Source organism: Bacillus sp. EU63, from assembly GCF_038592915.1.
GTDB classification, from domain to species: domain Bacteria; phylum Bacillota; class Bacilli; order Bacillales; family Bacillaceae; genus Bacillus; species Bacillus velezensis.
Map to the genome: position 1 here is coordinate 172,501 of NZ_CP151944.1, position 57,671 is coordinate 230,171.

A 57,671-nucleotide genomic window follows, 5' to 3' on the forward strand; every position below is an offset into this window, starting at 1 on the left:
TTTTTGTTTACATTGATTTTGCTTTGCTGTTATGATTTTGAAGATTGTTTGATTTTATTGTCTCGAGCATTCTTAAACTGAACACAATCAGCAGCATAAGGAGCATCAGTGCAGTAAACAGCCAGAATGCAGTTTGTGCGGGATATTCATCTAAGCTCCAGCCGACGGCGATCGGAAGGAGTGAACCTCCTAATCCGTTTGAAGCGAGCAGAATACTGGTAGTTGTTTCTGTCTTTCCGGGATAAAAATGATTCGTGATGATTAGGGCTATTGCAAACATGCCTGCCATGAACAGTCCTAAAAAGAAGCAAAGGGCAAAACCGAACCATACGTTTTTACTTAATGCTAATACGGTAAGTGCTGCCAGACCGCCAATGCTTATGAGACGGAGATAACGGTGATATGTCAGCTTTTCTGATACCGGGCCTGTTAATAACCTTCCGATGATCATACCCGTCCAATACACTGTAACTGTTATTGTTGCCAAAGAGTTGGGGATATCCCATTTCTCAGCGAAGATGGAGGGGATAAAATGTACAATGGAAACTTCACTGCCGCCGTAAAAGAAGAAGTAAGCACCCGCCAAGGCAATAAACAGCAATCCGTGTGACCGATAACCGGTGCTTTCTTTTTGAGTGTCAGCAGAAGAGACCTCTTTGCGGATGAGAAGCTGATCAATACTGCCGAAACTCATCTGCTTCCATGCGATTAGAAGTGCAAAACTGGATAACCCTAATACTAAAAAAGCAATTGTCCACATGTGGTTGTTGATAAGAAAGCCTGAGAGCAGAGGCATGAACAGCGCACCTAATCCGTAGGCCACTTCCATCTTGCTCATGGCCACAGCCTGTCTTTCTTTAATAGCGGTGAGGATGATCGTGCCTACGCAGGATTCCACCAGTCCGGCGCCAAGCCCTGCGATGCTGACGAGAAAAAAGAGCAGCGGCCAGGGCGGCAGGAAGGTGATGAACATTTCACAGCTGATGAGTGCCAGGCCAAAGATAACGACGTTTTTGCGCCCAAGCTTTTTCACCATGTATGGCATTCCGATGACACCGATGAGAAAGCCCATGAACTGAGAGAATACCAATACTCCGCCATTACTGTAGCTTTGTAAATAATGTGTGAGTAACTCAGGCAGTACGGCTCCCAGAATAACAAGTGTAAAAGCAATCGATCCATAAGAAAAACAGCTTATCCACAGCAGACGAGTTTTCATCATTTTATCTCCTTATTGGTAAAATAATATTTCTCTCTACTCGTATGACATGATGATTTTACAAAAAATCCAAGTATTGTTACTATATCACATAACTTTTTCTCGTACATCCCTTATGGTAACGTTAACAAATTGTTAACATTTTTTACAAGAAAGAACGTTGACATTATTTTCAATAATTTATACGATAAAAAGCGAAATTCTAATAATTTCATAGGGGTGGTATTTGTGGGAACGAAGGAAATCACGAATCCAGACAGCTTGTATTACAGTGTTGACGATGTAGTAATGGAGCGCGGAGAAGGGATTTACCTGTACGATCAAGAGGGAAATGAGTACATTGATTGCGCTTCTGCCACATTTAACTTGAATTTAGGATACGGTAACAAAGAAGTCATTGATACGGTTAAAGAACAAGCCGATAAGCTGATCCATGTGACATCATCTTTTCAAACAGACGCCGTAAATAAACTGGCAGAAAAACTAGTAGAAATCGCCCCCGATAATCTCACAAAAGTACACCCTAAAGTCAGCAGCGGTTCCGGTGCAAATGAAGGAGCTATTAAAATGGCTCAGTATTACTCCGGAAAAACCGATGTCATCTCCTTATTTCGAAGCCACCTCGGACAAACGTATATGACTTCCGCTTTGTCCGGCAACTCATTCAGAAAAGAACCTTTCCCGCCGCAAATTTCTTTTGGCCTGCAAGTCCCCGATCCGTATTGCAGCCGCTGTTTTTATAATCAGAAACCTGATTCATGCGGTATGCTGTGCGTAGAAAGAATTAATGATTTTATTGAGTATGCGAGCAATGGAAAGATTGCCGCCATGATTATTGAACCGATATCCGGAAACGGTGGAAACGTCGTTCCGCCTAAAGAGTATTTTAAACAGCTGAGAAAGCTTTGTGATGAACATGATATCGCCCTGATTTTTGATGAAATTCAGACCGGGTTCGGACGGACGGGTAAAATGTTTGCCGCGGACCACTTCGATGTGAAACCTAATATGATGACGGTAGCAAAAGGGCTCGGGGGCACAGGCTTCCAAGTCGCCGCCACTCTGACGGAGGACAAGTATACCGGGCTTCCGGGGTATACGCACTCCTTCACGTACGGCTCAAATGTGATGGCCGCCGCTGCCGCGTGTAAAACCATAGATATTATGCAGCGCCCGGGATTTTTGGAAAATGTAACGACAGTCGGTCATTATATTATGGATCGCTTAGAAACGATGAAAGAGGATTTCGCTTTTATTTCTGAGGTAAGAGGCGTCGGTCTTATGATCGGTGTGGAGATTGTTAAAGAGAACAATGAACCGGATGTGGAGCTGACCAATTATATTGCTAAACGGGCAATGGATTACGGGCTGATTCTCCGGACATCCCGTTACGGATTCGGAAATGTATTTAAAATCCGTCCGCCTTTAACCATTACACTTAGTGAAGCCGAAGTGCTCTGCTACAGACTTCGCAAGCTATTGGAGGAAATCAAGTGAGAGACTATATCATTGGGCTTGGACAATTTGTTTATCAAAAGGTGAAAAATCAAAAAGGCACGCTGAAAAACCGGCTTGTAAACGGCTATTCTCCGGGAGGCGACGCCCAATTTAACATAGACGCCGCTGCTGAGGAGGCGGTGCTGGATTATATTCAAGAAAAGGGCCATCCGGTTGCTTTTTACACGGAGGATGGCGGCCTGAAGCTGATTGGAGAAGATCCGCAATATATTTTAATTGTAGATCCGATAGACGGAACGCGCCCGGCCGCCGCGGGGCTTGAAATGTCGTGTATTTCGATTGCGCTTGCTTCGTATAAGCCAAACGCAAAGATTAAGGATATCGAATTTGCTTTTTTACTTGAATTGAAATCAGGCGCTTATATGTACGGTGATATATACAGCGATGCGATTCATTTTGAAGGGTATCATGGAGAATTGCCGAATTTGAGCGGAGTGCGGGATATTAAAAATATGTTTTGGAGCCTTGAATTTAACGGGCATCCGGCGCAGCTGATGACGGACGCATACGGACATCTGATTGACCAGTCGGCCAATAATGGCGGGGTTTTTGTTTTCAACAGCGCTTCTTATTCGATTTCACGAATTATCACGGGGCAGATGGATGCTTATGTGGATATCGGTAATCGTCTGTTGAAAGATGATCCGAAGCTGCTTTCAGATTTTCAGCAGGTCGGGAACGGGCAGGTGCTGCATTTGTTTCCTTATGATATTGCCGCAAGCGTCTTTTTGGCGAAGAAGGCGGGAGTGGTCATTACGGATGCATACGGCCGGTCTTTGGACGAAACGCTTCTGACAGATTTAAGTTATCAGAATCAGCAATCATGTATTGCGGCATCAACGAAGGAGCTTCATCAAACATTGTTAGACCAAATCCGCTGGGGCAGAAAGGAAGAGAAATATGAAGGCGTTGGTCTGGACTCCTAATGATAAGCTTGAATATCAAGAGGTGGACGAGCCTCAAATTCGGAAATCCAATGATGTGAAAGTGAAAATTTTCGGCACCGGTATCTGCGGAACGGACTTAAATGTGCTGAAAGGAAAAATGAATGCGACCCATCATATGATTATGGGGCATGAATCGGTGGGAGCGGTCGTGGAAATCGGACCGGACGTGACAAATGTAAAAGTCGGAGACCGCGTCGTGATAGATCCTACGCAGTTTTGCGGGAAATGTCATTATTGCCGGAGAGGGCTGACGTGTTATTGCGAAACCTTCGAGGATTGGCAGCTCGGAATCGGGGCGCACGGAACGTTTGCGGAATATTACGTGGGGGAAGACAGGTTCATGTACAGAATTCCGGATTCAATGGAATGGGAGCGGGCCACATTGGTTGAGCCTCTCTCCTGTGTGCTGAATGTTGTGGACAAGGCTTCGATTCAGCCGGAGGACTCGGTCTTGGTTTTGGGGTCGGGACCGATCGGACTGCTTGTGCAAATGATGGTGAAAAAAATGGCGCGATTGACGGTTGCGACTGAAATAGGCAGTTTCCGAAGCGAGGCGGCGAGCCGGATATCGGATTATGTCTACCACCCTGAAGCATTAACCGTGGATGAAGTGAAATGGATTAATCAAGGAAGAAAATTTGATGTGATTTTTGACGCGATCGGCAACCAGCTTGATTGGGCTTATCCTTTTATTGAAAAGGGAGGCAGAATCGTGCCGATGGGCTTTGATGATACGTATGAGATGACGGTCAGGCCGTACCAGCTGCTGTCAAATGGCGTGACGATTGTGGGCACAGGTGAAGCCCGCCAGATCATGGAGGCCGCGTTAGCATGCGCGTCCGACCTTCCGCAGCTCTATGATTTTATTACGGAAAAGACGGAACTGAAGAATTATGAAGAAGCCATTGATCATCTCATGGGCATCGACCCGGTGACAAAAGAAAGAAAGGATATCAGCGCAATAAAAACGATTCTTGTGTCTGATCCGGAACTTTTATAAAAGCGGAAACGGCTCCAGTGAGAGCCGTTTTCTTTTCTTATTTTTATACGGTCTTGCACATTTCTTTAAAATTTAATATGATACTCTTTGTTAACAATTCCTTTCCTCAACGACATTATACTCTGAGCGTGTCCTCTTTTTCCCCGTAAGCTTGCCTCATATTCCACAGATGAAAATCAATGTTTCCAACTGATAGGGTGCGGATTTTTATAGTGAAAAGGAGTCGTTATCATTTGAAAGATTATACGTTACAGCAGCAATGGTTCGGGAATGTCCGTAAAGACATTCTGGCCGGTATTCTGGTTGCTCTCGCTCTGATCCCTGAGGCGATCGGATTTTCAATTATTGCAGGTGTCGATCCGATGGTCGGCCTTTATGCATCATTTTGTATCGCGATTATTATTTCTATCTTCGGCGGCAGACCGGGAATGATTTCAGCCGCTACGGGTTCGATGGCGGTTGTCATGGTGACATTGGTGGCTGATTACGGGCTGCAGTATTTGTTTGCGGCAACCATTTTGACAGGTATTATTCAATTTATTCTTGGTGTCAGTAAGATAGCGAAATTGATGAAATTTATTCCGCGTTCGGTCATGATCGGATTTGTGAATGCTTTGGCGATCTTGATTTTTTCTGCGCAGCTGCCGCAGTTCAAAGGAGCTTCATGGGTCATGTACGCCATGCTTGCCGGATCACTGGCTATCATATATCTATTGCCGAAGGTTACGACGGCTGTGCCGTCTCCGCTGGTGGCGATTATTGTCATGACGATCATTGCGGTGGTCTTCCATGCGGATGTCCGCACGGTCGGTGATATGGGCGGGATTACAAGTTCACTTCCGCATTTCTTGATACCGGATGTTCCGTGGACGTTTGAGACATTGCGGATTATTTTCCCGTATTCTCTGGCGCTTGCATTCGTCGGATTGCTCGAGTCATTGCTGACAGCCCAGATCATTGATGAAATGACGGATACGGATAGTGATAAGAACAAAGAAAGCCGCGGACAAGGCATCGCCAATATTGTGAACGGATTTTTCGGAGGCATGGCCGGATGCGCCATGATCGGCCAGTCTGTCATTAATACGAAAGCCGGCGGACGCGGCCGGTTATCGGCTTTTACGGCCGGAGCGTTTTTAATGTTTTTAATTGCCGTATTAAGCGGTATCGTCGTGAAAATTCCGATGGCTGCGCTGGTGGCCGTGATGGTTATGGTGTCCATCGGCACGTTCGACTGGTCATCGATTAAAGGTTTGCGGAAAGCGCCCCTTACTGATTCGATCGTTATGGTTATTACCGTCGTGACGGTCGTCCTGACAAATGATTTATCAAAGGGTGTCTTCGCGGGTGTGCTGCTAAGCGCGATCTTTTTTACGGCTAAAATTTCTAAGCTGAAGATTGTGTCACATTCCGAACAGAAAGATGTCAGAACATATAAGGTAACGGGACAAATCTTTTTTGCTTCCATGTCTGAACTGATGAATGCCATCGTTTATGATGAAGACGTGAAACGGATTGTCATTGATTTGACCGATGCCCACGTGTGGGATGATTCGGGAGCGGCGGCTCTTGAGAAAATTGTCGCCAAATGTAAAGAATACGGAATTGAGGCTGAATTAAAGGGATTAAATCAGAAAAGCCGAGATTTAATGAAACAAATGGCATAGAATTTGTGAAGTCCGGATGAATATATCCGGGCTTTTTTTCGGTTAAATTTGTGGGTTTGCATTGTTATAATGAATGAGATTTGAAAACCGTATATAGGAGACTTGCATATGATGTGGCTACAGAAGTTGAACCAAGTGTTGGGGAGAATCATGCCGCTTTTGACTCCGTCAAGTGTGGCGGCGGGTGTGCTGTTATCTCAGCATATCAGCTGGATGGCCGGCGCTGTGCCGTGGATATTTGCATTTATTACATTTACGGGCAGTCTGAGTGCCAATTTTCAATCGCTGAAGCGCAGTATCGAGAAGCCGCTCCCGATGATCATGGCATTGTTTGTTCTGCATATTTTCATGCCTGTTTTTGCATGGGGAAGCGGCCATCTGATTTTCAGCGGTGACCCTTTAACTGTGACGGGGCTGATTATGGGTGTGGTGATTCCGACCGGAATTACGAGTTTGATTTGGGCTGCGATGTATAAGGGAAATGTCGGATTGACGCTGTCTATTATCCTGGTTGATACCGTGCTTTCTCCTTTTATCGTACCGTTAAGCCTGTCTGTCCTGGCCGGGGCGAATGTTCAGATGGATGTGTGGGGAATGATGAAAGGGCTGGCGGAGATGGTGGTGATTCCGTCCATCGCAGGGATGATGGTCAACCAGTTTTCCCCGCCGGTAAGGACTCAGGCGATAAGCCGGTCACTGTCTCCTTTTTCAAAAATCTGTCTGATGATTGTCATTGCCATTAACAGTTCGGAAATCGCGCCGTATGTCACGCACGTGGATATCAAATTTGCGGGCATTGCAGGCACGGTATTTTTTATTGCCATGACGGGTTACGCCGTGGCTTGGCTGATCGGAAGACTGATGAAGCGGAGCCAGGATGAAATCGTGTCTCTGATTTATACGGGGGGCATGCGCAATATCAGCGCCGGAGCCGTTCTCGCCGTGTCTTTTTTTCCGTCTCAAGTGGCGGTTCCGGTCGTCATCGGGATGCTCTTTCAGCAAATCCTTGCCGCTTTGTTCGGCTATTTGCTGAGACGCTTTGAACTTAAGCCGGTCGTGATCAAGTATGAAAAAAACCGCTCAGCTACGTGAGCGGTTTTTTCCGTACAGCCAGCTTAGTGCTGAATTGAATTGTCGTTTGAACGCTTCTTGATGGTGCACGGCACCCTCTTCGATCGTAAATGAGAGCTGAGATTGAGAAAAGCCTTTTTGCCTCAGGCTTTTGTACACGTCTTTATTTTGTCGGATCATGGTGTTTTGGATGTTGCTTTTTTGCTCAGCTTCGCGGCTGCCGACAGACATATAGATACGCCGCCGTGCCGGACTCAAAGATGCGGAGCGGACATAATCTGCTGATTTTTCATACCAGAAGGAACCGGAAATACAGCCGATTCTGCCGAATATTTCAGGCTTCTGTAACATCGCGTACACCGAAAACAGTCCGCCTAATGACGCGCCGATCAGGCCTCTTGTTTCCGGATGTGCAGAAATGTGATGCATATCTTCTACAGTTGGAATGATGGCATCTGTCAGCTCCTCGAGAAAGAGCCTCCCTTTGCCGCCGAAATCATGAAACGCAGGGCTCAGGGAAGGCGCGGGCCACGGTGTGTACTCATCGAGCCTGTCAGCCGGTTTGATGCCGGCAAAAATCAATTCGGGAAGTGTTCCGTTCACAAATTGGGATTCAAGCTTATCCATCTGTTCTAAAAACAAAGAACCTCCGTCCAGTACGTACACACAGGGTAAAGCCCCTGTTTGAACCGAATAGGAGGGAGGAAGATACACAGTGCATTCCTTTCCGTTTATCCGGTGTTCTGTAAGGGTGCCTCTCATGCATCCAGCCCCTTCTTTTGCTTAAACAGAAGAAAAAAGAAATAAGGAACGCCGAGAATCGCAAGAATAATTCCCGCCGGCACTTCTGAAGGCTGAAAGAACAATTTGCCCGCAAAGTCGGCGGATATGACGAGGAGCATACCGACCAATCCGCTGACCGGTAATGAGTATCTGTGCTCAATCCCGGCGAGCCTGCGGGAAATATGGGGTGCGATCAGTCCGACAAATGCCATGCTGCCCGCTGCGGTTACACATGCGCTGATCAAAGCGATGCAGGCAATGAGTAAAATCGTTTTTTCTTTATTGGTTGAAACACCGAGGCTTTTCACCGTGTCCTCATCGAAACGAATGGTATCCAGCAATGACGTTTTCGCCATAAGAAGAGGAATGAACAAGATCAGCCACGGAAGGATCGCCGTAATGGTCATCCAGTTTGCCGACCAGATGCTGCCGTTTTTCCAAACCATCGCCATCTCATAATCCTGCGGGTCCATTTTTAATGAAAGAAATAAAGACAGCGCGCTGAATCCTGAATTCATGGCGATCCCGACGAGAATAATTCTGCCCGATTCCAGATGCCCCCGGTGCCAGGCGAAAATATAGATCAGCACGGCCGCCATCAATCCTCCGATGAGGCCGAAGACAGGCATACCCATCGCAGAGGCAAGTGCCGTCGCTTCAGATTGTCCCTGAAACAGAAGCATAAACGCGACGATTCCGGCTCCGGCTCCGGCATTAATGCCCAAAATACCGGGATCGGCAAGCCCGTTTTTGGTAATGGCCTGAATAACGGCTCCGGCTATCCCCAATCCGAGCCCGATGGCAGCAGCCATGACAATGCGAGGCAGCCTCAGCTGAAACAGCAAAATGTCATATTGCGGATTCGGATGGATGCGGAAAAGCGTACTGAGCAGTTCACCCGGCTTTGCGGAAAAAGAACCGCTTGTCATGCTGAAATAGCTTACGAACAATATGAGAGCAATCAGAATGATATAAATTCCGGCCATTTTACGCACCACGCTGATCCCCTCCTTTTCTTTTAATCAAATAAAGAAAGAAAGGAACACCGATGATAGAAGTGACAACTTCAATAGGCGTCTCAAACGGATAATTGATGAATCGGCTGGCAAGGTCGCAAAGGGTCAGGAAGACGCCGCCGATGATGCACGCGCATGGGATCAGCCTGCTGTAGTCCGATCCGACGAGAAAACGTGTGATGTGCGGAACGACCAAACCGACAAAGGCAATTTTTCCGGCGAGTGCCACCGAGCTTCCGGTCAATATGACAACGGCCGCCATCGCCATGAGTTTGATGGTTCTTTTCTGCTGTCCCAGACTTTTTGAAATGTCGTCTCCTAATGATACGGCAGTGACCTTTTTGCTGAGAATCATGGCCGTGATGATTCCGATCGCAAAAAACGGGACGGCCAGTTTCAAAAAATCAGGGTTCATTTGATGCAGTCTCGCACTGTACCAAAAACTGAGATCCTGCGAAATTTGAAAATAAATCGAAAGCGCAGCCGACAGACTGCTGAGAAGCATACTGGTCACCGTTCCGATAATGGCAAGCTGCACCGGGGTAAAACCGCCGGGAAGAATGGAGGCCAGCCCGAAAACAAGAGCGGCGCCGAATGCGGAACCGATAAACGAGTATATGATCATTTCAATGGATGTCGATTGAGGGAGCAATACCATGCAAAGGGTGATGATAAAAGCGGAGCCGTCCGACACACCCATGATCGAAGGCGAGGCCAGATAGTTCCGTGTGATTCCCTGCATGAGCGCTCCGGAAACAGCAAGGGCGGCGCCGATAAACATAGCGCCGGCAGCCCTCGGGATTCTTGAATGCCATATGATCTGATGGTCGGTATTCTCCGGATTAAAGTGCAGCAATGCGGAGAACACGGTATGGAAGTCAAGCTGCTTTGCGCCGTATAAAACGGAAAGCAGCAGTGACAGAACAATGGCAATCGGTGAAGCAATGATAATAATGTGTGTCCGCCGTTTTGCATACATGTGAAAAACCTACTCTTTATTAGTCTTGAGTCAATTTGTCAGCCGCAACCTGTAAGAAGCTGATTTTACTCCATGCGGTTCCGCCTTGGGCTAATGGATCAATCGTATTGACGTATACATGGTCTTTTTTGACTGCCTTCAGGCTCTTCCAGATCGGATTTTTCTCTAAGTCTTTCAAAGCGTCCGGCTTATCTGCGTTTTCGTCATCAGAGAATTGTACGAAGATATGGTCAGGGTTCATTTCGCTTAATTTTTCAAGAGAAATCAGTTCCTGCGCTTTCGCCGCTTTGACTTCGTCCGGCGCCTTCAGGCCTAAATCACCGTAAAGCGTGGAGTTGAAATATACTTGTTCAGGATAAATATAAATATTGCCTTGTCTGATTCTGATGACCAGCGAGTTTGACTGTTTCGCTTTGCTGTTGATCTTTGTTTTTGTCTTTTTCAGGTCCTGTTCGTAATCTGCGATGATTTTTTTCGCTTTTTTCTCTTTATCTGTAAGCTGGGCGAGCAGCATCATGTTTTCTTTCCAGTTTGATGAGATATGAGAGACAGGGATCGTTTCAGCGGTGCCGCTCAATTTTTTCAACGTTTTTTCCGGGAATTTGGTTGATGCCAGAATGACGTCCGGCTGCAGCTCAAGAATTTTTTCCATATTCGGCTGCATTTTTTCTCCCGTTGATACGGATTTATCTGTAATATCTTTAAACAGTTCCGGGAATTTGCCGGAGAAAGAAATTGCTCCTGCCGGATGAACGTCAAGCAATTTGGCGTCTTCCATTGATTCTACGCTGCCTGTAATGGCGATTTTGTCAGTCGGCGCTTTGACTTCATATGTTTTTCCGAGATATTCGATTTTCTTTTTATCTGAAGAAGCGTCCTTTCCTTTACTTGCTGTATCAGATGTTTCTGAGCTTCCGCAAGCCGCGGCCGTGAAAGCCAAAAGCAAAATCATGAAAGCGAATGCCAATTTCTTCATCTATTGTTCCTCCTGTTCAATTGATAACTATTATCAATTGGAATTATAGAGAAGGAACAGGGATAAGACCATGGATAATTTCCGGTATTATCATGGACGATCTTCGGAAAAAATGGAAACGCTTTGTTCGATCATCCGCTGATGTCCGCTTGGAGAATATTCAATCCACGGGTCAGATGAAATGGGAAACACGCGTTTATTGCTGACGGCTCTAAGGTTCTGCCATATCCCGGTCTGCTGAATCCGCTGAAAATAACGAAGCGTTTCCGGTTCTTTACAAGTGAAAAGCATGATGCAGTCAGCTTGGCAATCCGCCAGCATTTCCAAGGAAATCTTTTCGTCAGGAGCAAAAGATTCCGGTTTTGCGGAGGCAAAGCCTAAATCACCGAAGAAGACATCCTCAATACTGTTGTTATGGGCGATGTACATATTTTCTTTATATACACGGACAAATAAGAACCGCTGATGCCGCACGTGTTTAAGAGCATCTTTCGCTGAATGGGCGAGACTTTGATAAGCTTTAAGCCAGTGCCGCGCTTCCTGCTCTTCATTCAAATATGCGGCTGTGCGAAGAAACTGGTCTCTCCAATTCTCTTGAGCCGGAAGGTAAAAAACGTCAGTGATGTCATTCAGGCGCTGTTTTTCTTCTTCACTGACAGAATCAAGACTGAAAATGATGTCCGGGGCAGCTTGGGACAGCGTTTGCAGGTTCTCTTCCCAATTTGCATTATAACGGTAAGCACTCAGGTGAACCGGAATATCGGAAGAGAATTGTTTGTAATAATAGGCCGTCCATTTCGGGTGCAGCGCCGCAGCGTAAGGCACGTGATGCAGAGGAATCAGATGTCCCATCGTTTCTTTTCCGTACGCGGCCATTTTTGTGCGCCTTTTTTTCATATAGCTTGTAGGTGAGCTGCCGGTATGTTTTTTAAAGATGCGGCTGAAATAAAATTCGTCCTGGTAGCCGATTTGATGAGCGATATCCCGCAGTTTGCAGTTTGCCTTGGCCATCAGTTTTTTCGCATTGGTTATGCGGATGTCTGTGATATATTCAGTTACGCTCTGCCCGTATAGTTTTTTAAAGGTTTCACTGTAGTGCTTGGGACTGATTCCCGCCATATGAGCGAGCTGGGTGAGCGTGATTTTTGTGTCGGACTGAGCATGTATGAATTGTTTTGTCTGTTCGATCGCCGCTTTTGTATTATTTTGATGGCATACTTTTGCGGCATAAAGGTCGTACATCAGCTGCTGAAAGTCGGCTGTATATTTCATTTTCTGCAATGCATCCGCCGATCGCACGTTTTCAGAAAGTGACTGAAGCCGGCTTGTCAAATGATCAATCGTTTGTAAATTCATTTGCTGAAGTCCGTGGAAGATGTCTTCCCCGTTATCCGGAAGCATCGCTTCATCATCTGATGAGTAGGAGAAAACACGGAGTCTGACGATATACAAATGGATGCCGCCTGACGATATAGGGGCAATATTGAATGTCTCATCACAAGGACAGATGTAGAGCGTTTCCTTCTGCAGCGGAAAGCTGTCTGTTCCGATATCAATTTGTCCCTCGCCTTTCACATGAAAGATCAATACGGGAGAATCAGTGAGCTGATGCTCTGACAGAAGGTCGGCTGTTTTTTTTACGGAGATGATATCAATGGGCTGAAAGAATAATGTGTTTTTCATGAGAAACCACCTTTTAGGAAACATTCATTTAAATGATAACTGTTATCAATGAAATTGTACCAAATAAATGAATGTTTTCCTATAAAAAGCGGAAATGTGAAATGCGTCAAAATGTTACACGTGTAACACGAATGTTGTCAGTATATGAGGTATTGTTTTCTTAGAGTTTTGAATTGGTCCAGCCGGCGTTGATATGTGCCGGTGATGTCTTCAATGGAAGCGCCTTTTTCTATTTTTTTGCGTACCCAGCCGTTACCGATCAGCTTGTCAAAAGAGCCTGTCGGCAAGAACGAAAAGTCATTCGGATATAAGTCATGCATGGTTTTCAGAATGGAGAGCCCTGTTTTTGCCGCTTCAAATGTGTTTCTGTTTGTTACGTAGACTTGTACGCCGTGGCACAGCTTGCCCTGGTGCTTGGAGAAGCTGGGGATAAATGATGCGGCTCTGAAGGTGACGCCCGGAAGCTTGAGACTGTTCAGGCGTTCTTCGAGCTCGGTGCTTTTCATATAAGGCGCGCCGATCAGTTCAAACGGCTTTGTCGTGCCCCTTCCTTCGGATACGTTTGTGCCTTCGATTAGTCCTGTCGCCGAATATGCGAATATGCTGTCCGGGGTCGGGATATTAGGCGAAGGGAGGACGAACGGCAGGCCGGTATCTTCAATCGTCATCGTCCGCTTCCAGCGCTTCATTTTTACGACGGTGAGGTCGGCGCCAATATGAAACTCTTTATTGAATAAAAGAGCAAGCTCACCGATCGTCATGCCGTGCTTCAGCGGGATCGGATACAGTCCGACAAATGAAGCGTAATCCGGTTCAAGAACCGGACCGTCCGGATTTCGTCCGCCTTGCGGATTCGGCCGGTCCAAGACATAAAAAGGAATGCCTTTTTCTTTGGCCGCTTCCATGGCATAGGCCATTGTATAAATGTAGGTGTAGTATCGCGTTCCGACATCCTGAATATCGAAAATCAGCACATCTGTATCTTTCAGCATGTCAGGCGTCGGTTTCCTCGTTTCCCCGTACAGGCTGTAGACGGGAAGCCCTGTTTTTTCGTCTATATAGGATGTGACTTTGTCTCCGGCCTGAGCATCGCCGCGGACACCGTGCTCCGGTCCGAATAATGCCGTCAATTGGATGTCTGGTGCCTCATACAGCACGTCAACGCTGCTTTTCAATGAATTGTTCACACCGGTCGGGTTGGTGATCAGCCCGACCCTTTTTCCCTTCAGTTCCTGTTTATAATCTTTCAGCAGGCGGTCGATGCCTGTTTGGATGCTTGGTTTCTTGGCGGTATGAAGGTTTCTGTCAGAAGCCGCCGAGACTGCCGTCATGGCACTGATGACGACTAATCCGGCAAGAAGCGCAGCCGTTTGTTTTTTCATGATCAGTCCTCCTGTTTAAAGCGGTTTTCCGGTCTTCAGATTGATACCGAAACCATAAGGATAGAGTGTCGTTCCCGGATGAGTGACGGAAGGAATGTCAGCGGGCAGCCTGCCTTGCGGTTTTGTCTGTCCGAATATCGCTTCAACGCCTGCCGGAATGTTTGGCTGGAGAAATTGTCCGTCTGTATATCCTTTAAAGCCGTAGACTGCGATAAGGGCTTCAGCTTCTTCAAAGTTCGCAGCGTCATATGGATTACGCAGGCTCATCAGCACAAAGGGTTTTTGGTTTGATTGTGCGGCTTTCATGACGGCCCGCGGAAATGCAGTCGTCCACTTGCCGGGATCTGTAACGGAATCATCAATCACGCCGTCGTTTACGACAGGGTCATTTTTCACGACATAGGAGCCTGTAATCACGTAATCCGCGTCGGATACCAGCTTTTTGTGCTCATCATGAAAAGTGCGTTCGGCGAAGTTCATTTTACTGATGGTTACCGGCCGGATTTTTTTCTTCTTGATGAGCTGCCGAATGGTTTGTTCCATTGATGCTGTTTGATCTTCATAAGGAGCGGCAATGAGAACGCGGCTGTTCTTTTTCGGTTTGAATGGGAGCGTGCGGTTTTTGTTTTGTAAGACGGTGACGGACCTTTCCGCGATTTGTTTTTCAGCTTTCAGGTGATTTTTGCTGCCGACGGTTTTCTTTGCTTTTGCAATCTTCTTTTTCAGATTTGTCTCTTTCGGTGCGGGATATATCCCTCTTTTTATTTTCAGGGAAATGATACGTTCCGCTGATTTGTTAATTTGCTGAAGCGGAATTTCCCCTTTTTGTACCGCCTTTTTTAAAGCGGAATGAACCCGGGCAAAGCGGTTTTCCGTTTGCAGCGAAGTCACTTGGACCGGCATCAGGGCAATATCGACTCCTGCTTTTACTGCCATGACGACCGCCTCTTCTTGGCCGAAATGATCGGCAATGGCTTTCATATTTAATGCATCCGTAACGATGACGCCGTTAAATCTCATTTCCTCACGGAGAAGATGAGTCATCACTTTTTTCGAGAGTGTGGCGGGTACGAGGATGTCTGAACCGTCCAGCTTGCTTTTATAGGTTGTATCGTCAAAAGCGGGAAATTGCACATGGGCTGTCATGATCATATCAGCTCCGGCCTGAATGGCCTTCCGGAACGGATAAAGTTCAATCTGACGCAGCCTTTCTTGATTGTGGGTGACAAGCGGAAGGCCGTAGTGGCTGTCGACATCCGTGTCGCCGTGTCCCGGGAAATGTTTGACGGCGGCAGCGACATCCTGCTTTTGCTGAGCCTTCATTGAGGCAAGGCCGAGTGAAGCTGTCAGATCTCGGTCTGAACTGAACGACCTGACGCCGATGACAGGGTTTCCGGGATTATTATTGATATCGAGAACGGGAGCGAAATTCGTATTAATGCCCAGTGCTTTCAGTTCTTTCCCGATAATGGCGCCGGTCTGGGACGCGTAGGCTGTTTTTCTAGCGGCTCCGAGCGCCATATTGCCTGGGAAATGAGTGCCTTCACCAAGTCTAGTTACGATGCCGCCCTCCTGATCAATGCTTAATAATAGCGGAATATCAGGGCTCGCCTTTTGAAAGGCATCTGTCAGGCGTACCGTTTGCTCAGTGTTTTTTACATTTTCTGCAAATAAGATAACGCCGCCGAACCGGTACTTTTGAATAAGCCCTGCGACTTCGTCATTCATTTGGGTAAGAGCCTCAGGTGATGACTGCCCCTTTTTTTGCCAATTGCGAAAATCAGGCATGAGCATCTGCCCTAATTTTTCATCTAATGTCATACGGGATACCGCTTGTTCCGCCTGTGACGGAATGTCCGGTTTTGTCGATGCATGATGCGTGCCGAAAACAATGAACAACAGTAATACAGCTGAGATGACAAGTTTCATGATGGTGCCCTCCTGCCGTCATAGTTTGGACAAAAGACATGGGTTATCATTCAATGGCTTCATAAATCGTTTTTATGACGCTGCCGTAGCTTCCGGTCGGGAAATGATCCCCTTCAAAAACATTCGGGTTTTCACCGGGACTGACGACGGGGGAATGCTTTTTATTGGTCAAAAGTGCGATCCCCAGCTTATAAGCGGGATCAATAATCGTGACGGTGCCGGTCCATCCCGTATGGCCGTATGCCTGCCTGCTTGCATAAGGGCCGAACATCCACTCCATATCCGGGCTGCCGTTTTTCCGCCAGCCGAGAGCAAAAGTCGGATCAGAGGATGCCGCCGTTGTGAACAAATCGGCCGTTCTTTTATTGAAGAGAGAAACGTGTTTATAACTGCCGCCGTTCAGCATGACTTGAAGAAGGACGGCCATATCATCAGCTCTGGAAAACAGCCCGGCGTGACCGGACACCCCTCCCATGGAGTAAAATGCTTTTTCATCGTGAACTTCCCCCTGTAGCGTATACGTCCTGATGTGAGGGAAATGGATGACTCCGTCACGTGTGTTGCCTAAACGTTCAGTAGCTGCGAATGCTTTTTCTTTAAAGCCTTTTTGCAGCGGGTTGAACAGTGTGTGCGTCAGTTTCAGCGGTTTGTACAGTTCTTGTTCCGCATAGGTATCAAGGGTTTTTCCGGTTATGTTTTCAATGATGCAGCCGAGAAGCATGTAACCGATATCGCTGTATACGTGTTTTGTTCCCGGCTTGTATTCAAGCGGGATTTGGTTGAGAAAACGGATCGTTTTATCCCGTTCTTGTGAATATAAAGGGCCTGCGGTGTCCGGCTGATAGAAATAAAAGTTTGCCGGCAGACCGGATTGATGCTGGAGCACATCGATGACGCGTATGCGGTCTTTTCCTTGAATCGGATCGCTTTTTCTGTCTTTGAAATCAGGAAGGTAAGCCGAGACTTTTTGATACACATCAAGCTTTCCCTGGCTGACGAGTCGCTGTAGTGCAAAATTGGCCGCGTACATTTTTGTATTGGAAGCTAAATCAAACATGGTTGATGTTTTCATTTTTTTCGGACGGGATAAAAGGGTGTTCCCGTCATATTTTTTGCTGTAGCCGTATGCTTTCTTTTTGATCACCCGTCCGTCCTTTACGACGACGAGGACGGCTCCGGGGAATCTTGCAGCGATGTCTTTTTCAATCATTTGATCAACCTTTCTGAGCTTTGCTGCGTCGTATAATTTGGATTGGGCTTCGGCTTTGTGCTGCGGCAGAAAAGAGAGGCTGATGACCATTGTGAGTACGGCGGCTGTCAGTGTTTTCATATTCTGATCCCTCCCGGTTTATTCAAATTCAGCAGCCATGTCATCCTTAAATCCGAATGCATAAGTGAAGACAAAGCCCGCCGCGTAAGAGATGAAGAGACCGATGATATACAAAACGATTTGAGCCGGCTGTACGAGAAACGAGAGCGGAAGGCCGGAGACACCGATTGAAAAAGTAGCCACTTGAAAATGGGCTTGAAAAGCGCCGCCGATTCCCGCCCCTAAACACGCTGTCAAAAACGGCCGGCCGAGCGGGAGCGTGACGCCGAAGATGAGCGGCTCTCCGATTCCGAGCAGACCGGATGGAAGTCCGCCGCCGATCGCTCTTTTTAATGAGGCTTTTTTTGTTTTCATAAAGATGGCGAAGGCCGCGCCTACTTGACCCGCGCCTCCCATCGCGAGAATCGGAAGAAGCGGGTCATCTCCGATTGATCGGATTAATTCCAAATGTACGGGAGTCAAGCCCTGATGCAGGCCGGTGACGACAAGCGGCAGGAAGGCGGCTCCCAGTACAAACCCTGAGAGCACTCCCCCGACATTCAGCAGCGACAATAAACCTGATGTAATCAGATCAGAAATAAAACCGCCTGCAGGGATAAAAACGACATATGTCACCAGCCCGGTGATAAGTAAAGACAATGTAGGCGTGACGATAATGTCGATGGATTGATGGACGTACTTTCTGATAAACCGTTCGGTATAAGCGATAAAAACCGCCGCGAAAAGAACGCCGATTAATCCTCCCCTGCCAGGGAGCAGATTCTCTCCGAACAAACTGATATTGGCGATCTCAGGGTTAAGGATCAATATGCCCGCAAGGCCGCCCATCGCGGGTGTCCCGCCGAATTCCTTCGCCGCATTGATGCCGACAAGGACGCCGAGGTAAGCGAACAAGCCTGAACCGATAACCGTTAAAATAAGTGCGATTTGGGATTCTTTCGGGAGCCAGCCGGCCTGAATGACGGCTTTCGTAATACCGGTGATTAAACCTGATGCAATGAGTGCGGGAATAAGGGGAATGAAGATGCTTGATATTTTTCTCAGAAACAATTTGATGGGTGTGGTGTTTTTTCTGTTGAGATCGGCTTTTTTCCGTGAGGCGGCTTCTTTTAAATCAATGTTTTTTCCGGATGGCATAAGTTTTGCGAAAGCGTCGGCGACATGATTGACGACACCCGTGCCGAGAATGATCTGCAGTGTTTCAGCTTCGACGACGCCTATTACCCCGTCAAGCCGTTTCAGCGCCTCAATATCCGTTTTGTCCCGATCTAAAGGTGTAATCCTCAGGCGTGTCATACAGTGGGTAAAGCCTGAAATATTCGATGAACCGCCGCAATTGTCCAGGATATCTTTGGCCAGTGACTGATAAAATGCCTCTTTGCTCATGGAGATCCTCCTTTTTCCGTACGATTTTTCCCGGGGAGCTATGCCTGAAACGCGTCCTAAAAGCGCCTGCGCCGAACATGAAAACGGCGCGGGCTCGTAAAAGCACATTATTTTTCACCAAAGAACGATCAGCGTTCTTTTTCTCTTGAAACGTGCTGTTCAATGGCTTTATCAATGAATCCTTCTGATTCTTTGAGCAGTGCCTTCGCGTGTGTTTCGTCCGAATTCGTCTTCAGCATGACGATTGCCGTTTTGACATGGCTGTCTGCGGCCTCAAGCGTTTCTTTTGCCTTGTCGTACGGAACGCCCGTGATGCTTTGGATAATGCCGATTGCGCGTTCTTTCAATTTTTCGTTGCTGACATGAACGTCCACCATTAAATTTTCGTACACTTTGCCGCTTTTAATCATCACGGCCGTGGAAATCATGTTCAGAATCATTTTATGTGCCGTCGCGGCTTTCATTCGTGTTGACCCTGTAATCACTTCGGGGCCGACAATGACTTCAATGCTGTGATCGGCAAAGGTGCTGATCAATGAGTCCTTATTGCATGTGAGCGCGACGGTTTTGGCGCCGATTGTTTTTGCATATTTCAGCGCACCGGCCGCATACGGCGTGCGCCCGCTTGCCGCGATGGCGATCACGGTGTCTTCTGCGGTAAGCCCGATCGTTTTGAGATCGAGAGCGCCGGTTTCCTCGCTGTCTTCTATACCTTCAGCCGCTTGCAAAAAGGCGTCTGCCCCTCCGGCCATCAGACCGATGACGGTGTCGGGGCTTACGCTGTATGTAGGCGGGCATTCAACCGCATCCAGTACACCGAGTCTGCCGCTTGTGCCCGCTCCCGCATAAATCAGCCTGCCGTTTCGCCGTAAGGACTGATGGGCGAATTGAACGGCAATCTGAATATCGGGCAGCACCTGCTGAACGGCTTCAGCCACTTTGAAATCCTCTTCGTTAATGATGCGGAGAATTTCCATCGTGTCAGCCTGATGGATTGAAGCGGTCTGCGGATTTCTGGTTTCTGTGGTCAATCTGTGAATGTTAAGCCGGTCTGTCATGATCGTACCCTCCCAAGTCGTTAATACTTGAAGTATATGGGCATCTGAATAGATGTTTCAAGAAAAATCGGCAGGGTTGAGATGAATAATCAAGCGCTTTCACAAAAAATGATGCAGAATGTGCTGTTCACCGATCGGGCCGATCCTGCGCCGCCCTTTGTCAATAAAACCGGAAGACCGGTACAGGTTCTTTGCACGTTGATTGCGATGGTTTACAGCAAGCACGATTTCATCACACCAAGGAAAGTAATTTGCGACAAAAGCGGGGAGCTGCAGCATCGCTTGTTTGGCATAACCTTTTCCCTGATGCGGCGCATGTAATGACAGCGCACTCAGCAAAATGGCAGACACATTGTTCGAATACGGGGCAATGGTTTCTTTTGAGGTATGTAAAATAAAAAAACCGACGGGACGGTCTTCTTTTAAAATGACTGTCGGGTAGCGATCCCGGATGACAAGCGCCTGCGGCAGGACATCTATCGGCAGAGCTGTGAACTTTTTATCTTCTTCACTCAGCACAAACCCGTTCAGCCCGTCTGCATGCTCCGGTTTATAAAAGGACAGGGCTACATCCATGATATCTACTCTCCTTTTTTATAATTGATCCAATTCATCTTCTGATAGAACACGGCAGCCTGCCCGTTTTAAAAGAGCGGAAGTGATGCCGTCTCCGAGTATTTTTTTTCCTGAGAAAGTGCCGTCATAGATAAAGCTGCTGCCGCAGGACGGACTGTTTTCTTTAAGGATGACCGTTGCGGCGCCTATTTCTTTTGCGTATGCTAACGTTTTTTCCGCGCCGTCCATATATAAAGCTGTAACGTCTTCGCCTGATGCCGTTACGATTCTTGCCGTTCCGTTCAGCACGTCTTCACCCGTGCCGCCGATGATTTCCGCCGGTTCGCGGGGAGTAGTGAAGCCGCCCAAAAGTTCGGGGCAGACCATAACAGCTTTCTTTTCTTCTACGAGTCTGCGGATTTTTTCCGAAGCGGCGTGAGAGCCGTTATACCTGCATTCGATACCGCCGAGACAAGAGCTGACTAAGATCATCTGTGTCCATTCCCTTCAATATTTTGATACTTTCATCATAAATGAAATAAGAGAGGAGGGATGAGTTTTTCAGTTAAAAAACGGGTAAAAAAGTTTGAAAATAAAAAAAAAAATTTTTCTCTTTACAAATGGGGTACAACCTGTATATAATAACTTTTGTCAGCTCGACGCGGACACAACGGCCCGTTGGTCAAGCGGTTAAGACACCGCCCTTTCACGGCGGTAACACGGGTTCGAATCCCGTACGGGTCATATGGAGGATTAGCTCAGCTGGGAGAGCATCTGCCTTACAAGCAGAGGGTCGGCGGTTCGAGCCCGTCATCCTCCACCATATTTGCCGGCCTAGCTCAATTGGTAGAGCAACTGACTTGTAATCAGTAGGTTGGGGGTTCAAGTCCTCTGGCCGGCACTGTTTTTTAAAAAAATACGGAGGGGTAGCGAAGTGGCTAAACGCGGCGGACTGTAAATCCGCTCCCTCAGGGTTCGGCAGTTCGAATCTGCCCCCCTCCACCATTTTTGGGCTATAGCCAAGCGGTAAGGCAACGGACTTTGACTCCGTCATGCGTTGGTTCGAATCCAGCTAGCCCAGTATCAGACACCTTTTGCATAAAGGTGTCTTTTTTTATCAGCATTTTGTTTCGATTTCTGATTGTTCATCAGATATACTATTTTTAAGCTGCTGTTAAGGCAGTATATTCTGTATTTTCCATCTACACCCTGCCTGAAATTTGGTAAAATAAATGTAATAAAAAAATGAAACCTTTTAAAACAATCAACGTATAGATACAGACCGGTGAAGGGCAGAGGTAAGATAAAACATGGAAAACCTGATTAAAAAAAGAATCAAGCAAGTCAAAAAAGGCGATCAAAATGCGTTTGCAGAAATCGTTGACCTTTATAAAGATAAGATTTACCAGCTTTGCTACCGCATGCTCGGCAATGTTCACGAAGCGGAAGATATTGCGCAGGAAGCTTTTATCAGAGCGTATGTCAATATCGACAGTTTCGATATCAACAGAAAGTTTTCAACGTGGCTTTACAGAATTGCGACCAACCTGACCATTGACCGCATCCGCAAGAAAAAGCCTGATTACTATCTGGACGCAGAAGTAGCGGGAGCAGAAGGGCTGACGATGTATTCGCAGATCGCCGCGGACGGGGTTCTCCCTGAAGACGCCGTATTGTCATTGGAGCTGTCGGACACAATTCAGAAAAAGATTTTAAAGCTGCCGGACAAGTACAGAACGGTTATTGTATTAAAGTATATTGACGAACTCTCTTTAATTGAAATCGGGGAGATTCTGAATATCCCTGTCGGCACCGTCAAGACAAGGATACACAGAGGCAGAGAGGCTCTTAGAAAACAATTGAGGGATCTTTAAGTGGGGTGATGAAATGAGCTGTCCTGAACAGATTGTGCAGCTTATGCATAAGCATCTTGATGGAGATATCCTTCCTGAAGATGAAAACGTATTAAAACAACATTTGCAGTCATGCGGGAATTGCAAACGGCATTTTCATGAAATGGAGAAATCCGTAGCACTCGTCCGAAGCACATCGCATGTCACGGCCCCTGCTGATTTTACTGCCAAAGTTATGGCGAATCTTCCAAAAGAGAAAAAACGCGCTTCTGTAAAACGATGGATCAAAACTCATCCGATGATTGCAGCCGCAGCGGTTTTTGTGATTTTAATGGGCGGCGGTTTTTTCAACAGCTGGCATAATGACCACAATTTCAGTGTGTCCAAACAGCCGAACCTTGTCGTGCAGAATCACACGGTCACCGTCCCTGAAGGCGAGACCGTAAAGGGCGATGTCACAGTAAAAAACGGCAAGCTGTTCATTGAAGGAAAAGTCGACGGCAATGTGACCGTCGTCAACGGAGAAAAATACATGGCCTCAGCCGGACAAGTCACCGGGCAGATTGAAGAGATTAACCAATTGTTTGACTGGGTCTGGTACGAACTGAAATCGGCGGGCCAGGGCGTCGTAAGCGCTTTGGACCCGAATGAAGATGAGTAAAGCGTATAATCGCTTTACTCTTTTTTTGTGCATCGCCGTGCCGGCCCATTTCACTTGAGAAATCAAAATGTGGTATAATGAGCACGCTATATGATGTACATATTGCTCATGCAGCACAATTCATAACGGAAAAAACGAAATGACTGAATTCTTGGAGGACGAGGAAATGGCTTTTGAGGACATCCCATTTTTGCAATACCTCGGCAATGCCGTTGATATTCTCCTTGTTTGGTATGTGATATATAAATTAATCATGGTCATACGCGGGACGAAGGCGGTTCAGCTTTTAAAAGGAATCGTCGTCATCGTATTGGTCCGGATGGCCAGTTCATATTTGGGACTCAGCACGCTTCAGTGGCTGATGGACCAAGCGATAACATGGGGATTTTTAGCGATCATCATTATATTCCAGCCTGAGCTGAGACGGGCGCTTGAACAGCTCGGACGGGGCCGGTTCTTTTCCAGGAGCGGAACCCCCGTGGAGGAAGCGCAGCATAAGACAATTGAAGCGATTACAAAATCGATCAGCTACATGGCGAAACGCCGCATCGGCGCACTCATCGCCATTGAGCGCGATACGGGAATGGGCGATTATATTGAGACGGGCATCCCGCTTAATGCGCAGGTCAGCTCGGAGCTTTTGATTAATATCTTCATCCCGAATACACCGCTGCATGATGGAGCGGTCATTATGAAAAATAACGAGATTGCGGCGGCAGCCTGTTATCTGCCGCTTTCTGAAAGCCCGTTTATTTCAAAGGAGCTGGGGACGCGTCACAGAGCGGCTGTCGGCATCAGTGAAGTGACGGACAGCTTAACCATTATTGTATCTGAAGAGACGGGCGCCATCAGTGTGGCCAAAAACGGAGACCTTCACAGAGAATTGACGGAAGAAGAACTGAAAGAAATGCTTGAAGCCGAGTTTAAGAAGAACGCCAGAGACACTTCTTCTAACCGCTGGTACTGGAGGGGCAAGAAAAATGGATAAATTCTTAAACAACCGCTGGGCTGTAAAGATCATTGCATTGCTCTTGGCGCTGCTGCTTTACGTTGCGGTTAACAACAACCAGGCGCCGACTCCGAAAAAGCCGGGGGAATCCTTTTTTCCGACATCAACGACTGACGAGGCTACGCTTACTGATATTCCTGTAAAAGCATACTATGATGAAGCGAACTATGTCGTCACCGGTGTGCCCCAGACCGTAAATGTCACGATTAAAGGCTCGACAAGCGCGGTGAAAAAGGCGAGACAGACGAAGAATTTTGAGATATACGCCGATATGAATAAGCTGAAGACCGGGACTCATAAGGTCGAATTGAAAGCGAAAAACGTATCGGACGGACTGACGATCTCCATTAACCCGTCAGTCACGACGGTTACGATTCAGGAAAAAACGGCTGAGAGTTTTCCCGTGGAAGTTGAATACTACAATAAAAGCAAAATGAAAAAGGGATACACCCCTCAGCAGCCGATTATCAGCCCGAAAAACGTGCAGATTACAGGTTCGAAAAATGTGATTGATAACATTTCACTTGTAAAAGCATCCGTGAACCTTGAAAATGCAAATGAGACCATTGAAAAGGAAGTGAAGGTGACCGTCTATGACAAAGACGGCAACGCACTTCCTGTTGATGTTGAACCGTCAGTCATTAAAGTGACGGTTCCCGTAGCCAGTCCGAGCAAAAAGCTTCCTTTCAAAATCGAAAGGAAGGGAAGTCTTCCGGACGGGGTGAGCGTTGCGAGCATTGACTCGAATCCGAGTGAGGTGACGGTTTACGGCCCGCAGGATGTGCTGGATTCACTGGAATTTATTGACGGCGTATCTCTTGATTTAGGCAAAATTGATAAAGATACCGATATCAATGCCGATATCCCGCTTCCTAAGGGTGTCACTAAGGTATCACCGGAAAAAATCACGCTTCATGTTAAAGTGGACAGTGAAGACAAAAAGGATTTTGACAATGTCGGAATCAAGACGGTCGGACTGGGAGGCTCACAGCAGATTGAGTTTCTCGATCCTGAATCGCAGGCGATAAATATTACGGCCAAAGGCTCTCCCGCCAACATTAAGGCGTTGAAAAAGTCAGACATTGAACTGTATGCCAATGTCTCGGACTTGGATGACGGAGAGCACTCTGTAAAGCTTGAAGTAAACGGCCCGCAAAACGTCACATGGTCCCTGTCAAAAGACACGGTTAAGATCAAGCTGACTTCTAAGAAAAACACACGTTCAAATAAAAATAACGGCGGTTCCGCTGATTCCGGCAATAAGAACGGCACAAGCGGAGACGCAGACAAAGACAAGAACAAGAACCGGGAAGACGACACTGACAGCGATCAGAATAAAAGTCAAAACCAGGATCAAAATCAAGACCAGGATGAAGACGGATCAAGCGCTGATTCTTCTTCAACAGAATGAAAAAGGAGCGATACAAAATGGGCAAGTATTTTGGAACAGATGGTGTAAGAGGTGTTGCCAACAGCGAGCTTACGCCAGAGCTGGCCTTTAAAGTTGGGCGTTTTGGCGGTTATGTCCTGACCAAAGATAAGCAGCGCCCGAAAGTGCTGATCGGCCGTGATACACGTATCTCCGGACATATGCTGGAGGGAGCCCTTGTCGCCGGACTTTTATCGATCGGAGCTGAAGTGATGCGCCTCGGCGTTATTTCTACGCCGGGGGTATCCTATTTAACGAAAGCCATGGATGCTGAGGCGGGCGTCATGATCTCCGCTTCTCACAACCCCGTACAGGATAACGGAATTAAATTTTTCGGAGGGGACGGCTTTAAGCTTTCTGATGAGCAGGAGGCCGAGATTGAACGTCTCATGGATGAACCGGAAGATAAGCTGCCGAGACCGACAGGCGCGGACCTCGGGCTTGTGAACGATTATTTTGAAGGCGTTCAAAAGTATCTGCAATTTTTAAAGCAGACGGCGGACGAAGATTTCACAGGCATTCATGTAGCGCTTGACTGCGCCCATGGTGCGACATCTTCCATTGCGACGCACCTTTTTGCCGATCTCGATGCTGACGTATCTACAATGGGGACGTCTCCGAACGGATTAAACATTAATGATGGCGTCGGTTCTACACACCCGGAAGCGCTGAGTGCTTTCGTCAAAGAAAAAAACGCCGATATCGGCCTTGCGTTTGACGGAGACGGCGACCGCCTCATTGCCGTTGATGAAAAAGGAAACATCGTCGACGGTGATCAAATCATGTACATATGCGCGAAGTATTTGAAATCAGAGGGCCGTCTGAAGGATGATACCGTCGTATCGACCGTGATGAGCAACCTCGGTTTCTACAAAGCGCTTGAAAAAGAAGAAATCAAAAGCGTTCAAACGGCAGTCGGCGACCGCTATGTCGTAGAAGCGATGAAAAAAGACGGCTATAATGTCGGCGGCGAGCAGTCAGGGCACCTTATTTTCCTTGATTACAATACTACCGGCGACGGTCTCTTGTCCGCGATCATGCTTGTAAATACGCTGAAGGCGTCCGGCAAAACCCTTTCAGAACTTGCGGATGAAATGAAAAAATTCCCGCAGCTCTTAGTGAATGTGAAAGTGACGGATAAATATAAGGTAGAAGAAAACGCTAAGGTGAAGGCCGTTATTTCTGAAGTGGAAAAAGAAATGAACGGAGACGGCCGGATTTTAGTGCGCCCGTCAGGCACCGAACCGCTCGTCCGCGTGATGGCCGAAGCGAGAACAAAAGAGCTTTGTGACGAATATGTCACAAAAATCGTGGATGTCGTGCGGACAGAAATGGGAGCGGAGTAGCGAAGTTTATAAGCAGAGAGCGAACAAGACAAGTGCGATCAGCATAATATGATAGTAAACATGATGCCGGGGCGGCAAAAAATAATTGACCGTCCTTGGCACATGCTGTAAAATCAAGCTTGTTCAGCCTTTGTTTTTCACTTGCAGGAAAGGCGGGATTGTTTGCATCTTTTATAATTACAGCGCCCGAACTAAGCGCCCGAAAAACGGCTTAGTTGACGAGGATGGAGGTTATCGAATTTTCGGCGGATGCCTCCCGGCTGATTCATTTAGATCACAGCCGTAAGGATTTCTTCAAACCGGAGGGGCGACTCTCCGAACAAAGGGAAATCACATGATCTTCCAAAAAAACATGTGGGAGGGGACGATTGAAAGTCCCCTTGTAATTTGACTTTCTTCGTCTCCTTTTACACCTTTAGGAGGAAGAAAATATGTGTGGAATTGTAGGTTACATCGGTCAGCTTGATGCGAAAGAGATTTTGTTAAAAGGATTAGAGAAGCTTGAGTACCGCGGTTATGACTCTGCCGGTATCGCTGTGGCGAATGAGCAGGGCGTGCATGTGTACAAAGAAAAAGGCCGCATCGCCGACCTTCGTGAAGTGGTGGATCACACGGTTGAATCTCAAGCGGGAATCGGCCATACACGCTGGGCGACTCACGGCGAACCAAGCTTCCTGAACGCTCACCCGCATCAAAGCGCACTCGGCCGCTTTACACTTGTTCATAACGGTGTGATCGAGAACTATGTTCAGCTGAAGCGCGAATATCTTGAAAACGTTGAACTGAAAAGCGACACGGACACTGAAGTAGTCGTTCAAATGATCGAGCAATTTGTGGCGGGAGGACTCAGCACAGAAGAAGCGTTCCGCAAAACACTGACTCTGTTAAAAGGCTCTTACGCAATTGCATTATTTGACGGTGAAAACACAGACACCATTTACGTTGCAAAAAACAAAAGCCCTCTGTTAATCGGCCTTGGAGATACGTTTAACGTCGTGGCATCTGACGCGATGGCTATGCTTCAAGTAACGAATGAATACGTTGAGCTTTTGGACAAAGAAATGGTGATCGTGACAAAAGACGAAGCCGTGATTAAAAACCTTGACGGTGAAGTCATGACACGTGCATCTTATATCGCTGAGCTTGACGCCAGTGATATCGAAAAAGGCACATACCCTCACTACATGTTAAAAGAAACGGATGAGCAGCCGCTTGTTATGCGCAAAATCATCCAAACGTATCAGGACGAAAACGGCAGACTGGCCGTGGCCGGCGATGTCGCTGACGCCGTGGCGGAAGCGGACCGCATTTATATCGTGGCTTGCGGAACGAGCTACCATGCCGGTCTTGTCGGGAAACAATATATTGAAATGTGGGCAAACGTACCGGTTGAAGTGCATGTAGCGAGTGAATTCTCTTACAACATGCCGCTTCTGTCTAAGAAGCCGCTCTTTATCTTCCTTTCTCAAAGCGGAGAAACAGCGGACAGCCGCGCCGTGCTTGTTCAAGTCAAAGCGCTGGGTCACAAAGCGCTGACGATTACAAACGTTCCGGGATCAACGCTTTCCCGTGAAGCGGATTACACATTGCTTCTGCACGCAGGTCCTGAGATCGCCGTGGCATCAACAAAAGCGTATACGGCTCAGATTGCCGTCCTCGCGATCCTTGCGTCCGTTGCAGCAGAACGCAACGGCGTTGATATCGGTTTTGATTTAGTCAAAGAATTAGGTATCGCGGCAAATGCCATGGAAGCTCTCTGCGACCAGAAGGACGAAATGGAAATGATCGCGCGTGAGTACCTGACTGTTTCAAGAAACGCTTTCTTCATCGGCCGCGGCCTTGACTACTTCGTATGTGTCGAAGGCGCCCTGAAGCTGAAAGAGATTTCTTACATCCAGGCGGAAGGCTTCGCCGGCGGCGAGCTGAAGCATGGAACAATCGCTCTGATTGAAGAAGGAACACCGGTCTTTGCCCTTGCGACACAAGAACACGTCAACCTGAGCATCCGCGGAAACGTGAAGGAAGTCGCAGCCCGCGGCGCCAACACTTGCATCATCTCGCTGAAAGGCTTAGAAGACGCAGACGACAGATTCATCCTGCCGGAAGTCAACCCTGCGCTTGCCCCGTTGGTATCTGTTGTGCCATTGCAGCTGATCGCTTACTACGCTGCACTGCACCGCGGCTGTGACGTTGATAAACCGCGCAACCTTGCGAAGAGTGTGACTGTGGAATAGGATCCGATTTAGTGAAAAACAGTATGTAAGATAGAAATAAAGTCGTATCGTTTGCGAAAATATGTAATGTTTGTAAAAAAGTTGCATGTCTTACCCCTTTAGATTACTATAAGTCTAAAGGGGTATTTTTATGTTTGAAAGAGCAAGAACATCACAAGTAGTGGAAAAGATTATAGAAGGACGTGGCACGGGGTAACTACTGATTTCAAATATTGGCTAAAGATACAAGATGTTTCTTGTTAAGCAGAACAACATGTTCAAAAGATAAAGTTTAAATAAATTGCCAAAATACCAATAGTTTCTCAAAAGAAATTATAGAAACTATATTCGACTTAGCATGGTATAAAATAACTAACGAAGTATGAAAAATGATGAGTTGTATTAATTTCAATTTTGACAATGATTCCTGATTTATGTACAGAAAACAATTGAAAATTTGTATTTTAATTTCCTATTAGAGTGGAACAATAAATATCCAGTTATAACTTCGATGCCTGAGGGAGTATCATTTGTGTAAGAAACAAATAAATCAGCGTAGATATTAAGTAAAGAAATATATCTTGAAGACTGAACGCTATTCCAAAGATACTTTAAACTGATTGTTGAAAAAATAGATATAAAATATATATTTACTTATTTACAAATAAATTCATGACTATCATACTAGTGATAAAATATAATTTCACGATACGGCTCTGATCGACCTGATGATACAGGAAGAAATAAATTCTTCGAAGGATCTAAAAACTATTAATTAAAGAAGTACAAGTACATGTAAATTCAAAGAATTTGTTGTGTAATTAACTTGCTTGAAGAAAATTTAGAAAAAAAAGAAAATTAAAGCGAGGTAAAGTATTATGAAACTAAAAGAAATATCCATCAAAAAATTATTTGGTTTTTTTGACCATGATGTCAAATTAAATGTTGACAGAGGGATAACGATTATAATTGGTGAGAATGGGTTAGGGAAAACCAAAATATTAGAAATGATAGAGGCGTTTTTTAAAGGTGAGTTTTATAAGCTTACAAATGTTGAATATGAAAGCATTATTTTTAAATTTGAAGATGATGTTTCTTGGGAAGTTTTTAAAAATGAGTCTCAGGAAAAAGGAGTTTCACTTTCTGTTATTCAAAATAGGAAAGGAAAAAAAGAAGAAGAAGTTTTCTTACTAGAACTAGACGTATATAACCCGGAAGCTATTAGAAGGGAAGCAATGCATATAGGAAGGGTGAGTAATACTTTAAGGAGGGTTTCACCTAATACGTGGGAACACAGATATACTGGGGAACTCTATAATCCATTAGAAGTTGTTGAAAAGTTTAGTCCCAATCATCCAAGAAGATTTGATAATGAATTTATAAGAAATTTAGACTTAGATCAGTGGTTTGTTGATAGATTTGAGAAAGTACAAGTTTCTTTAATTGAAACACAACGAGTTTACAACTTTGAAAATCCAGATAGAGCGCCTATTGAAACTGTAAAAAAGTATTCTAAAGAGTTAACAGAATTGATAAAACAAAAATTAACAGTGTCAACAGAGTTATCTTCTAAATTAGATAGAACATATCCCAATAGATTAGTTAATGAATTAAAAAAAGGAAATCGTAATGTATCAGAGGATGATTTGATTCGTGAACTTAAGGCCTTAGAAGATAAGCGTAGTTTACTTGATGAAGTTGGTTTAGTAGAAACTGATAAAAATTCAGATCTTCTTTTTATAGATAGCCCTGAAGATACTGTGAAAAATGTTCTTATGCTATATGTTAAAGATAGCTTTGAAAAGTTAAGTATATTTGATGAAATAGCCGAAAAGATTAGGTTACTATTAAAGATTATTAATGAAAGATTTAAGCATAAAAAGTTATATGTAAATAAAGAAGATGGATTTGCGTTTAAATCCACAGTACTTAAAGATGAGGATATATATAGACAAATTCCTTTAGAACAGCTTTCTTCTGGAGAAAAGAATGAATTGATATTGTTCTATCACCTGATATTCAATACAAGTCCCAATTCTTTAATCTTGATAGATGAACCTGAAATTTCTTTACATATTTCATGGCAAAATAAATTTATTTCAGATTTGAAAGAAATCCATAATTTAAATAAACTAGACATCCTGATAGCTACTCATTCCCCAGATATTATATCAAATAATTGGGATTTAAAAGTTGAATTACAAGGGGTGGAATAAGTGTTTGAGCACATGACACCTGAGAGAACTGCAAATGCAATTATGCAAGATACCACATTTAATGGAACATATTTAATTGTAGAAGGGACAAAAGATTTTAATCTTTATGGTAAATTTTTTGATATTGGTGATACTGTAGAAATCAAACAAGTGGGGGGTAAAGAAAAAGTTATAGAAGTTATAAAAATTTTAGAGGAACGCAAGTTTAAAGAGAAGATAGGAATAGTAGATGCTGATTTTTCTAAAATCTTGGGGGAGGAACAGTTAGTAAAAGATATATATTCTACAGATTATCACGATAGTGAAGTTATGATGTTCAAATCTCAAGCATTAGAGACAGTATTATATATCTATGTTACAAAGAAAAAATTAGATGAGTTTTTGAGTGGTAGAGAAATAAAGGATAGTTTATTAAATATCGCTAAAGAAATAGGATTATTAAAACTGGCAAATCATTTACATAGTTTAGGATTGGCATTTAAGCCTAAAAAAGCAGATGGGAAACCTTTGAAATACAAAGATTTTATAGATGAGAAGGCATTACAGTTTAAAGGTAAAGAACAATTAATAAATACTGTTTTTAATTATTCAATTAATAGATCTAGTCAAATGGCGGATAAGGAATTCGTGAAACAAAAGATTGACGAGCTATCAAAAAATGAATACGATTTACTGCAAATAGTAAATGGGCATGATTTATCAAATATTATATATTTATTACTGAAAAAAACTCTCAGAAGTTCTAAAAAATCGTTGCTTGATTATAATGCTATTGAAGATTCATTTATTATGTCATACGAGGCAAGATATTTTATAGAGACAAAATTATTCCGGGATCTTTATAAATGGTCAAGTTCAAATGATGTAAAACTTTTTAAGGAAGATGTTAAAGAACTTTATCAAAAAATGAATATTGTAAGGGTATAGGCGTTTTCTATATAAATAATTAGGCCCTAAATTAAAAGTCACCCAATTTGATCAATCTTATTTCAAAATAGATTCTAATTATTTGCTTAGAAATACAAGCTCATGAGCTCTTTCTTATCAAAATTTATTCAAACCAAACAGTTGATCAATGGTCTAGGCACTTTATTGATTTTAGCGGTTTTACTGCTTTGACATATCAGTTCTGCATTAAATGTTAAAAAGGCGCTATATCATTCATTTTTCAAAAACGTCCCTTTTTCACCAAATAGAACTTGTCAATCGATATACCCTATCTTCCATGTTTCTCTCTATATATACAAAAGTTCATCACTTTACAAGGACTCATAAATTCATTTTTTTATGTTAAGCAGAAAGCCGCCCGCATAATAGGCGGCTGTTCTTCTCATTAATACTGTGATGTCACATTGTACTCATAATCAATCTTCAATTTCACATTTTTCATAGTCGATTTTGCTGTTGCAAGTGTGTTGTGTTTAAAATTCCAGATGCTTGAGACTGAGAGGTTATCATCCAGTGTGATACCGTAATTTCCTTGAGTGGAGCTGTTTGTGAGTGCGCGGTGCCACACTTTATTTTCTTCAGACATTATGCTGTGTTTTGTGTTTCCTTGACTTGGTATTTGAGTCGCGGTGGTGCTGATTCTTTTCACTATGGCGTCTTTTGGAATGCTTGTCTGTTTGGTTAAGTCGAGCCTGAGAACGGTTGAATCCGATCCGTTCGGACTGAGGCTTGTATTTCCTTTATTTTCAGCTGTGCCGCTGAATGCGAAGGTCTCGCTTCCGGCTTTGATTCGATCGTAAATGGAGAGTGTAAAGTATATATCGTCAGTGTATGAGCCGCGGGACACTTTCACGTAGAACGTCTCGTTATTTTCTTTCGCGTCTGTAATGGCATAGATAAAAGGAAGCGGCGTATCAGGGTTTATCACTTCTGTGCCTTTACTGACCAGCACTTTATTTTTATTATAAATTTCAATGCTCATTCCCTTGTATTCACTTCTTGTTGAGCTCCTGACATAGAGTCTTTCTCCCTTATTGGCAGTGAAAGTGAAGTACGATTCTTTTTCCCCTTCCGGCAATACGGCTGTATCAATATTTTTATATTTCCATTAGTCTACTGGATTGGCAGTTTCAAATGAGTGATTTCCTGTAATAGTACTTACTTGAAACGCAGAGGCTGAAGCTGAAGGTGCGAACAATACGCCTGATAATACGATTGCAGTGACAAATAGAATAGATATATACTTCTTCATGGAAAAATCCCCCTTTTCACTTCATCATATATATAAACAACCTTTATGTAAATATTTGTTATTTAAGGTTAAAATCAACTGGGAAACAGCCGATAAAAACACTAGAACATCATCTCAAGCGGAGGTTAAAAACATGCGCCTAAACGCTCGTTATATAAAAAATCAAATAATGGCACAGCAAGTGCTTCAGCAGTATTCTTCCAAAACAAATGCGAAAGATGCGGCAAAAAGGCCGGACTGGTTATTGATTCAATCAGGCGGGACCCGCGATCTGAGCCAGGTGAATTATTCAAGGAGCGGTGTCACTGAGAAAGGGAGCAGCCTGTCCCGTTTATATCAATCCGCAAATCAGAAAACGATTACGGATAATGGGAATGAGACGGTAATAGCCGCTGATAATCCGTATGAGTCTGAGAGTGATATTGCAAGCAGGATTCTTGATGAGAAATACAGCCGTATCAATGAAATCAATAAACGAAAATCAGATCCTTTGCGTTTTATTAAGGACAAATACCAGCGTCCCGATTCACCTTATTTCAGGAGTGATTTAACAGAATCAGAGCGTCAGGCCGCTTATCATAATGAAACGGAATGGCTGTTTAAGGGGAGAGCCCAGAGCTATGATTTCCGTGATGCGGCGTTTCGGGGTGAAACGCTCAACGGAGAGATTCAAGGAGAAAATGAAAAGGTGTTTCAGAGAGGGCAGGTCAATCAGCAAATCGGTGTGCTTTTTCATCGGAATCATATTCAGATTCCGGAGGGTGCGAATCTTACATTTACGATATCACCGATTGATTATCTGTTAAAAGTGAGCGGGATTGACGATAAAGAGCTCACTCAGCAGATTGAAGCCGTCTTAAACTCCGGGGAAAACAGCAAAGAGCTGTTTGCGCACATCATTCGCAGCCGGAGTGATGACTCCTCGCAGTTTACGCCGGAAACATATGAGAAATATCAAGTCGTTCGGGAAATGTATGAGGTGACCGGCTATCATCTGAAAGACTTGCAGATCGTGGACGGAAAGTACGTCACAGAAGACGGCCGTGACCTTTTAGACGTCTATAAGGAAGCGCTGCAGCACGATCCTTTGCTGAAACATACGGCGGCAGAAGCGGCCGCCCATTACGGACAGGCGCTCACGAAGCTTGCGAGAACGGGTTATGACGCCATTCCTGATTTGGTGCTGTCCATTGAGTATAAAAACGGATCTCTGCGTGATGCCGGTCAAAGCAGGCAATACGGATCTGGGGATACAGATTGGCTTTCTGAATGGAAACGGGAGCTGGGTGTGCGTATATAAAATGAGAAAAAAGCTGACGAATGATGCCGTCAGCTTTTCTTTATGTGTTTTCTTAAAACTCCTCATACTCCGCCGGGTCTTGGCCGTTTATGCGTCCGTCGGGGCGGGTAAGCGAGTCGATGATGTTCATGTCGTTTTCATCAAGGGAGAAATCAAAAACGGAGATGTTTTCAAGCTGGCGCTCGGGCGATGCTGATTTTGGAATCGGGATGGCGCCCAGCTGGATATGCCAGCGCAAAATGACTTGAGAAATGGTTTTGCCGTATTTGTCCGCAATCTGTCCGAGTTTTTGATCGTTTAATACTTCGCCGGCGCGGGATAACGGGCTCCATGATTCTGTCACGATGCCCTGTTCTTCGTGCCATTGGCGCTGCTGCTGCTGATTAAAAGCGGGATGCAGTTCAATTTGGTTGATGCCTGGCTTTACGCCGGTTTCACGTTCGAGCCGTTCGATATGCTCAGGCAGGAAATTACAGACGCCGATGGAGCGGATCAGGCCCCATTTTTTCGCATCAATCAGTGCCTGCCATGCTTCCAGATAGCGGTCTTGTTTCGGATTCGGCCAATGGACGAGATACAGGTCATAGTAGTCCAGACCGGCGCGGTATAAAGATTCTTGGATGGTTTGTACAGCTTTGTCATAGTCATGGTAGCGCCCGGGCAGCTTGGACGTCACGTATAGCTGTTCTCTCGGAACAGAGCTTCTGCGGATGGCTTCTCCGACCGTCCCTTCATTTTCATAGTTATAAGCGGTATCAATCAGACGGTAGCCGATATCAATGGCGCTGGTAATGGCATGAACGCCATTGTTTCCATTAAGAGCGTATGTACCGAAGCCGATCGCGGGAATGCTTGTCCCATCCAGCAGTTTCTTTTGCGGAATTGTCCCAGTCATCATTAAATCCCTCCTTGTTTTCTACTTTACCATTATTCTTACAAATGAAACATAATAATGGAAGGAAATGAGATGATCCGCACATGAAAAAAGCTGACGGAGAACCGCCGGCTTTAAATTTGAAACATCCATGCTACGACAGGGCCGAAGACCGACCCTAACACGGCGCAGAGCGTCATGGAAACAGAACTCATGGAGACCGTTAATTCTCCGTACTCCATTGCTTTTGAGGTGCCGAGCGCATGGGAGGCGCTCCCGAATGCAATTCCCTTCCCGAGTGAGCTGCGGATGCGGATCCACTTGAGAAGCAGCGGTCCTAAGATAACGCCGGAAAACCCTGCGATCATGACGAACACGACTGTCATGGAAGGGACACCGCCGATACCGGACGCAATCTGTATGGCGACAGGCGTCGTAATTGATTTTGGGATAATTGACAAAATCAAACTCCGGCTGATGCCGAACAGCTCTGCAAATAGCAGGCCGCTGACCATTCCGGAGAATAAACCGGCCAACACGCCGCCGATGATCGGAAACATATACTTGATTAACACCCGGCGCTGCTTATAAAGCGGGTATGCCAAAGCCACCACGGCGGGGCCGAGCAGTGAATTGATCCATTGTCCGCCGATCATATAGTCTTTATACGGAATATGAAAAACAAGCAGCACGGCGATAATGAAAATCGTAGTCGTCAAAACCGGTATGAGAAAGGGATATGGAAAGCGCACATATAATCTCACCATAGCCAGATAGGCGGCGGCCGTGAACAAAATTATAACGATTGCGATACATGCTTGCTGCACTTCTTTTTCTCCTTTCTCTGATTGGCTTTGTGCTCTAACAGCTGGCTGGCGTACCCTGCGGCGATCATTGTGACGATGGTGCTCAGCACGATGATCAGAAACAGAGCAGCCCCGCTGGCGGAAAACAGTGACGGGTAATTGATGACGCCCGTCATGGCCGGAATGAATAACAGCGGAAGAAAAGACAGCAAAAATCCGGCTCCGTCTTCAATCATTTTGACGGGAATGACCTTAACCGATAAACATATGATCAGCAGGATCAAACCGATGATGCTGCCGGGAATGGGCAGGTGAAAGAACTGCTGAACGGCTCCCCCGATAAAGGAAAATGCGAATAAAATAATGATTTGCAAGATGATGCGTATGACTTTCACAACGATGCTGTTCTTTGGAGAAGAGCAGCTTCCCCCTTTCTTGATGTTTCTATAAGTTTCTTTACTTTTGGCACATATATTTGTACTATACAAATATATGTATGCAAAATATTTCTATATGTTTTCTGAGTAAATGTGCATATGTTTGTATTATACAACTAATGTTGCTGTTGTCAATGTAAGGAGTGAGGCGTTTGTCAAAACAAGATCCGATTGAATTAATTGAATATGAGCTCACCACTTTTATCAGGAGAGCTGTTTATCTTGATAACTCCGACCGTAAAATCGGACATCTGGAAAGGGCTGCGTATTTGTTACTACGGCAGCTGGATGAATTCGGGCCTGCGCGTGTGAAGGAATTGGCCGAATCATTTAAGCTGGATATTTCTACATTGTCACGCCAGGCAGCGGCCTTGGAGTCGAAAGAGCTGATCCAGCGTTTTTCTGATCCTTCTGACGGGCGGGTCAGTCTGTTTGCGATTACGAAGCTTGGCAAACAGAGGTTAAAAGCTGATAAAAAGATGCGCCTTGAGCGGTATCATCGTATGCTTGACGATTGGTCCGGCGATGAAAAAGAAATGTTCGGCCGGCTTTTGCTGCGGCTGAATGAGGCATTTATCGATTAATGCATGATTTTTGCCGGGTTAAGCAGGATTATGGCGTATACAAGGGAGAATGGAACAGAGTAAGGTTTTACGCCATTCTGCTTAGCAAAAATAATATTGAATAGGGGGCGGAAAACGTTTCTCCTGGGAAATAATGTTTCTCGGAGGCTGCGGCATTTATTATCTCAATATTCATAATTCAATGAAAATGAAAGCGCTTTATTTTTACTCCGGTGGTCCAGAGTGTAAGGTGTTTGCCTGAAAAAAACAATTGTATTTTCCACGAAAATTTATTATGATGGAATAAGGAAATTGGAGATTATATAACGATAGGAAGATAGAATATTTCTAATATTGCGGGAAATGAAGAGTGAGTTAGGTTCAACAGGTGCACCTTCTGCTTCATTATTTCACATATATCAGAGCTGTTAAGAGGAGGAAGCGAAGTGGCAAACAAAGAATTAAAGAGAGGCTTAGGCGCGCGTCATATACAGATGATTGCGCTGGGCGGCACGATCGGTGTCGGTTTATTCATGGGGTCATCCAGCACGATCGGATGGACCGGGCCGTCTGTCCTGCTGGCTTATGCGATCTCAGGTATCTTTATCTTTTTTATCATGCGTGCGATGGGCGAAATGCTCTATGTAGAGCCGAGTACAGGGTCGTTTGCGACGTTCGGCCATAAGTATATACATCCGTTAGCCGGCTATATGACGGCGTGGAGCAACTGGTTTCAATGGGTGATCGTCGGGATGTCTGAAATTATCGCCGTCGGTTCGTATATGAAATATTGGTTTCCTGATCTGCCGGCATGGATTCCCGGCATTATCGCCATGGCCATTCTCGGTGCGGCGAATTTAATTTCGGTAAAATCTTTCGGTGAGTTTGAATTTTGGTTTGCTATGATCAAAATCGTCACCATTATTCTGATGATCGTGGCCGGAATCGGGATTATTTTCTTCGGTTTCGGTAACGGAGGGCATGCGATCGGATTATCTAATTTATGGTCGCACGGCGGTTTCTTCACAAATGGTTTTTCAGGATTTTTCTTTGCCTTGTCTTTGGTTGTTGCGGCCTATCAAGGGGTCGAACTGATCGGGATTACGGCAGGGGAAGCGAAGGACCCGCAAAAAACGCTGCGAAGCGCGATTCAGAGTATTATTTGGCGGATTTTAATTTTCTACATCGGTGCGATTTTCGTCATCGTTACCGTATATCCGTGGAATGAGCTTCACTCACTCGGCAGTCCGTTTGTTTCGACATTTGCGAAAGTCGGGATTACGGCGGCGGCCGGTTTGATTAACTTTGTTGTGATTACCGCTGCGATGTCCGGATGCAACAGCGGGATATTCAGTGCGGGACGCATGCTTTATACATTGGGCGTGAACGGACAGGCCCCGAAATTCTTTAAGAAAGTTTCTTCGAGCGGTGTGCCGATATTCGGTACGCTTGCGGTATTAATCGGACTTGTGATCGGTGTCGTGCTGAACTACATCGCGCCTCCGAAAGTTTTTGTCTATGTGTACAGCGCGAGTGTGCTGCCGGGAATGATTCCGTGGTTCGTCATTTTAATCAGCCATCTCGGTTTCAGAAGAGCGAAGGGCGCTGAGCTTGATAAGCATCCGTTTAAGATGCCTTTTGCGCCGTTTACAAACTATTTGACGATCGCTTTCTTACTCATGGTATTGATCGGCATGTGGTTTAACAAAGATACGCGGATTTCTTTGGTTGTCGGGGTGATTTTCCTGGCGATTGTGACGGTCAGCTATTATGCGTTCGGTATCGGCAAGCGCATGCCTGGTGAAAAATCGAAAATAGAAGACGCTGTATAATTCAAAAAGACACCTCTCTTACAGGGGTGTCTTTTTCGGCTTGTCCGCGAGTGGTATACTGGTTAAAAAAAGCAGAACCGGGGGAAACATCGATGAGTCATTACCGTACGTTATTATTTGATATAGACAATACGCTGCTGGATTTTACCGCTTCAGAAACCGATGCTCTTCAAAAATTGTTTCAAGGTTCAAAGCTGGAGCTGACGGCAGAGGTGGAAGCCCGTTATAAAGCGTTAAATCAAGGGCTGTGGAAGGCGTTTGAAGAGGGGGAAATGACCCGCGATGAAGTGGTGAATACACGGTTTGCCCTTTTGTTTAAAGAATACGGCCTCGAAGCCGACGGCGTGCTGATGAATCAGGCGTACCGCCAATACTTAGAAGAAGGGCACCAGATGATCGACGGAGCTTATGAGCTGATTGAACGGCTGAGTCATTTATTTGATTTATACATCGTGACGAACGGCGTCTCAAGATCACAATATAAGCGGCTGGGCGACTCCGGTCTGTATCCGTTCTTTAAAGATGTGTTTGTATCTGAGGACACGGGTTTTCAAAAGCCGATGAAGGAATACTTTGATTACGTGTTTGCGAGAATTCCCGGTTTTTCTGCCGAGGGCGGACTTATTATCGGCGATTCACTGAGCGCGGACATAAAAGGCGGTCAGATGGCGGGAATTGATACGTGCTGGTTTAATCCCGGAAAGAAAGCAAATGAGTCCGGAATCATCCCGACATACGAGATTCATTCGCTTGATGAGCTGTATGATGTGCTGAACGTGGAGCGGAAAGCCGCCGCTCATTTGTAAGGAGAATACGATGAAGATTGCACATACGAAGTTACTGATCAGGGGTTTTGCATTACTATCAATCTTTCATGCGATTCTTCAGCTTCCTCCCGGCCGGGGGGAGCTGAAGGTTTTTTTGTCTGTGCTCGTGATGATGCTGACGGCTAATGACTGCCTGCGGCCGCTGTATATGAAGAGAAGACCGGCTATATATCAAGGCTCTTTTCTCCTGAGCAGCGTTATCGCGGGAGTTCTTTTGTACAATGTCTATAGTGTGGGGACACAGGCCGTAATGGTGCTTTTATTGGCGGAGGTGCTTATTACTGATAAGCAGATTTCGGCTGTTTTGTTAACGATGAATGCAGCCGCATTTGCCTCAGCTTTATACGCCGGCGGAGCGGGTGTCAGTGATATCGTGCCGCCATACTTCATCATGTTTGCGGTGATTTATTTATATCGGAAAAACCTGCAGGAGAAGTCGAAGGTTGAATTGCTGAACCGAGAGCTGAAGATCGCTAATGATACACTGAAGGAATATTCAGGCCGGATTGAGGAACTGGCCGTTACGAAAGAAAGAACAAGAATTGCGCAGGAGCTGCATGATTCTCTCGGTCATTATCTGGCTGCTCTGAAAATGAATTTGGAATTTGCCGGGAAGACAGCCGGGCATCAGCCGGACAAAGTGAAGCAGATCATTCATAAGGCGCATGATCTTACGAAAGAATCCATTTTAAAGCTTCGCCAGGCCGTTATGCTGCTGCAGGGCTCTTTGCCGGGGCGGGGATTTGAGCAAGAGCTTCGTGACATTTTCAGCCATTTTCAAGAGGCGGGAGGCATACGCTTCGAGCTGGAGATAGATGCGGCCATAGAAGCGGAACAGCCGGATGTGAAGCATTGTCTTTATCAATCCGTTCAGGAAACGATTACGAATGCGATAAAGCATGGACATGCTTCATATGTTTCTGTCCGGATTCAAAAAAACCGAAACATGATATTGGCGCATATTCATAATAACGGCTCAGCCTGCGGAACGATCATAAAATCAAATGGTCTGAAAGGAATTGAGAAAAGAGCCGCCGCACTTGGCGGAGAGGCTGTTTTCTCGTCTGGGAAGGAAACAGGTTTTGACGTGAAAATAAGGATTCCATGCAAGGAGGAATAATCAAGTGAATGTCATGATTGCAGACGACCAGTCCATTGTGAGAGAGGGGCTGAAAATGATTCTGAGTCTTCACGAAGGAATTCAAATATCGGGAGAGGCTTCTTGCGGCGAAGAGGTTCTCCGGCTGCTTTCTCAAACCGAAACTGATGTGATTTTGATGGATATCAGAATGCCCGGTATGGACGGAATCGAAACGACAAAAGCGGTAAAAGCGCGATATCCGTCCGTAAAAGTCATCATTCTGACAACGTTTGAAGATGATCACTATATTTTTGCCGGGCTGAAAAGCGGAGCCGACGGCTATCTCTTGAAGGATGCTGATTCAGATGAAATTATCGCCTCCCTTCAAGCCGTTTATGAAGGGAAGATGATGCTGAATCCCAAAATCACGGTTTCCGTCGTAAAAGCGCTGAACAATATGGAGATCCCTGCGGTGCAGGAAGAGCCGCAGTCAAAGCTGACGGAGATTCTCACGCCGAGAGAGCTTGATGTGGCGAAACACATTATGGAAGGCAAAAGCAATAAACGCATTGCCGCAGACTTATTTCTGACTGAAGGCACTGTGAAAAACTATGTATCCAGAATCCTCGATAAACTTGAAGTGTCAAACAGAACCGAGCTTACTTTATATTTGCAAAAATTGGTATAACCCCGCTTCACCCTCCTCTCTCCCTTTTTATCACTAAACATATGACGAAAGTAATATCCATATCGAGTACGAAAGTGAATAGAAAACAAGGATTGCCGAGAGTAGAATAAGTGCAGACATGACACAAGGAGTGCTGCACGAATGCTCGAATTAACGGATTTGACAAAGAAGTACGGCGATTTTACCGCTGTCAATCATATATCACTGCGCGTCGAAAAAGGAGAGATATTCGGTCTGCTGGGACCAAACGGCGCCGGTAAATCAACAACGGTGTCGATGATCAGCACCGTGCTCCCGCCGACGGGCGGAACAATCTGCATTGACGGAACCTCATTACAGGAGCAGCCTGCGGCCATAAAAAAAGTGATGGGAGTCGTCCCGCAGGAAATCGCTTTATATCAAGCGTTAAGCGCAAAGGATAATTTGGCTTTTTTCGGGAGTCTGTACGGACTGTCCGGTAGGGAACTTTGTAAACGGGTTGATGAAGTGCTGGACATCATCGAATTACAGGAACAGCGAAATCAAAGGATATCTGAGTTTTCAGGCGGCATGAAAAGACGGGTGAATATCGGAGCCGCGCTAATGAATGAACCGAAACTATTCATTTTAGATGAACCGACCGTCGGAATTGATCCGCAATCCAGACATCATATTCTTGAAACCGTGAAGACGTTAAATCAAGAAAAAGGGATGACCGTCATCTACACGAGTCATTACATGGAAGAGGTCGAATACCTCTGTGAAAGAGCGGCGATCATGGATCACGGCTCAATCATTGCCTGCGGGACGAAAGACGAATTGAAGCAGTCAGCCAAAGCCTCTGATACCCTGATCGTGAATGCAGAGGGGCTGAATGATGATGCCGTTAAAAAAATCCGCCGCATTCCCGGTGTTGCCGAGGCTGCTGTCAGCCAGCAGACCATTACGATGCTCGTCTCTGCGGCAGATCGCAATATCCTTGATATTGCGGATGATATCAGGAAGACCGGTATCACCATTAAGGGCATTCATTTCGAGGAAGCCAATCTGGAAAGTATTTTCCTCCGGCTCACCGGCAAAACGCTGCGGGATTCATAGGGGGCGTCATGAAAATATTATTCAGGCTGATCTTATTAGATTTTCGGTTATTGGCCGGAGCAAAGTCTTTCTATATAAAACTGATTCTGTTTCCGGCACTGATGATTTTTATTTTAGGAACGGTTTTTCACGGCGATTCGAAAGTGAAGCCATTTCAGACCGCGTTTTATAATGCGGATCACGCGGAGAGTTCTTTGGGCGACGTATTAAAGAATGACGTGCTGAAACAAACTGATCTCATCCGTGTAAAAGACATAGGCAGTTACCAAGAAGGGAAACAGCTTGTCGAAAGCGGCAAAGTCTCCGTTTTTGTATACGTGCCGAAAGGCTTTGCAAAAGCGGCAGAACATAATGAGAAAACAAGTATCAAAGTCATCTCGGACCAACAAGGCTCTGTAAACGGAGACATTGTGGAAATGATGGCTGATTCGTTTGTTACCAGAGTAAAAACGGAGATCAGTGAAGAAAAAGCGGTGCTGAAGAAGTCGGGACATCTGTCAAAGGGAGAAGTCAGCAAAATCATCAGCGGCCTTTCGGGTGAACGTGAACAGGCTGTCACCATTCCGAAACAGTCGGCCGGCAATCACGCGGCCCCGATTGATGCGATGCAGTATTATTCAATCGCAATGGTCGTCATGTTCTCCATTATGACCGCGTTTGCGCTCATTCACGGGATAGTGGAAGAGAGACAGCAGCACACGTTATTCAGAATCAAATCAATGCCTGTTTTACGTATCCAGTATGTGGCGGGTAAGCTTTGGGGAATCATGCTTGCCATCCTTATGCAAATGGCTGCCGTCATCATCGCAAGCAGTATCTTGTATCAGGTAAAATGGGGCAATTTGTTTGAAATATTGCTGGTTACGATTGTTTATTCATTTGCGATCGGCAGTATCGTGCTTCTTTGGGGGGTTGCTGCAAAAAACCACGAGACCGTCTCAAGCATGGCGGCTCCCATTTTATACGGATTCAGTTTTTTAGGCGGAAGCTTTATCGCAAAAGACGGCTTGCCTGACAGTTTGAAAATCGTGCAGGAGCTGATACCGAACGGCAAAGCGATCAACAGCTATGTCAGTGTCACGCAGCATGCCGGTCTGAGCGGTATTCTGGCGGATTTGGCAGAGCTTGCCGCCACCGGCGCCGTGTTTTTATGTTTGACCATCTGGGTGTTTAAACGGAAGGAGGCTGTTTCATGACGCAGCTGTTATTCATGATCAGACATCAGCTGAAACTGATGCTGCAAAATCGCGCTGCCATCTTTGCGACGATTTCCGCCCCGCTCCTTCTCACATATTTCTTTTCCTTTTCTGCGGATGGCAGTCAGCAGAAGGAAGTATATGTAGCTGATGAGGATCAGAGCGCCTATTCAGCGCAATTTATGAAAATGATTCAGACAGCCGGCCATATAAAAGTCACGAAGGTCACGGAGGACGTATTAAAAACAAAGGTTAATCATCAGGATATTTCCTTCGGATTGCTGATCGGCTCTCATTTTGAAGAAAAATTATTTTCCGGAGATGAATTGAACGTTTCATTTATTCAGAATGAAGAAAAGGGTGATGCTGTTTTGACAGAGCAGCTGATTGCGCAGCAGGCGGGCGCGCTGAAAAAAATAGTCCGCGATGCAAAAGTGATATCCCGCACGCTGCACACCGACGGGAAGCAGGCGGCAGCTGATCTCTTGAAGGATATTCAGGGTCATTCCGCCGTCAATGTTGACCGCCATCACGTTTATGAAGGCGGACAGGCAGCCGACAGACTTATCGGATTTTTAGTGATGTTTATCTGGTTCGTTGCAGTCCAAAGCCTGCGATCATTTATAGATGAACAAGAAAATCATACATATGACAGATTGCTGAGCACGCCCGTTTCCTATACGGCATATGCAATCTCTAAGTTTGCGGCGGCGTATCTTTTCGGACTTCTCCATATTATCGTGATCCTCGCTGCCGGAACATTCATGCTGCATATCCGTTTTGCTGATCATGTTTTTGCTGCGGGAGCGGTGCTTGCGGCCTGCTCGTTTGCGCTGACTGCTGTAACGATGGCCGTGATACCGTTCATGAAGAGCCAAAAGCAATTCACGTCGCTTGCTTCCGTTTTTATAGCTGTCACGGGTTTATTGGGAGGGGCTTTCTTCACTTTAGACGCGGCTCCGGAGTACATGCGGATGCTGTCGTTGTTTACTCCTGAAAAATGGGCGATCGGCTCATTTCAAAACAATGGCGGAGGCAGCATGCAGATCGTGCCGCTGAGCCTGTTTCTTGCTGCCGGTGCAGCGTCATTAGTCTTATCACTTTATATGATAAACCGTCATATGAAAAAAAACGGTTAGAAGGGTGGCTGCTTTGTATATGGCAGAAATAATCGGAATCATAGAATTGCTCGCGGGAGCCGCAATGAACGTATGGATCGGGAGGCTCGGAAAAACCTTTTTCGGTAAAGATGACAGAAGTTCGAGAGTCGTGTTAAGAATCTGCGGCATCTTTCTCATGATCAACGGCGTTTCAAGAGCGTTTCATATCTAGTTCACAAAGTGTTCCGGACTCTTTTATAAAATGTAATCTTTTTCCTTGTAAATCGTGTAAAATAGTATAGGATTCTACGAAAAGAATTAGAGGGGGAAAAAACATGAAAAAGAGACTCGTTACGCTATTCGCGGCGGCCGCCGCTGTTTTGTTGCTTGTGAGCGGGTTGTGGGCTCCATCAGCGTCTGCGGCGCCGGCTCCTGCTTTAACACAAATCCGTATTATCGGTGTGACGTCTGACGGTCAGAGTTACCAATGGGAAAATATCGGGCCGAACCAAATCAGCGCATCAAAACCGATGAAGGGTACAACGGGTTATTTAGCCGTATATTTCCAAGGGTATCCGAACAATAACACGATCCAGGCGTTTAACAACGGAACGAATATTACAAATCTTACGTCAAAAGCGCTGGAAGATGAATATACGAAAAACGGCAATATCGTTACAGGCTATATTAAATATTACAGTGTTCCTCTTTCTTATGTCAGTTCAGGAACGTTCTCTTTCTCCGCAACGGGGCTGAACGGGCCGTACACACCGTTAAGCAGCGGATTTTTCTCCATTCAGGTACAGAGTTAAAACAGCCGCCCGGTGCTTTCATGTATAGTTTTTCTCTCTTTCCGGGAAGCTATTCCTAAAGAAAAGGGAGGGCTTACATGATGGACAGGACACTCGGATATTTGCGCGAGTCGCTTTCGAACCACTTGGAGCATGATGTGTGCCGAGGGATTTATAAAAAGCTTCAGGTGAAGCATTATGAAAATGAGGGCGAGTTTGTGAAAGATCTAAATGATTTGGAAATGGATGCGCTGAATCAGGTGCTTGAAAAGGAAATCAAATATGCTGAGAACGAGCAGGATGAGAAGCGCACGATGGAATTGAATGAAGTATATGAGCTCCTGTTTTAAAAAGCCTCCCGGCGGTCGGGAGGCTTTTTATTGTTTCGGAAACAGTTTACAGAATCATCCAACTCTTTGTATAATGGATAGTTGTGAAAAAAACAGACGGAGGAGAAACATGAACGAAATAAAAAAACAGACGGTTCTTGAGTTATCATCGGTTGAAAAAGCTTTAGTTTTTCTGGTGCCGCCATTATTGGGGCTGGTCATCGGATGGTTTCTGCCGGTCATTGCGAAATGGGCCGTAACATTGGATTGGCTGCCTGTTATCGGGCCGCTGGAAATGATCGCTTCTTTTCACGGATGGAAGGCTGCGGCTGTCATCGCCGTTATCGGCTTAATCGGGGGAATGTGGCTGACGCGGACTGTTTTTAAAGAATGTCTTACGGCGGTCGTGACGGACAGCGAGGTGTCCTTAACCATATATAATGAAGAAAGCGTGTTTTCGAAAGACAGCATTTCCGGTGTGTTTACGGATGAGAAGCATCTTGTCTTATTAGGCACTGAAGGACAGGAGCTTTTTCGGGAGAAGCTTGAGCCGGCGGTTGAAAAAGCGGCTGATGCGTTTCGCGCGCATGGGTATGTCTGGCTGGGGACGGAAGATCCTTTTAAAGAAGAATACAAACGGTGGGTGCCGGACACGCCGGATTTGGAGCCGGGGGCAAATGCTCTTTTAAAAGCGAGAGAAAAGGCGCTGAAAGAGGAGGAAAAGGCTGATGCGAAAGAGCTGAAAGCGGAAATATCCAAACTGGGCATTACTGTGCGGGAGAAAGGATCGCGCCAATATTGGCGGACCTATCAAACGCCGTCTGCATAAAAAAGCTGCCGCCGTTTGATACGGCCGGGCAGCCCGGGAACAGATTATTTCTTCTTGTCATCATAATATTGAACCGGGTACATGGAGCCTTCGGATACCATTTTGTTATCTTCAATATCTTCGGGATGCGGGTTGCCTGCTTTGTTGACGGGGAATGATTCAATATCCTGCTTCCCGGAGAGCGATGTTTTCATATTGCGGATAAAGTTCATCACCTTTTGGCGGTTTGATTTATCTTTGAGCAGGTAGGAAGTCACTCCGACAGTCGACACGGCAAGTCCTGAAATGAGCAGTTTTTGTTTCACGATAAAAACTCCTTTCTATTTCTGGCTTGCAGTAGTTATTCCCGCTTAACGGCTGTTTAAACATCTGAAGGGTAATTTTGGCTTTCCGCTTTAATGCGATAAAGATTGACAAATCTATTTTCAGAATAATATTATAAATATATGATAGCGCTGGAGTCATATTTTAATTGAAAGGTGTTAACTTTATGAATCAATTACATCGCAGAATGGGAACGTTTGCACTCATGATGGTCGGACTTGGGTCGATGATTGGCTCCGGCTGGTTATTCGGGGCGTGGCGGGCGGCTCAGATTGCGGGACCTGCCGCAATTATTTCCTGGATTATCGGTATGATCGTTATTTTGTTTATCGCACTTTCTTACAGTGAATTGGGTTCAATGTTCCCGGAAGCCGGGGGAATGGTAAAATATACTCAATATTCTCACGGATCATTTATTGGATTTATCGCAGGATGGGCAAACTGGATTGCGATTGTTTCCGTTATTCCGGTGGAGGCGGTTGCGTCTGTTCAATATATGAGCTCATGGCCGTGGGAATGGGCAAAATGGACAAGCAATCTCGTTCACAACGGCACTCTTACGGGAGAGGGGCTCGGCTTCGCATCCGTATTACTGATTATTTACTTTTTACTGAATTTTTGGACAGTTAACTTATTTTCAAAAGCGAATTCATTGATTACCATATTTAAAATCATTATTCCGGGGCTGACAATCGGAGCGCTGCTGTTTACCGGTTTTCACGGCGGAAACTTCACATCCGGTTCAAGCATTGCGCCGAACGGCTGGGCAAGCGTGCTGACGGCGGTGGCCACATCAGGTATCGTATTTGCGTTTAACGGGTTTCAAAGCCCGATTAACATGGCCGGCGAAGCAAAAAATCCCGGCAAATCGATTCCGATTGCGGTTGTCGGTTCGCTGCTGGTCGCAACCGTCATTTACGTCCTATTGCAAATCGCATTTATCGGGGCGGTTGAACCTTCCATGATCGTTCACGGCTGGAGTCACCTGAACTTCAACTCTCCATTTGCCGATTTGGCGATCGCATTGAATATCAACTGGCTTGTCATTATTCTTTATGCGGACGCGTTCGTATCTCCGTCAGGAACGGGTATCACTTATACCGCTACGACGTCCCGCATGATTTACGGCATGGAAAAAAATAAATATATGCCGAGCATTTTCGGAAAGCTTCATCCGCTGTACGGCGTGCCGCGCCAAGCGATGATTTTCAACCTGATCGTATCGTTTATCTTTTTGTTTTTATTCAGAGGATGGGGCGTGCTTGCTGAAATCATTTCCGTTGCGACGCTGATTTCCTATATCACGGGTCCCGTGACGGTGATGACGCTGCGGCGGACGGCGGCGGATTTGTACAGGCCTCTCCGTCTGAAAGGCCTGAGCGTGGTTGCACCGCTCGGCTTCGTGTTCGCGTCTCTCGTGCTGTATTGGGCGCGCTGGCCGTTAACAGGGCAGGTGCTGTTTATCATTTTGATCGGCCTTCCGATTTATTTCTACTACCAAGCGAAAGCGAAGTGGAAAGGATTCCGCAGAAACTTTAAAGGCGGCGTCTGGATGGTTGTCTATCTGCTCAGCATGATGGTCATTTCATGGCTCGGAAGTGAAAAATTCGGCGGTCTGAACATCATTCCGTACGGCTGGGATATGGGGCTGATCGCAATCGTTGCCCTTGCCTTCTATGCGTGGGCGCTGAAGAGCGGATTCAAGACTGAGTATTTGAAAGACGCCAAAGCAATCAATGATCAATTAAAAGGCGGACAGGCGGAAGCCGCTGCCGGAAAAGAGTAAGTTATAAAAAGTTGAAGTTTTTGAGAGTCTGGGCCTGTAAGCGCAGGACAAAGGCACCTTTAAGTTGAAAAGCAGGTATCATACCTGAAAACGACTTAGAGGTGTTTTTTTATGGGTAAATTAAAAATCCGCAAAGTATCGTAATTAGGATTAAATGAAGTGAGCTTTCCAAATTCAAAGAGAAATGAATCAAAGCATTTGTTAGGGATCTTATGGAAAATCCGATTTAATTACTGGAAATATTCCATCTTATTATCTAGATTACGGTGGCTAGGTTTAAAAACACATTAAAATTTTTAACCCATATTTATAAAAGAAAGAAATTATGGTAAACTTTTAAAATTGGATTCGAATAATTCTGGACTTGTTTTTATATAGGAAACAATAATTAAGGAGAAAAAAGATGATATTTACTGTAGCTATTCCGGTTTATAATGATCAAAACACAATTAGAGATTGTCTCGATAGCGTAGTGAACCAAACAGTTGGAGAGGACAAACTTGAAATTATCTGTGTAAATGATGGTTCAACTGATAAAAGCGGTAATATTTTAGATGAATACATGAGCAAGTACAAGTTTATTAAAGTAATTCATCAGCAGAATAGCGGCGCACCTGGCAGACCGAGGAACAAAGCTATAGAAGCAGCAACAGGTGATTATATTTATTTTCTAGACGGAGATGATTATTTAGGACCTGAAGCTTTAGAAAAGATGGAAGAAAAAATAGTTCAGTATCAAAGTGATATAATTATCGGCCGTTATGAAGGAATTAATAGAGGTGTTCCTGTGGCTGTATTTAAAAAGAATCCAGATTGTTTTTCCTTCCCTGGTTCCAATGCTCTTTTTACTATGAGTGCTCAAAAGCTATTTAAACGGGAGTTATTAATTAAACATAATATTCGTTTTCCGGAACACTTCTCTCTAGGAGAAGATCAACCGTTTATGATTCAAGCGTATGCATATTCAAATTCCATAGCCCTTGTTAAAGATTACCCGTGTTATTATTTGACCAATCATCAAACAATAGGAAGGGTTCAACTTACTAAGAAACCATTATCAGGTAAAAGTTTTATGTTCAGAATCATAGAAACATTGGCATCTATTGAATTACTGAACCTTGAAACAGATAAAAAACGGCTGATTTTCTTTCATTACTGGGAAAGGATTATGGAAGTGGAGTTAAGCGCTCTGATTTCAAAGTCTTTTCTAATTGAAGATAAAATCTATATTTTTAATACATTAAAGAAAATGCTTGACAAGTACCAATACTTAGATTACTACCAGCAGTTTTCTTCCCGCCATAAAATCTTATTACGTTTAATTGAGAAAGGACAATTGGAGGATTTAATTGCTTTCTGGTACGCTGAAAAACAACCTGGTAACATGGTAGTACAACATGGGAAGGTCTATCCAAAACCAGAATTAGCATACAATTTGGCCTTGCATGAGTCCATTTCCTTTCATCGTAATAATAAATTTGAAGGAGAAATAACAAAAATAGAGAAATTAGAGAATGCCGTTTTGTTAGAGGGTTTTTGTTATCATTCACATGTTGACTCCTCAAATGAGCGTTTATTTATCGAAGTCTCTTTGAGAGAACAAAAAGATAAAACAATTTCATTTCCAGCTTATAGAAGCCTTTTTGAAAAAAAATATCCTTTTGAAATAGATACGCAAATTATAAAAAAAGAAAAAGTTACTTATTTTTATGCATATATTTCTATAGAATCTTTACTCCATTTAAATAGCGAAGATGGTATATTAGATTTAAGATTAATTAGTAAGATAGAAGATTATACGAAATCATTGAGATTAAAATCGAAAGAAAGCGTTTATTTAAAAAATGCTTCTTATATTGCAAAAGGATGTAAAGAACCTATCGTTATAAACTCGTATCTAACTAAATGGGGTAATCTTTCTCTTGTTGTTAAACATCAAATGTTACATTTTAAAAACTTTGTGTTAACCTGCAGCGGTTCTAGGATTAAAGGACATTTTGATTGTGAAACAGATTTAAGTTTTGGAGAACAAAATTCTTTCCAGGTGAATTTTGGAAGGTTTCTTGTGTTTAAACCTGATGTGGTACTTAAAGATTCTACCCGAAAAAAAATGTCATATGATTTTAGTTTTGAAGTAACTAAGCAGGAGTTAAAACAAATTAAGCTAAAAAAGAATGCAGAAGTGATTATTGGTCATTTGCAACAAAGTGTTCCTGTTATTTATAAGGGCAAATCTATTAAAGCAAAAGTTAAGAATATACTAAGACCGTTATTTAAAGGGAGAAATATTTAAAATTAATATTATAAAACTGCACGCGATATACGTGCAGTTTTTGTTTTGAAATCTTTAGATTCGTAAACCTATTGATCCCTATTAGATTTAACAAAATTAAATATATCCGAATAGTTGGTAAACACACCGGTTACGCCCCAATTCAGCAGACGGCGCATGTCCGCTTCGCTGTTTACGGTGTAAGAATGAAGCAGAAGGCCGTGGCTGTCAGGAGACAAAAGGTTTCCTTTTCCCACCGCCGATACAGGCGTGACGATGAGTGACAATAAACCGAATGAAAGCAATACTAAAGCAAACAACTTATGTTTCCGCATGTTTTCTTCCGCCTTATCAATAACTGTCTTCCGTATTAAACAATGAATGTAAAAGATATGTTGGGCAACTATTAATCTTTTATGTGTTTCTTTCTTCTCCGTAACTTCATCCGTTTTCCTGTACTCCAAGTCAAAGTTTTAGAGACAAAACAAATAATTAACCACAGAGAAAATATAGTACGCAAGTCGTGTTTGAAATAATTGTATAATAAATTAAAATATGGAAAAATGAACAAATAGTTGATGGTAATAAGTATGAAAAAGCGAAAATTTTTTGTAACATTCTGCATCGTCACTCCCTAAGTTTATTTAGGGAGTCATTATTATTTTAAGGAGTGAGATTATATTTGAACAAAATTAAGTGGTTAATTATAATTGCGGTCATAGTATTAATAGGTATATTTATATGTATCGGAACTTTTAAATATACTAATACAGTTTCTGATGTTAAACAAACTGAAACAGAAAAAGAAAAGAATTTCTTGAATGATAAAATTGCAGCTATATATTATTCAGCTACAATAGATTACCCTAAAGATGGGAGTTATACTGTATATATTGATGAAAAAGGAAAAGCAACAGCTGTAAAAGGAGATGCTATTGAAGTTGGAACCATTGCACAAGATGAAAAAAACATAGTTAGACAGGACAAAAAAGAAGTTTATATGATAGGCGGTAACTTTAAAAAATTCCCGATGCAACATCAAGTACATACAAGTTATGGGCAATCATCAGGCCATTTAATAAAAGAAAATATCTTTTATTTTTTGAATAATCAAGGAGTCGGTGAAAACCATTATAATAGTTTAATCAGATGGGGTAACGGCAGTGGATTTCATGAAAAGATTATTCCGGGTTTCTACACAAGTACCGGTAATGACGGTGAATATATTTACGTGATAAATGAAGATTCTTCAACCAAAACACCGACTTTTCAGGGTATTAAAATAGATAAAGATAAAGTTACAGTAGGGAAAGGAACAACAATTCCTATATTAAATGAAGAAAATTGGAGTGTTTATTCACAGATAATAGTTAAAAAAAGCTCAGCCTTTTTTATACTATATAACCAAACGGATAAATCAAACAAAGTACAATTCAAAGTAGCAGAAATTGATTTAAAACATAATAAGTACAAAGGGGCTTTTCCTTTAGGCAGCTATAATATCCCTGAGGAAATTTCTCAACTGGCAATTCCTCTTTCCACTAATAACTTTTTTGTGAAAAATGACACTTTATATCATTTGGCAGCTAATTCAATACTTTATACTTTCGATCTGAAAAGTATGAAGCCGGGAAAAAAAATCCCGTTAAATAGGTCGACAAAATTTGAAAACCAAGCAAAATTCACTTATTTTGACGAGTCTAAAATTTTCTTGTTAGAAATAAGCAAGGGCGGGAAATATGTGATTAATTCTTACTCTTATAAAAACGGAAAAAAATTAAAATCTACTCCTATCAGAGGACTTGAAAAAATTATTAACAATGCCCATGTTTCTGAATATGACTTTTTTATGATTAAGAAAAACAAAGAAATATGGAGTGATTAGATATAAATGGCTAGACAGCTGAGTGAGTATACTTAAGGGGAAATTAAATTCACAAAGGAGAATAATAATGGATGAGCTAGATCTTGCTTTTGGTATTTTACCACTTTCTATTATCGTCTTATCGATTATATTCACTTATATTTTCAAAAAAGTGTATATAATGCCGCTTGTCAGTATAGTTGTTTCTGTCATACTAATGTTTACTGTTTTTAATCTATCCTTCTGGGGATGGGTGGTTGTCTATGGTTTAGTATCACTTGTATTATCGTCTATTACAAATAGTATAAGAAAGAAAATAGATAATAGAAATAAATAATTATATCCTTTTGTTTAAAAAGGTATCACAAGTAATTCATCATTACAGTGATACCTTTTTACAATTAAGGTGAGTCTCAGCCTTTTAATAATATGCTCCGCCCGCTACATAACCCATGATGCGTTTGCATTATCGGGCAAAAAAACACGGGTTCGGCATCATCTCCGAACCCATGCTGGCTTTATGATTTGTATTCTTTTTTAACCTTTTGAAATATATCCGCATAGTTGGTAAACACACCGGTTACGCCCCAATTCAGCAGACGGCGCATGTCCGCCTCGCTGTTTACGGTGTAAGGATGAAGCAGAAGGCCGTGGCTGCGAATGTTTCGGACACTTTGAGCGTTCAGCGCTTTGTAATCCGGTCCGATTCCGACGGCATATGTTTTAATGTCCGTTAAATCTGCGTCAGTCATTGACGTCATCTGTTCCGCTTCAAGCAATTGGACGGCGGGAAGTTTCGGATCGAGCTGTTTGATTTTCAGAAGGCTGTCCCTGCTGAAAGACTGAATGATAACTTGTCCAAGTTTCGCATGCTTACCTGCCAATTTGTATTTTTTCAGTGAAGCGATCAGTTTTTCTTCCATACCCGGATATGTTTCGGGCGCCTTTGTTTCAATATAATAGTTTGCATGTCTGCCGAACCGTTTTAACACATCATCAAGTGTGGGAACGCGAAGTCCGGCGTATTGCGGTTTTGCTTTTTCCGGATAGGCCTTATTGAACCAAGAGCCGGCGTCGAGCTTTTGAATCTCGGCTAATGTATGATCCTTCACCCAGCCTTGTCCGTTTGTGGTGCGGTCCAATTTTTCATCATGCATGACGATCAGCTTGCCGTCTTTTGTCATTTGTAAATCCAACTCAATATAGTCAGCCTTCATTTTTTGCGCAGTTTCATAAGAAAGGATCGTGTGCTCCGGGACATACCCCGAAGCACCGCGATGGGCAATGGTCAAAATTCTGTCAGGAGACAAGAGGTTTCCTTTTCCCGCTGCTGATACAGGCGTGACGATGAATGACAATAAACCGAATGAAAGCAATACCAAAGCAAACAACTTATGTTTCCGCATGTTTTCTTCCCCCTTAAAAAAATCAATATCTGTCTCTAGCGTAGAAGATAGTTGTAAATCCTGTACTGCAAAAATATTAATCTTTTATGTTGTTTTCTTACGCATGCTCCGCCCGCTTGCCCGTATTCCACGTCATAGCCAAGAAGACGATGGACAGCACGCATGAGGAGATAAGCATGATAAATCCGCCGTTCCAGTCAAAGCGGTCTACGACATAACCCATGATGGCGTTGGCGAAAGCAGAGCCTCCGATGTAGCCGAAAAACCCGGTTAAGCCGGCTGCCGTTCCCGCCGCTTTTTTAGGCGCAAGGTCAATGGCCTGAAGCCCGATCAGCATGACAGGTCCATAGATTAAGAAGCCGATGCTGATCAGCGCGATATTATCGATGAGCGGATGACCGGCAGGGTTAAGCCAGTAGACCAATACAGCGATAAATACGCCGGCCATGAACAGTACGCCTGCCGGCGCGCGGCGGCTTTTGAAAAACCGGTCGCTGATCCAGCCGCACAAAATCGTTCCCGGGATTCCCGCATATTCATAAAGGAAATAAGACCATCTGGAATCTTCAGGAGAGAATCCTTTCGCTTCCGTCAAATAAGTCGGCGCCCAGTCAACGACACCGTACCGTACGAAGTAAACAAAGACATTGGCAAATGCGATATACCACAGAAATTTATTATTCAGCACGTATTTGAAAAGAATTTCTTTGGTCGTCATCTCTTTTTCCTGGTCTTTGAACGCATGTTTCGGATAGTCATTCCGGTATTCTTCAATCGGCGGAAGCCCGCAGGATTGCGGCGTGTCCCGAACGAGAAGAACAATCACAAATGAAATGACGATGGCGATAATCGCCGGAAAGAAAAACACGCTTTTCCAAGTAACAAACATGGCGATGCCGAGAGTCACGAGCGGGGCGAGAATACCTCCGCCTATGTTATGGGCGACATTCCATATCGACATTTTCGTGCCGCGTTCACTGATGGAAAACCAATGAGCCATCGTTCGTCCGCAAGGCGGCCAGCCCATTCCTTGAAACCATCCGTTAATAAACATAAAAATGAACATAATCGTCACGCTTGACGTGACCCATGGCATGGAAACAAATAAAATGTTTACGACACCTGACAAAAACAGACCTGTCGCAAGGAAATACCTCGGGTTGCAGCGGTCAGACACCATCCCCATAATAAATTTACTGAAGCCGTAAGCGATTGATACGGCCGCAAGCACCAAGCCGAGTTCCCCTTTTGAAAACCCTTGTTCCTGAAAATAAGGAATAGCGAAGGCAAAGTTTTTGCGAAGCAAATAATACCCGGCATACCCGATGAAAATCCCCAAAAATACTTGCAGCCTGAGCCGTTTATAGGCCGCATCCGTCTTTGAATCATCCAATCTCTCAATATGCGGAGCCGGCTTGAACAATTGAAACATCATATCCTCCCCTTTGCTGAACGTCTATCATGATGTATGTATGACTCCTTTCCTTGAAAATGACAAAAAGAACCAGAAATCACCCTTGTGAAAGGGCGGGGTTTCCTGGTTCTCCTCATCTCCATCCAAAAATCATTAACTTGTGTATGATAGCGCTTTCTTAAATTATCACAGTCTGACGTGAATGTAAACGCTTTAAGGAAAGTTTTCATTTTTTTGAATAAATAACCGGAGGGAATATCAGCCGGAGCGCGAAAGATTTGAAGTACTCGATTTTGTACTCAGGCATAAGATGTGTTAGGCCGAACTAAGAAAAGCGAAGGGAGTGCATCTGTTGATTGATGAATTGGATTTTGCGTTCGGTGTTCTGCCGCTTTGTATCATCATCTTGTCAGTCGCCGGAACGTATTTGTTTAAAAACGCGTTCATTATGCCGGCTGCCGCTTTAGCCGTTTGCCTTATATGCACATTTACCGTATTGAATTTCTCGTTTATCGGGTGGGCCGTTGTGTATACGCTTGTCTCTTTCGCGTTATCGCATATTACGATGGTGGTGATCAGCCAAAATAAAAAATAGGATCGGCGCCAGCCGATCCAGCTATCATAAGCAGAGATGCGCTCTCTGCTTTGTTTTATTTATGAATGTGCAGGAATTCCTTGATGACCGCGGTCTGTTCTTCTTTCGGATAGCTTCTGTACAGATGGCTGGTTAAGCGGACGGGGTCACCGAAGAAGTACCGCTCATATTGTGTCTGTCTTGTTCCGAAGGGGCTCATGGTCAAATCCCATGCGAGGCGGAACACTTTTACCCGGTCCTCAGCGTTCAATTCGGCCGCCTGCAAATATTGGTCAAGGTCTCCTCTGATGTCCGATTTGAACGATTTTTCAGTCGGCAAAGTTACCATTCCGCTTGCTCCGATCAGCTGAATGATTTCCGTGAAGCGCGGGTAAATGTCGGGAAAAATCGCGCTGACCACACGAAGCGGAGTGACACTCGGACGCATATAACCCCATTCATCTGTTTCCGCATCATTCTCCGATTTTTCCAAAAGGGCTTTCATCGTTTCCAGACCGGTGATGATTTCAGCCATCTTAGCCTGAATATGCTGATATTCGCCCACATCTATCGCTTCGACAAGCGTTTGGGCGAGACCCAGGAGAAACTCCGTCTTTACAATTTGTCTCGTGATAACTTGATGAAATGCGAAGGCGTTAAAAGAACTTTTCATATTAAAATCAAAAGCCGCCTCGTAATTATTATAAAAAAATACGCGTTCCCAAGGGACCAAAACGTGATCAAATACAACGATAGAATCCATTTCTTCATATCTTGAGCTGAGCGGATAATCAAACGCTGATTTTCCGAGTACGAAAGATTCCCTGCAGATGAATTTTACTCCCTTTGTATTGGAAGGGATTGAAAAAGCGAAC

General features: G+C 44.5%; 51 protein-coding genes, 5 tRNA genes and 2 pseudogenes (1 of these 58 running past the window's edge). 36 read left to right on the plus strand and 22 right to left on the minus strand.

The window, feature by feature from the left end:
* Positions 1-7: 7 nt before the first annotated feature.
* On the minus strand, positions 8-1,219 hold the full coding sequence (locus tag NYE38_RS01005) for an MFS transporter (protein ID WP_025650387.1): 1,212 nt from the start codon (positions 1,217-1,219) through the stop codon (positions 8-10).
* A 228-nt stretch (positions 1,220-1,447) separates the two neighbouring features.
* Between NYE38_RS01005 and NYE38_RS01010 the strand changes: the two genes are divergently transcribed.
* The 5 genes from NYE38_RS01010 (at position 1,448) to NYE38_RS01030 (ending at position 7,443) form a co-directional block, all read left to right on the plus strand.
* Positions 1,448-2,716, plus strand: coding sequence for an aspartate aminotransferase family protein (locus NYE38_RS01010; RefSeq protein WP_007408029.1), 1,269 nt, complete (start codon positions 1,448-1,450; stop codon positions 2,714-2,716).
* The gene (locus NYE38_RS01015; protein ID WP_014416764.1) at positions 2,713-3,663 is read left to right on the plus strand and encodes an inositol monophosphatase family protein; all 951 of its coding nucleotides are present in this window, start codon (positions 2,713-2,715) and stop codon (positions 3,661-3,663) included. The genes NYE38_RS01010 and NYE38_RS01015 overlap by 4 nt, the downstream gene beginning before the upstream one ends.
* Positions 3,638-4,684, plus strand: coding sequence for an alcohol dehydrogenase catalytic domain-containing protein (locus NYE38_RS01020; protein WP_025650385.1), 1,047 nt, complete (start codon positions 3,638-3,640; stop codon positions 4,682-4,684). The genes NYE38_RS01015 and NYE38_RS01020 overlap by 26 nt, the downstream gene beginning before the upstream one ends.
* Positions 4,685-4,917: 233 nt before the next feature.
* On the plus strand, positions 4,918-6,351 hold the full coding sequence (locus tag NYE38_RS01025; protein ID WP_340801484.1) for a SulP family inorganic anion transporter: 1,434 nt from the start codon (positions 4,918-4,920) through the stop codon (positions 6,349-6,351).
* 150 nt (positions 6,352-6,501) lie between these two features.
* Complete coding sequence (locus NYE38_RS01030; protein WP_123117885.1) at positions 6,502-7,443, plus strand: bile acid:sodium symporter family protein; 942 nt, start codon at positions 6,502-6,504, stop codon at positions 7,441-7,443.
* On the opposite strand, the gene NYE38_RS01035 is transcribed toward NYE38_RS01030, so the two are convergent.
* The 12 genes from NYE38_RS01035 to NYE38_RS01090 form a co-directional block, all read right to left on the minus strand.
* Positions 7,432-8,184 (minus strand): alpha/beta hydrolase-fold protein, encoded by a 753-nt coding sequence (locus NYE38_RS01035; RefSeq protein WP_263612251.1) that lies wholly within the window; start codon positions 8,182-8,184, stop codon positions 7,432-7,434. The genes NYE38_RS01030 and NYE38_RS01035 overlap by 12 nt on opposite strands.
* A complete protein-coding gene (feuC, locus tag NYE38_RS01040; RefSeq protein ID WP_014720650.1) occupies positions 8,181-9,191 on the minus strand; it encodes an iron ABC transporter permease FeuC in 1,011 nt (336 codons plus the stop codon). The genes NYE38_RS01035 and feuC overlap by 4 nt, the downstream gene beginning before the upstream one ends.
* Position 9,192: 1 nt before the next feature.
* Positions 9,193-10,200, minus strand: a complete 1,008-nt coding sequence (locus tag NYE38_RS01045; RefSeq protein ID WP_007609051.1) for an iron ABC transporter permease — start codon at positions 10,198-10,200, stop codon at positions 9,193-9,195.
* A 19-nt stretch (positions 10,201-10,219) separates the two neighbouring features.
* On the minus strand, positions 10,220-11,176 hold the full coding sequence (locus NYE38_RS01050; protein WP_017419290.1) for an ABC transporter substrate-binding protein: 957 nt from the start codon (positions 11,174-11,176) through the stop codon (positions 10,220-10,222).
* 90 nt (positions 11,177-11,266) lie between these two features.
* On the minus strand, positions 11,267-12,859 hold the full coding sequence (locus NYE38_RS01055; RefSeq protein ID WP_017419291.1) for an AraC family transcriptional regulator: 1,593 nt from the start codon (positions 12,857-12,859) through the stop codon (positions 11,267-11,269).
* Positions 12,860-12,996: 137 nt separating this feature from the next.
* Positions 12,997-14,241: a DUF1343 domain-containing protein gene (locus tag NYE38_RS01060; protein WP_017419292.1), complete on the minus strand. Its 1,245-nt coding sequence runs from the start codon at positions 14,239-14,241 to the stop codon at positions 12,997-12,999.
* A gap of 15 nt (positions 14,242-14,256) precedes the next feature.
* A complete protein-coding gene (locus NYE38_RS01065; RefSeq protein ID WP_267543640.1) occupies positions 14,257-16,170 on the minus strand; it encodes a glycoside hydrolase family 3 protein in 1,914 nt (637 codons plus the stop codon).
* Between the two features lie 46 nt (positions 16,171-16,216).
* Positions 16,217-17,500 (minus strand): penicillin binding protein PBP4B, encoded by a 1,284-nt coding sequence (gene pbp4b, locus NYE38_RS01070; protein WP_025650381.1) that lies wholly within the window; start codon positions 17,498-17,500, stop codon positions 16,217-16,219.
* A gap of 18 nt (positions 17,501-17,518) precedes the next feature.
* Positions 17,519-18,886 carry a PTS transporter subunit EIIC gene (locus NYE38_RS01075; protein WP_003156771.1) on the minus strand — a complete coding sequence of 456 codons (1,368 nt, stop codon included), beginning with the start codon at positions 18,884-18,886 and terminating at the stop codon, positions 17,519-17,521.
* Positions 18,887-19,014: 128 nt separating this feature from the next.
* Complete coding sequence (gene murQ / locus NYE38_RS01080) at positions 19,015-19,944, minus strand: N-acetylmuramic acid 6-phosphate etherase (RefSeq protein WP_003156769.1); 930 nt, start codon at positions 19,942-19,944, stop codon at positions 19,015-19,017.
* Positions 19,945-20,043: 99 nt separating this feature from the next.
* Complete coding sequence (locus NYE38_RS01085; protein WP_014304238.1) at positions 20,044-20,520, minus strand: GNAT family N-acetyltransferase; 477 nt, start codon at positions 20,518-20,520, stop codon at positions 20,044-20,046.
* Between the two features lie 18 nt (positions 20,521-20,538).
* Entirely contained in the window at positions 20,539-20,991 is a 453-nt protein-coding gene (locus NYE38_RS01090) for a DUF523 domain-containing protein (RefSeq protein ID WP_003156767.1), read from the minus strand.
* Positions 20,992-21,171: 180 nt separating this feature from the next.
* On the opposite strand from NYE38_RS01090, the gene NYE38_RS01095 reads away from it, so the two are divergent.
* From NYE38_RS01095 to NYE38_RS01155, 13 genes are all read left to right on the plus strand, one after another.
* Positions 21,172-21,243 (plus strand) — tRNA-Glu (locus tag NYE38_RS01095).
* Positions 21,244-21,246: 3 nt separating this feature from the next.
* Positions 21,247-21,322, plus strand: a tRNA-Val gene (locus tag NYE38_RS01100).
* Between the two features lie 5 nt (positions 21,323-21,327).
* Positions 21,328-21,400: transfer RNA gene (locus NYE38_RS01105), tRNA-Thr, on the plus strand.
* A gap of 19 nt (positions 21,401-21,419) precedes the next feature.
* A tRNA-Tyr gene (locus tag NYE38_RS01110) sits at positions 21,420-21,504 on the plus strand.
* Positions 21,505-21,508: 4 nt separating this feature from the next.
* Positions 21,509-21,580 (plus strand) — tRNA-Gln (locus tag NYE38_RS01115).
* A gap of 229 nt (positions 21,581-21,809) precedes the next feature.
* Positions 21,810-22,373, plus strand: a complete 564-nt coding sequence (sigW, locus tag NYE38_RS01120) for an RNA polymerase sigma factor SigW (RefSeq protein ID WP_003156766.1) — start codon at positions 21,810-21,812, stop codon at positions 22,371-22,373.
* Between the two features lie 13 nt (positions 22,374-22,386).
* Positions 22,387-23,013, plus strand: a complete 627-nt coding sequence (rsiW, locus tag NYE38_RS01125) for an anti-sigma-W factor RsiW (RefSeq protein ID WP_003156765.1) — start codon at positions 22,387-22,389, stop codon at positions 23,011-23,013.
* A 166-nt stretch (positions 23,014-23,179) separates the two neighbouring features.
* Positions 23,180-24,001 carry a diadenylate cyclase CdaA gene (gene cdaA, locus NYE38_RS01130; protein WP_017419295.1) on the plus strand — a complete coding sequence of 274 codons (822 nt, stop codon included), beginning with the start codon at positions 23,180-23,182 and terminating at the stop codon, positions 23,999-24,001.
* Complete coding sequence (locus tag NYE38_RS01135) at positions 23,994-25,433, plus strand: YbbR-like domain-containing protein (RefSeq protein ID WP_017419296.1); 1,440 nt, start codon at positions 23,994-23,996, stop codon at positions 25,431-25,433. The genes cdaA and NYE38_RS01135 overlap by 8 nt, the downstream gene beginning before the upstream one ends.
* Positions 25,434-25,450: 17 nt before the next feature.
* A complete protein-coding gene (gene glmM, locus NYE38_RS01140; RefSeq protein WP_007408011.1) occupies positions 25,451-26,797 on the plus strand; it encodes a phosphoglucosamine mutase in 1,347 nt (448 codons plus the stop codon).
* Positions 26,798-27,228: 431 nt separating this feature from the next.
* Positions 27,229-29,031 carry a glutamine--fructose-6-phosphate transaminase (isomerizing) gene (gene glmS, locus NYE38_RS01145; RefSeq protein WP_003156758.1) on the plus strand — a complete coding sequence of 601 codons (1,803 nt, stop codon included), beginning with the start codon at positions 27,229-27,231 and terminating at the stop codon, positions 29,029-29,031.
* 857 nt (positions 29,032-29,888) lie between these two features.
* Positions 29,889-31,226, plus strand: a complete 1,338-nt coding sequence (locus NYE38_RS01150) for an AAA family ATPase (RefSeq protein ID WP_025284148.1) — start codon at positions 29,889-29,891, stop codon at positions 31,224-31,226.
* Positions 31,227-32,153 carry a DUF4435 domain-containing protein gene (locus tag NYE38_RS01155; RefSeq protein WP_025284149.1) on the plus strand — a complete coding sequence of 309 codons (927 nt, stop codon included), beginning with the start codon at positions 31,227-31,229 and terminating at the stop codon, positions 32,151-32,153.
* A 406-nt stretch (positions 32,154-32,559) separates the two neighbouring features.
* On the opposite strand, the pseudogene NYE38_RS01160 reads toward NYE38_RS01155, so the two are convergent.
* Positions 32,560-33,426: pseudogene (locus NYE38_RS01160) on the minus strand (hypothetical protein).
* Positions 33,427-33,559: 133 nt separating this feature from the next.
* Between NYE38_RS01160 and NYE38_RS01165 the strand changes: the two are divergent.
* Positions 33,560-34,726 (plus strand): DUF4885 family protein, encoded by a 1,167-nt coding sequence (locus NYE38_RS01165; protein ID WP_340801468.1) that lies wholly within the window; start codon positions 33,560-33,562, stop codon positions 34,724-34,726.
* Positions 34,727-34,778: 52 nt separating this feature from the next.
* Here the strand turns inward: NYE38_RS01165 and NYE38_RS01170 are convergent, their stop codons facing one another.
* The 3 genes from NYE38_RS01170 to NYE38_RS01180 all read right to left on the minus strand — a co-directional run bounded on the left by NYE38_RS01170 (position 34,779) and on the right by NYE38_RS01180 (position 36,801).
* Positions 34,779-35,624, minus strand: a complete 846-nt coding sequence (locus tag NYE38_RS01170; RefSeq protein ID WP_079891451.1) for an aldo/keto reductase — start codon at positions 35,622-35,624, stop codon at positions 34,779-34,781.
* A gap of 110 nt (positions 35,625-35,734) precedes the next feature.
* A complete protein-coding gene (locus NYE38_RS01175; RefSeq protein ID WP_063636933.1) occupies positions 35,735-36,427 on the minus strand; it encodes an LrgB family protein in 693 nt (230 codons plus the stop codon).
* A complete protein-coding gene (locus NYE38_RS01180) occupies positions 36,397-36,801 on the minus strand; it encodes a CidA/LrgA family holin-like protein (protein WP_063636932.1) in 405 nt (134 codons plus the stop codon). The genes NYE38_RS01175 and NYE38_RS01180 overlap by 31 nt, the downstream gene beginning before the upstream one ends.
* Before the next feature lie 194 nt (positions 36,802-36,995).
* On the opposite strand from NYE38_RS01180, the gene NYE38_RS01185 reads away from it, so the two are divergent.
* The 12 genes from NYE38_RS01185 to NYE38_RS01240 all read left to right on the plus strand — a co-directional run bounded on the left by NYE38_RS01185 (position 36,996) and on the right by NYE38_RS01240 (position 47,156).
* Entirely contained in the window at positions 36,996-37,427 is a 432-nt protein-coding gene (locus NYE38_RS01185; protein WP_003156749.1) for a MarR family transcriptional regulator, read from the plus strand.
* Positions 37,428-37,852: 425 nt separating this feature from the next.
* On the plus strand, positions 37,853-39,238 hold the full coding sequence (locus NYE38_RS01190) for an amino acid permease (protein WP_022552512.1): 1,386 nt from the start codon (positions 37,853-37,855) through the stop codon (positions 39,236-39,238).
* 92 nt (positions 39,239-39,330) lie between these two features.
* Positions 39,331-40,044 carry a YjjG family noncanonical pyrimidine nucleotidase gene (locus NYE38_RS01195; RefSeq protein WP_017419304.1) on the plus strand — a complete coding sequence of 238 codons (714 nt, stop codon included), beginning with the start codon at positions 39,331-39,333 and terminating at the stop codon, positions 40,042-40,044.
* Positions 40,045-40,054: 10 nt separating this feature from the next.
* Positions 40,055-41,185, plus strand: coding sequence for a sensor histidine kinase (locus NYE38_RS01200; protein ID WP_063636930.1), 1,131 nt, complete (start codon positions 40,055-40,057; stop codon positions 41,183-41,185).
* Between the two features lie 4 nt (positions 41,186-41,189).
* Positions 41,190-41,834, plus strand: a complete 645-nt coding sequence (locus tag NYE38_RS01205; protein WP_053285458.1) for a response regulator transcription factor — start codon at positions 41,190-41,192, stop codon at positions 41,832-41,834.
* A 141-nt stretch (positions 41,835-41,975) separates the two neighbouring features.
* Complete coding sequence (locus tag NYE38_RS01210) at positions 41,976-42,911, plus strand: ABC transporter ATP-binding protein (protein ID WP_025650160.1); 936 nt, start codon at positions 41,976-41,978, stop codon at positions 42,909-42,911.
* An 8-nt stretch (positions 42,912-42,919) separates the two neighbouring features.
* Positions 42,920-44,107, plus strand: a complete 1,188-nt coding sequence (locus NYE38_RS01215) for an ABC transporter permease (protein WP_063636928.1) — start codon at positions 42,920-42,922, stop codon at positions 44,105-44,107.
* Positions 44,104-45,246 carry an ABC transporter permease gene (locus NYE38_RS01220; protein ID WP_025650162.1) on the plus strand — a complete coding sequence of 381 codons (1,143 nt, stop codon included), beginning with the start codon at positions 44,104-44,106 and terminating at the stop codon, positions 45,244-45,246. Before NYE38_RS01215 ends, NYE38_RS01220 begins: the two co-directional genes overlap by 4 nt.
* A 13-nt stretch (positions 45,247-45,259) precedes the next feature.
* Entirely contained in the window at positions 45,260-45,439 is a 180-nt protein-coding gene (locus tag NYE38_RS01225; RefSeq protein WP_017419310.1) for a hypothetical protein, read from the plus strand.
* A gap of 103 nt (positions 45,440-45,542) precedes the next feature.
* Complete coding sequence (locus tag NYE38_RS01230; RefSeq protein ID WP_017419311.1) at positions 45,543-46,019, plus strand: DUF4879 domain-containing protein; 477 nt, start codon at positions 45,543-45,545, stop codon at positions 46,017-46,019.
* Between the two features lie 80 nt (positions 46,020-46,099).
* Positions 46,100-46,348, plus strand: coding sequence for a sigma-G-dependent sporulation-specific acid-soluble spore protein CsgA (locus NYE38_RS01235; protein WP_029974790.1), 249 nt, complete (start codon positions 46,100-46,102; stop codon positions 46,346-46,348).
* Positions 46,349-46,457: 109 nt separating this feature from the next.
* Positions 46,458-47,156 carry a hypothetical protein gene (locus NYE38_RS01240; RefSeq protein ID WP_110085389.1) on the plus strand — a complete coding sequence of 233 codons (699 nt, stop codon included), beginning with the start codon at positions 46,458-46,460 and terminating at the stop codon, positions 47,154-47,156.
* 44 nt (positions 47,157-47,200) lie between these two features.
* Here the strand turns inward: NYE38_RS01240 and NYE38_RS01245 are convergent, their stop codons facing one another.
* A complete protein-coding gene (locus tag NYE38_RS01245; protein ID WP_003156732.1) occupies positions 47,201-47,461 on the minus strand; it encodes a hypothetical protein in 261 nt (86 codons plus the stop codon).
* 185 nt (positions 47,462-47,646) lie between these two features.
* Between NYE38_RS01245 and NYE38_RS01250 the strand changes: the two genes are divergently transcribed.
* Together NYE38_RS01250 and NYE38_RS01255 are read left to right on the plus strand one after the other, a co-directional pair.
* On the plus strand, positions 47,647-49,266 hold the full coding sequence (locus NYE38_RS01250) for an APC family permease (RefSeq protein ID WP_014416799.1): 1,620 nt from the start codon (positions 47,647-47,649) through the stop codon (positions 49,264-49,266).
* A 403-nt stretch (positions 49,267-49,669) separates the two neighbouring features.
* Positions 49,670-51,559 (plus strand): glycosyltransferase family 2 protein, encoded by a 1,890-nt coding sequence (locus NYE38_RS01255; protein WP_340801455.1) that lies wholly within the window; start codon positions 49,670-49,672, stop codon positions 51,557-51,559.
* A 68-nt stretch (positions 51,560-51,627) separates the two neighbouring features.
* Here NYE38_RS01255 and NYE38_RS01260 read toward each other — a convergent pair.
* A pseudogene (locus tag NYE38_RS01260) lies at positions 51,628-51,765 on the minus strand (glycerophosphodiester phosphodiesterase family protein); the annotation flags it as partial.
* A 455-nt stretch (positions 51,766-52,220) separates the two neighbouring features.
* Here NYE38_RS01260 and NYE38_RS01265 point away from each other — a divergent pair.
* Both NYE38_RS01265 and NYE38_RS01270 read left to right on the plus strand, forming a co-directional pair.
* Positions 52,221-53,423 carry a hypothetical protein gene (locus NYE38_RS01265; RefSeq protein ID WP_025650166.1) on the plus strand — a complete coding sequence of 401 codons (1,203 nt, stop codon included), beginning with the start codon at positions 52,221-52,223 and terminating at the stop codon, positions 53,421-53,423.
* Between the two features lie 67 nt (positions 53,424-53,490).
* A complete protein-coding gene (locus tag NYE38_RS01270; protein WP_014720665.1) occupies positions 53,491-53,739 on the plus strand; it encodes a DUF2651 family protein in 249 nt (82 codons plus the stop codon).
* A gap of 181 nt (positions 53,740-53,920) precedes the next feature.
* Here the strand turns inward: NYE38_RS01270 and NYE38_RS01275 are convergent, their stop codons facing one another.
* Together NYE38_RS01275 and glpT are read right to left on the minus strand one after the other, a co-directional pair.
* Positions 53,921-54,808, minus strand: coding sequence for a glycerophosphodiester phosphodiesterase (locus NYE38_RS01275; RefSeq protein ID WP_017419318.1), 888 nt, complete (start codon positions 54,806-54,808; stop codon positions 53,921-53,923).
* Positions 54,809-54,905: 97 nt separating this feature from the next.
* Positions 54,906-56,240 carry a glycerol-3-phosphate transporter gene (glpT, locus tag NYE38_RS01280; RefSeq protein WP_063636927.1) on the minus strand — a complete coding sequence of 445 codons (1,335 nt, stop codon included), beginning with the start codon at positions 56,238-56,240 and terminating at the stop codon, positions 54,906-54,908.
* Between the two features lie 334 nt (positions 56,241-56,574).
* On the opposite strand from glpT, the gene NYE38_RS01285 reads away from it, so the two are divergent.
* Positions 56,575-56,817 (plus strand): DUF2651 family protein, encoded by a 243-nt coding sequence (locus NYE38_RS01285; RefSeq protein ID WP_007408994.1) that lies wholly within the window; start codon positions 56,575-56,577, stop codon positions 56,815-56,817.
* A gap of 55 nt (positions 56,818-56,872) precedes the next feature.
* Here the strand turns inward: NYE38_RS01285 and hpaB are convergent, their stop codons facing one another.
* Positions 56,873-57,671 carry the 3' portion of a 4-hydroxyphenylacetate 3-monooxygenase, oxygenase component gene (gene hpaB / locus NYE38_RS01290; RefSeq protein WP_025650168.1) on the minus strand. 647 nt of this gene lie beyond the right edge of the window, so only the last 799 of its 1,446 coding nucleotides appear in the window; its start codon lies beyond the right edge, outside the window — the gene reads right to left on this strand; its stop codon occupies positions 56,873-56,875.

What these genes read in the sequence shown, in the direction of transcription:
- NYE38_RS01170 (WP_079891451.1), bottom strand. Translation starts at nt 35,624, where the DNA reads ATGATGACTGGGACAATTCCGCAAAAGAAACTGCTGGATGGGACAAGC.
- NYE38_RS01135 (WP_017419296.1), top strand. Translation starts at nt 23,994, where the DNA reads ATGGATAAATTCTTAAACAACCGCTGGGCTGTAAAGATCATTGCATTG.
- NYE38_RS01230 (WP_017419311.1), top strand. Translation starts at nt 45,543, where the DNA reads ATGAAAAAGAGACTCGTTACGCTATTCGCGGCGGCCGCCGCTGTTTTG.
- NYE38_RS01045 (WP_007609051.1), bottom strand. Translation starts at nt 10,200, where the DNA reads ATGTATGCAAAACGGCGGACACACATTATTATCATTGCTTCACCGATT.
- NYE38_RS01035 (WP_263612251.1), bottom strand. Translation starts at nt 8,184, where the DNA reads ATGAGAGGCACCCTTACAGAACACCGGATAAACGGAAAGGAATGCACT.
- NYE38_RS01275 (WP_017419318.1), bottom strand. Translation starts at nt 54,808, where the DNA reads ATGCGGAAACATAAGTTGTTTGCTTTGGTATTGCTTTCATTCGGTTTA.
- NYE38_RS01150 (WP_025284148.1), top strand. Translation starts at nt 29,889, where the DNA reads ATGAAACTAAAAGAAATATCCATCAAAAAATTATTTGGTTTTTTTGAC.
- glmM (WP_007408011.1), top strand. Translation starts at nt 25,451, where the DNA reads ATGGGCAAGTATTTTGGAACAGATGGTGTAAGAGGTGTTGCCAACAGC.
- NYE38_RS01250 (WP_014416799.1), top strand. Translation starts at nt 47,647, where the DNA reads ATGAATCAATTACATCGCAGAATGGGAACGTTTGCACTCATGATGGTC.
- NYE38_RS01270 (WP_014720665.1), top strand. Translation starts at nt 53,491, where the DNA reads ATGGATGAGCTAGATCTTGCTTTTGGTATTTTACCACTTTCTATTATC.
- sigW (WP_003156766.1), top strand. Translation starts at nt 21,810, where the DNA reads ATGGAAAACCTGATTAAAAAAAGAATCAAGCAAGTCAAAAAAGGCGAT.
- NYE38_RS01030 (WP_123117885.1), top strand. Translation starts at nt 6,502, where the DNA reads ATGCCGCTTTTGACTCCGTCAAGTGTGGCGGCGGGTGTGCTGTTATCT.
- NYE38_RS01210 (WP_025650160.1), top strand. Translation starts at nt 41,976, where the DNA reads ATGCTCGAATTAACGGATTTGACAAAGAAGTACGGCGATTTTACCGCT.
- pbp4b (WP_025650381.1), bottom strand. Translation starts at nt 17,500, where the DNA reads ATGAAAACACTGACAGCCGCCGTACTCACAATGGTCATCAGCCTCTCT.
- NYE38_RS01020 (WP_025650385.1), top strand. Translation starts at nt 3,638, where the DNA reads ATGAAGGCGTTGGTCTGGACTCCTAATGATAAGCTTGAATATCAAGAG.
- feuC (WP_014720650.1), bottom strand. Translation starts at nt 9,191, where the DNA reads ATGGCCGGAATTTATATCATTCTGATTGCTCTCATATTGTTCGTAAGC.
- murQ (WP_003156769.1), bottom strand. Translation starts at nt 19,944, where the DNA reads ATGACAGACCGGCTTAACATTCACAGATTGACCACAGAAACCAGAAAT.
- NYE38_RS01200 (WP_063636930.1), top strand. Translation starts at nt 40,055, where the DNA reads ATGAAGATTGCACATACGAAGTTACTGATCAGGGGTTTTGCATTACTA.
- glmS (WP_003156758.1), top strand. Translation starts at nt 27,229, where the DNA reads ATGTGTGGAATTGTAGGTTACATCGGTCAGCTTGATGCGAAAGAGATT.
- NYE38_RS01050 (WP_017419290.1), bottom strand. Translation starts at nt 11,176, where the DNA reads ATGAAGAAATTGGCATTCGCTTTCATGATTTTGCTTTTGGCTTTCACG.
- NYE38_RS01060 (WP_017419292.1), bottom strand. Translation starts at nt 14,241, where the DNA reads ATGAAAAAACAAACGGCTGCGCTTCTTGCCGGATTAGTCGTCATCAGT.
- NYE38_RS01215 (WP_063636928.1), top strand. Translation starts at nt 42,920, where the DNA reads ATGAAAATATTATTCAGGCTGATCTTATTAGATTTTCGGTTATTGGCC.
- NYE38_RS01085 (WP_014304238.1), bottom strand. Translation starts at nt 20,520, where the DNA reads ATGGATGTAGCCCTGTCCTTTTATAAACCGGAGCATGCAGACGGGCTG.
- NYE38_RS01165 (WP_340801468.1), top strand. Translation starts at nt 33,560, where the DNA reads ATGCGCCTAAACGCTCGTTATATAAAAAATCAAATAATGGCACAGCAA.
- NYE38_RS01220 (WP_025650162.1), top strand. Translation starts at nt 44,104, where the DNA reads ATGACGCAGCTGTTATTCATGATCAGACATCAGCTGAAACTGATGCTG.
- NYE38_RS01005 (WP_025650387.1), bottom strand. Translation starts at nt 1,219, where the DNA reads ATGAAAACTCGTCTGCTGTGGATAAGCTGTTTTTCTTATGGATCGATT.
- NYE38_RS01195 (WP_017419304.1), top strand. Translation starts at nt 39,331, where the DNA reads ATGAGTCATTACCGTACGTTATTATTTGATATAGACAATACGCTGCTG.
- NYE38_RS01075 (WP_003156771.1), bottom strand. Translation starts at nt 18,886, where the DNA reads ATGAGCAAAGAGGCATTTTATCAGTCACTGGCCAAAGATATCCTGGAC.
- NYE38_RS01255 (WP_340801455.1), top strand. Translation starts at nt 49,670, where the DNA reads ATGATATTTACTGTAGCTATTCCGGTTTATAATGATCAAAACACAATT.
- cdaA (WP_017419295.1), top strand. Translation starts at nt 23,180, where the DNA reads ATGGCTTTTGAGGACATCCCATTTTTGCAATACCTCGGCAATGCCGTT.
- rsiW (WP_003156765.1), top strand. Translation starts at nt 22,387, where the DNA reads ATGAGCTGTCCTGAACAGATTGTGCAGCTTATGCATAAGCATCTTGAT.
- NYE38_RS01090 (WP_003156767.1), bottom strand. Translation starts at nt 20,991, where the DNA reads ATGATCTTAGTCAGCTCTTGTCTCGGCGGTATCGAATGCAGGTATAAC.
- glpT (WP_063636927.1), bottom strand. Translation starts at nt 56,240, where the DNA reads ATGTTTCAATTGTTCAAGCCGGCTCCGCATATTGAGAGATTGGATGAT.
- NYE38_RS01235 (WP_029974790.1), top strand. Translation starts at nt 46,100, where the DNA reads ATGGACAGGACACTCGGATATTTGCGCGAGTCGCTTTCGAACCACTTG.
- NYE38_RS01055 (WP_017419291.1), bottom strand. Translation starts at nt 12,859, where the DNA reads ATGAAAAACACATTATTCTTTCAGCCCATTGATATCATCTCCGTAAAA.
- NYE38_RS01065 (WP_267543640.1), bottom strand. Translation starts at nt 16,170, where the DNA reads ATGAAACTTGTCATCTCAGCTGTATTACTGTTGTTCATTGTTTTCGGC.
- NYE38_RS01240 (WP_110085389.1), top strand. Translation starts at nt 46,458, where the DNA reads ATGAACGAAATAAAAAAACAGACGGTTCTTGAGTTATCATCGGTTGAA.